Origin of the sequence: Pectobacterium sp. IFB5596, from assembly GCF_021432585.1 — a bacterium.
In the GTDB taxonomy this organism is placed as follows: Bacteria; Pseudomonadota; Gammaproteobacteria; order Enterobacterales; family Enterobacteriaceae; genus Pectobacterium; species Pectobacterium punjabense.
In genome coordinates this window covers 762,221-819,321 of the sequence record NZ_LXFY01000001.1, presented here as the reverse complement: position 1 = coordinate 819,321, position 57,101 = coordinate 762,221, and the positions used below count along the sequence as shown (strand labels likewise).

Here is a 57,101-nt window from a genome sequence, read left to right as displayed (position 1 = left end):
GTGACGCATGCCTTAACCGACAAGATTCTCTTTGACGGAAAACGTGCTGTTGGCGTGGCCTACTTTAAAGGCGAAAGTGCCCAGACGGCGAAGGTTCGTCGTGAGGTGTTGTTATGTGCCGGCGCAATCGCCTCGCCGCAAATCCTGCAACGTTCCGGCGTCGGGCCGAAAGATTTGCTCCAAGGGCTCGATATTCCTGTGGTACATGATTTGCCCGGTGTCGGTGAGAATTTACAAGATCACCTGGAAATGTATTTGCAATACGCTTGCAAAGAACCGGTATCGCTATATCCGGCGTTGCAGTGGTTTAATCAGCCGAAAATCGGTGCGGAATGGCTGTTCAATGGTACGGGTATTGGTGCCAGTAACCAGTTCGAAGCGGGGGGGTTTATTCGCAGCCGTGATGAGTTCACCTGGCCGAATATTCAATACCATTTCTTGCCCGTCGCGATTAATTACAACGGTAGTAATGCGGTGAAAGAGCACGGGTTCCAGGCGCACGTCGGTTCCATGCGTTCACTGAGTCGAGGGCGTGTGCAGGTGCGGTCGAAAGATGCACATGAGCACCCCAGCATTGTGTTCAACTATATGTCGACAGAACAAGATTGGCAGGAGTTTCGCGATGCGATCCGTATTACGCGTGAAATCATGGCACAGCCAGCGCTGGATAAATATCGTGGACGAGAGATCAGCCCTGGCCTAGAGGTTCAGACGGATGAGGAACTGGACGAATTTATCCGCACTCACGCTGAAACGGCATTCCATCCCTCCTGTTCCTGCAAGATGGGAGAGGACGATATGGCGGTGGTCGACGGGCAAGGCCGTGTCCACGGCATAGAAGGATTACGCGTGGTGGATGCCTCCATTATGCCACAAATTATTACCGGTAATCTGAATGCGACAACCATCATGATTGCCGAGAAAATTGCCGACCGAATCCGCCGGCGTCAGCCGCTGCCGCGTAGCAAAGCACGCTACTATGTTGCTGGCAATGTACCAGTGAGAAAAACCCCGCTGAAACCTGCCTCGTGACGTTCCCAGCATAGTCAGATGGACCGCATAGAAAGCGCGGTCCATACTTTTCATTGTTATACACAATCTGACAAACAAACGCCTTCCGCACCATTACTATGAGTGACAACACCATCAGTGAGGTCACTTTTCCTTGAGGAATGAAAATGAATAATTGGCTGCAACAAATTCAGGGCTTATTAGGTTCCGCTAGCAAGCAGGGGAGTCATCATCAAGGGGGAAAAAACGGTAATTTGGGGGACATGTTGAAGCCCGCAGCGCTGGGTGGTTTGGCTGGCGTCTTACTGTCAAATAAATCCACGAGGAAAATCATAGGTTCATTGGGTAAAAATGCCCTGATCATTGGAGGCAGTGCGGCGGCGGGTGTCGTGTTGTGGAACCAATACAAGAAACGCGTTCGCGACACGCATCAGGATGATCCGCAGTTCGGCACTCAGTCTTCTACTGACAATATTCGTGCACGGCGTTTAATTCAGGCTCTGGTTTTTGCTGCCAAGAGCGATGGGCATATTGATGCAACTGAAAAGCAGCGTATTGATGACAATATTCAGCAACTGCAATTGGGCAGCGAGGCGCAACGTTGGGTGCAGGAAGCTATAGAACAACCGCTTGATCCGATTTTGCTAGCGAAAGATGTGAAGAATGAAGAAGAGGCGCTTGAGGTCTACTTCCTCAGTTGTGCAGTCATTGATGTTGATCACTTCATGGAGAAAAGCTATCTGGATGCGTTAGCGACAGAGCTGAAGATACCGCAAGACGTTCGACAGTCGATCACCAATGAACTTAAAAGTCCAACATGATAAGTCGAGTGATTTAGGGTTGCGGTTGGATGTAATCGGGTAAATAGAAGAGATAACGCGGGCGAAAAACGCTTCGCCCGCAATATAGTCTGATACTTAGAAAGAACTGGTATCTTTGAACAAACCAACTTTCAGTTCGTCAGCAGTATAGATCTGTTGACCATCGACCAGCACTTCACCATCAGCAATACCCATCACCAAACGGCGATTGATTACGCGTTTGAAGTGAATGCGGTAAGTGACTTTTTTCGCTGTTGGCAGAACTTGCCCGGTGAATTTGACTTCACCCACGCCGAGTGCGCGGCCTTTGCCCTCGCCACCCAACCAGCCCAGATAGAAGCCGACTAGCTGCCACATGGCATCCAGACCAAGGCAGCCTGGCATCACCGGATCGCCAATGAAATGGCAACCGAAGAACCACAGATCAGGCGTGATATCCAATTCGGCTTCCACATAGCCTTTGCCGTACTTACCGCCGTCTTCGGTCATTTTAACGACGCGGTCCATCATTAGCATGTTAGGGGCGGGTAACTGAGGGCCTTGTGGACCGAACAGCTCACCACGACTGGAGGCAAGGAGGTCTTCTTTTGTATAGGATTCGCGTTTATCTACCATGGTCTCTGTAAGCCTTGTTTTAATGAAGCACGCAGATTAGCGTACACCTGTACGCTGAGCAAGTCTGTTGCGTCTGGTTGAACCAGTTGGTTTAACGGAAAAACCAAGGAAAACGTCTACGCTCCTGCGGTAAAAGTTGTCCAATTCGCTCACGAATCGCCGCTAACAGACTTGGCTGCTGCTCATCGTCATAAGCAAAATTGGTCAGTAATGATACCGCTTCCGGTGCAGTTTCTACTGGGAACAAGTGGAATTTACCTTCACGTACCGCCTCAACGACATCCTCCTGTAAACAGAGGTGGCGTAGGTTAGCCGCAGGTAAAATCACACCCTGAGTTCCCGTTAGCCCACGACGCTGGCAAACCTCAAAGAATCCTTCGATTTTCTCATTCACGCCGCCAATTGGCTGTACGTGACCAAATTGATCGACGGAACCGGTAACGGCAAACTGCTGATTGATTGGCCGCAAGGACAGAGCGCTGATCAGAGCGCAGAGTTCTGCCAGCGAGGCGCTGTCACCATCAACTTCGCTGTACGATTGCTCGAAGACCATGGATGCTGAGAAAGGAAGCTGTTGATCAAGTTCCAGTTCGGTAATCAGGAACGCCTGCATGATCATCATGCCCTTGGCGTGTAAATTGCCAGCAAGTTCAGCTTTGCGTTCGACATCAGTGAACTCGCCGTCGCCTGCATGAACGACACAAGTGATTCGTGTCGGTTCGCCAAAAGCAACGGGATAGCCCGGGAATTCCAATACGGAAAGCCCGTTAACCTGACCGACAACGTCGCCTTCCGTTTCGATCAGGATCTGACCGAGTTCTATTTCATCCTGCATGCGCTCACGAAGATAGCCTTCACGCCATTGGCGTGCGGCAATCGCGTCGACCAGCGCCTGTTCTGTGATCTGACCGTCTCTGGCGTATAGCGACGCATATTTTAACTGGCTGACTAGCCAGCGCGGGCATAATGGCAAATTACCCTGATCGCCGCTGTAACGTACCGCACTGTTTACGAATGCTGGCCAGGCATCGGCATCCAGTAGCGGCAGTTGATTTTCGTTGCATAACGCATTGATGTAAGTACACCAGCGAGCCATGTCATCTGTTTCAATCAACTGTAGTTGCGCTTCGAACTCACCGTAAATCGCGTGTTCGCCTAACTCTGGCTCCATATCATGAATGTCCGCCAGGCTTTCCCGATCCCCAATAATAATTAGACGAATATCAAGTGGCATTGGTGGTACATCAACGGGAAGTGGTTTGCGCTCGTCTGGGGACAGCCAACGATAGATTCCCTCAGCCATAATCTGCTTCAGACGCAGCCACATTAACGGCTGAGCCAGCAGTGCTCTGGCTGACAGGATCAACGTACCGCCATTAACCTGATGAACCAGCCCTGGATGCAGTGTTATTTCATCGTGGAAATTACGCAGACAGCCGAAGAGTTGCTCAGGTTCAATCCATTCTTGATAGCCACAGAGCTGCTGGGCGGCAAAGTTATCCGCTAGCTGTGTGGCGGGTTCGACCCGGATATGACGACCCTCAATGATATATTTACTGCCATGTATCGCCCCGGAGTCTGTCCTGATGGCGCTCAGCGCACGGGCGATCAATGCCATATATTCATCGTTCTCTTGCGCTTTTAATAGCATAAAGCGGGAAGGGGAACGAGGGTGGCAAAAGAGCGTCAGACTGTCTGCCAGACGCGACTGAATAGCGGAGAATTCAGCAGGAGCAAGCTGAGCTGCCTGAGTGAATAGCGTTTGATAAGGCGTATTATTGGGCAGTAAGTGCTGCCATGAGAGTCGGTTACTGGTCAAAGTATCAATGTAATCGTCTAAAGGAAAAGCGTGATTATACAAGAATAATGCGCACTGCGCATAAGGAGAGTCATCTCTCCGTCATCTTTCATTCGTCGAAGATCAGAACCTGATTGGCTAATCGTCTTAAAAGCTGCTAGAAAACCGCCAGAAAGCGGCCAAAATCAGGGAAAACTGTTATGCTGGAAGTAACGTTACGCGGTCACTGAAGAATTTAATATGAAATATCAACAACTAGAAAATCTTGAGTGCGGATGGAAATGGAAATACCTGGTGAAAAAACATCGCGAGGGAGAAGCGGTTACGCGTTTTCTGGAGCAAAGTGCGGCGGATGCTGCGGTGCAGGCATTGCTTAAAATGGAAAACCAGCCAGTGAAAGTGTTGGAGTGGATTGCGCAATGTATGAATCCCGTCTTAGAAAATAGGATGAAGCAAACGATCCGCGCACGGCGTAAACGTCATTTTAATGCGGAACACCAACATACGCGCAAGAAATCAATCGATTTGGAATACTTGGTTTGGCAGCGTCTGGCGGCTCTTGCTCAGAGGCGTGGGGTGACCTTGTCGGAAACGATTGTGCAGTTAATTGAAGATGCCGAGCATAAAGAGAAATATGCCAGCCAGATGTCGCTGCTCAAGCAGGATCTTAAAGACATTCTGAATAATAAAGACGAAAAATGATCGGTATTTGTCATTTATCTTGCTGAAAAACGGACATAAAAAAGCGCAGGGCGCGTTTTCCAACGTTGCGCAGCAACGGCCCGTAGGGTGACAGACAAAGATGTCCTTCATAAAAAAACCTCGCCGAAGCGAGGTTTTTTTCGTTAATAACTTAAGCCTGAGGCTGAGTTACAACGTCTTTGATGCCTTTAACTTCGATCTCTACGCGACGATCTGGTGCCAGGCAGTCGATCAGCGCAGCACGAGGTTTCACGTTGTCACAGGTAGAACCGGTAACTGGTTGAGATTTACCTAAGCCACGAGCAGAGACTTTATTCGCAGGGATACCTTTAGAAACCAGATAATCCACTACGCTCTGAGCACGTTTTTCAGACAGAGCTTGGTTATACTGCTCTGAACCTAAACGGTCAGTGAAGCCCAGAACAACAACGGAACCGTCTTTCGGGTCCAGAGAGCTCAGCTGGGTGTACAGTTGATCCAGTGATTGCTGGCCTTCTGCTTTCAGCGTTGCTTTGTTGAAGTTGAACAGGACGTCAGATTTCAGGGTGAAACGCTTGGTTTCAACAACTGGAGCTGGTGCTGGAGTTGGAGCCGGAGCAACAACGGGTGCAACACGCTCATCTTGACCGAAACGGTAAGACAGGCCAACGCTCATCAGCAGGTTATCTGGACGGGCACCAACGGTACCAGCATCACCAATGTTGCTTACCCATTGGTAGTCAACGCGGGCAGCCCAGTTTGTGTCGATAGCGTATTCAACACCGATCGCAGCCAGCGGAGAAACGCCAGTATCGTTGTTGTTGAGGTGGGTGCCGCTTCTGTCAGCGTGGCTATCTGTGCGCCATACCATGCCGCCCAGACGGGTATAAGCGTCCAGACCTGGCAGCACTGGGTAGCTCAGTTTAGTAGCCAGTTGAATGCCTTGTGCCTTGAAGCTAGCACTGTCTGCTGCATTAGAAGTAGAACCAGCATACTTCATGCGGCCCAACCAATCGTAGCCCAGTTCAAAACCCAGGTACGGGTTGGCTTGGTAACCAACAAAAGCACCAGCGCCTAATTTGCTTTTGATCGGGTTATTGATGACACCGTTGTAGCCATTGCCATAGAAACCCGTATCGTGGAATTGAGACACACCCAGTTTACCACCGGTGTACCAGGTATTTTCTTTAGGAGCTGCTTGCGCGATAGTCGCGAAGCTAGCCAGTGCCACTGCAACTGCGATAGCTGTTTTTTTCATTTTACGCCTCATTATCATCCAAATCGGCAATTAACCTGGAGGGCTAATAAACCTTTGGTTAAAATCCTTTGGTTGGAGACTTTGCCCTTATTTATGACTCACTGTCAGTCAACTGACGTTATAAAAGAGCAACTCCAGCGAGTTAAAGTCTACAACGTGATGAGAAAGTTACAAGTATGATGTGACTTGCGTCATAGGAAAAACGCACGAATCATACACACTTACTAACAAATAGTAGATGGTTTTGACAGATCTTACGTCTTTGGGGTGTATTAAATATAGCCAAAAAGCCCGCAGAATACCGCTTTGCGGCGATCCACGGGGCATATAACGTAATTGAGCTGAGAAAAATCTTAATTTACTTAATGATACAATGTCGAATGAATTTTAAGGCTGGGAAACAGTCTATAGGCGTCCCCGCTGGCATTTTCTGGTCGCATAATAAAGCCGTATGTATTTCCTGCCTGTGCGGCGTCCCGTAACCGAACCTTCTCTTCTTCCGTCAATTCGTGCGGCAACCAGCACAAAACGGCGCTGTAATTTCCTGTCAGTAACGCTCTCTCCATGGCATCAACAGTAAACAAGGGATTGATATGGTTGAGCTGCACTATTTTATCCAGCGGTAATCCAGATTGCTGTACCCAAGGGCGACTCAATTTTTGCTGGGGAGAAAGCCATAGCAGCCAGCGAGACTGTGTGCCTAGCTGCTGTAAGAGTGGAAGTAACAGGTGTGTGACTATGGGTTGATCGGCGTTGTACACGACTTCGCTGATAATACCGCCCGCGACAGCCGAAGATTCTGCTGTGTGTTGATTGGCAGAAAACGATGATGACGGGACGTTGTGAGAGCTGATTGATTGCGTACGCATAATGAGTTCTACCCATAGTGTTACTGTATAAATGTACAGTAACTGCTGTGTGCGTGAAAATCAACCTGATTTTTTGAAAGCGCTTCGCATATTCTTTATGCAAGAGACAGTAAACACATTTACTGTTTGAAGCCACCTCGGGGGTGTGGTTAATTATTTATTCCTGCTACGAATATTTAACTGTTCAGGAAGAGATCATTTCAATACTAAGGATTATGGCAATGAAGCAATTATGCAAAAAAAGGATTTTGCAATCTCAACATTCGTTTTCCTCTTTAGGGGATATCACTTCACGTTCCCAATTTGGTGGCTACAGTATCGCAGCAAATAAAACGATTTTTGGATTGGTGTCGGAAGGGGAGCTTTATCTTCGCGCCAGTAAAAAAGATGAAAAATATTTTCAGCAGCGTGATATGCCACATCTGATTTATACCAAACGCGGTATGCCGTTACCGCTGAACTACTTCCTTGTTGATGACATATTATGGCAAGAGCCACAGCAGTTATTATATTTTGCCCGACTGGCGTTAGCAGGTGCGCAGCATGATCAGGCTCTTAAATGTACGAGCGGGCGTTTAAAAGATCTCCCTAATCTTAACCACGACATCGAAAGGCTGCTGTGGAAAGCGGGAATAAAGAATATTGATGAATTACAGCATTATGGTGCGAAAAACAGCTATCTTGAGCTGCGAAAGGTGCGCGCTAATTTAAGCGTGAACGTGTTATTGGCGCTTGCTGGCGCAATTTGTGGCACGCATCAAGCCGCGCTCCCCCGCGGTATTCGTAATGAGCTTTTAGAGTGGTATAAAAATAATACCCTTTCCAAAGGGCCAAAACACTAAGAGCGTGCTCCCTGTTTTACTGTGAAATCATGTCGTTTTTTAGCTGTACGAGTTCAGGTAAGAGGCCGATCAGCAGGCCGATTTGCTGAATAATTAATGGTTCTTTACTGTCTGACTCAAGTGAAAGGGATTGAATGCCGGTGGCAATAGCTTTCAATCCCTGATTGATTCGTAGACTGTCCTCTTCCCGACAGTGTAGCGCGTCGTCAACATGACACACGGCATCATCCAGAAATTGCAGCGTTTCCGATGAAGCTATTTTCCCTCGGTGTGCGCCGAGCGTTGAAATATAACTTAATAACGTATGATTCAGGCACATGAAGCGGAATGCATTGTCCAGCTTGTTCTTGGTGGTGTGAGGCTCAGAGGACATATTTGACACAACCGATGCCAATTCTGCGTCGCAATTATGCGCATCGCGACGGGCAATACGATAAGGCAAACTATTATCTTTCCCCTGATGATATTGAATCATGATCGCGTCAAGATAGCGGCAATTGGCATTTAATGTTTTATTAATAACGGTAGGCAGGCCGCGGAAACGCCAATCTGGCCAAATAAAACTCACTGCCGCCCACGCGATGGCGCAACCCAACAAGGTATCAATAATACGTGGTACCGCGACGTCAAAGCCTTCGCCCAACAGGTTGAAACAAAGTAGGACAAGCAGCGTAATAAACATGGTCGCATGTGCGTATTGCACGTTACGAAAGGAAAAGAAGAGTACACCGCTAATGACGATCAGCGTGAGTTGTCCTTCCTGTGAAGGGACGAAGTACAGGATAGGAAGGCCGATTAAAATACCGGTCAATGTCCCGATAACCCTCAACGTCAGTCGTCTCCGGGTTGCGTTATAGTTGGGCTGGCAAACAAATAGGCTGGTCAGCAAAATCCAATAACCGTGTTGCAAACCCGTTATCTGAATCAACGCGTAGCCGCTACAGAGTAAAACTGACATGCGGATGGCATGGCGAAACAGCGCCGACTGTGGTGTTAGATGGCGGCTAATGCGTAAACGGATATCGCTCCAACCCGTGATGTTGTCATCGGCCAGCGTGTTTTCTGGATTGTTTTCTTGCTCAATGCTCTGCTCGGATTCGATGGTCGATAATTGCGCATCAATAGCACGCAGATTATTCAATAAATAAGTGAGCGCCTTAATTTGCGCGGAATCCGCCATGTTGTTGGCAGCGACGCGCGCAATAGCGGATTCAAGATGCACAAAAGCTCGCTCAATGCGGCTGTCATGCTGATATTTTTGGTGCAGCAGAATGGATTGCGATAACTGCTGGCAGGCTTTGGCTTGCATGCTCAGCAGACGTTGAAAGCGAAATAGGACGTCGCTATAGCGCAGTTTTTCACGCAACTGTGGATAGTAAACATGCGACGAACTGGCACGTTCGTGAATATCCTGGGCGACAAAATAGTAGTGCAGTGTTTGGCGTGTTCCTCGCTGTCCGCGATCGCCACGCAGGCGCGTTAACAATGATGATTTGGTTTGGTTGAGCATCGCAACCAGTTGGCTGTTTGCCATGGCAACATCAATAAGGGGCTTGTCAGTTTCTTCTTCAATATCGGGATCGAATAGGTTGGCTTTTGCATCTAAGTAGCGAGCCAACTGTTGATAACACTGTGCGAGATTATCCTGCAACGGGCGGATCGGGAAGAGTAGATGTCCGAATAGCGTCAGCAGATTATACCAGGAGGCTCCGATCAAGAGCATGATGGGCTGCTGATACCAATTGTCGTAAAGGGATATTCCCAGCATGGTGTAAATTGCGATCAGCAGTGCACCGAATGCGATTGTCGCATAGCGCTGCCCTAATGCGCCGAGCAGGATAAAACCGCAGGTTGATACCGCCAGACCAATGCCGAATAGCCACGGATAAGGAAAAAGCAATTCGATCGAAACGGAAGCAACAAAAAAACAGGACAGCGTAATAAACAAATTACGTAAACGTCCGGTGAGGCGATCGTCGAGGTCGGTAAGGGCCGCGGCGACAACCCCCAGAGTGACCGGAATTGTTGATGTTGGCTGACCTAGCCACCAGGGAACGGCCGCTGCACCACTGAGTGCAATAAGGATGCGGATGCTATACAGCCAACTGCTGTTATAGACATAGCGACGAATTCCTGGGGCGAAGGTGAGCAACGTAATATCCTTAGATGCCGTTAGCGATAGTGACGACGGGCATTATTTTCCCGCGCAGCCTGTGCTAGTTCGACGGAAACCACGCGACGTCCGACAGGCCATAGCGCGATGGCAGCAATTTTAAAATTAGCGATGCCGACTGGAATGCCAATGATCGTAATACATTGAGCGATACCGGTAATGATATGCGATAGGCAAAGCCACCAGCCAAAGAAAATGAACCAGAAGATATTGAGTAGAGAACCGCCAGCGCTGAGAATGGCGCTCTTTTCATTGGGGCGTAACTCATCAACATGGATGGCTTCATTGCCATAAGGAAAAAGCGACAATTTGGTGATTTCCCAGCATGAGCGTGTTAGCGGCAAAGTGAAGATCAGCAGCACGCTGACGACGGTTGCCAGAAGCCAGGCTAATGTGGTGAAAAAGCCGCCCAGTACGAAATTAAGGATGTTCAACGCAGTACGCATAGTTTCTCCTGTGCTTGCAAGGTAACCAAACTTGCTGATGGTAAAAGAATTATCACATTAAGCATCAGGATATCCTAACCTGTTTTTAAGGCTAGAGCGTGAAGTCCGATAACGGGTAAACTAGGAAACTGAGAAACGCTAACAAATGTACCAATGTCCCTCTCATATAGTCATGGCGCGAACATCATGGAACTGAAATCTACCTCATTAGGTAAACATCTGGCTCAGCATCCTTACAACCGGGTGCGGTTACTGAATGCCGGTGTCGAAGTGAGTGGCGATAAACATGAATACCTGATTCCTTTTAATCAGTTGCTGAATATTCACTGTAAAAGAGGGCTGGTGTGGGGTGAGCTGGAATTTGAATTGCCAGCCGGAAAAGTGGTGCGTTTGCATGGTACTGAGTGGCAGGAAACGCAGGCTTTTTACCGCCATCTTCTCAAATCCTGGCTTGGCTGGAGCGAGGAGATGAGCCTGATCTGTGCTGAGGTTTTGCTGCGTCAAATGGACAGTATCCATACACTGACGCAGCAAGATAAATGGTTTAGTCGTCAGGCTCTATCAACGTTGCAGAGTGCTATCCGCAATTCGCTGGAGTCTTTGCCTCTTCCTATTGCTCGCCTTGATTCCTTTGATAACTGCCGTGATAACTACCAACATTGCCTGCGTTGGCTTGAGCAGGGTGACGAGATGCGCACTGCGACGAACCGGGCATGGATGGATCGCACGTTGGCGGCAGAGCAAACTTTCTTTGAAACGGTAGAGAGTTCGCCATTAAATGTGTCTCAGAGCAAAGCCGTGATCAATGGCGAAGAGGGCGTGCTGGTGTTGGCAGGGGCAGGCAGTGGTAAAACGTCCGTGCTGGTGGCTCGTGCAGCCTGGCTAATGCATCGTCAAGAAGCGGCGCCCGATCAGATTTTGCTGCTGGCATTTGGCCGTAAAGCGGCAGACGAGATGAACGAGCGCATTCAGGAACGGCTCCATACGGATGAGATTCAGGCTAAGACATTCCATGCGCTGGCATTGCACATCATTCAGCAGGCTAGCCGTAAGGCACCGATGATAAGCCAGCTTGAAAGTGATGCAAAACAGCGCCGCGAGCTGTTGATTTCACACTGGCAGCAGCAATGCGCCGAGAAAAAAACGCAGGCTAATGGTTGGCGTCGTTGGTTAACGGAAGAGCTGGAGTGGGATGTGCCAGACGGCGATTTCTGGAACGATTCGAAGCTGGCGGGGCGGCTGGCTGGACGACTTGAGCGCTGGCTGGGATTGATGCGTATGCACGGTGGTAGCCAGAGCGAAATGGTGGAACAAGCGCCAGAATCGATTAGGACTGAATTTCAGCAACGTATTCGCCTGATGGCACCGTTATTGAAAGCCTGGAAAAAAGCGCTTAAGGACGAAAACGCAGTCGACTTCTCCGGCCTTATCCATCAGGCTGTGAACTTGCTGGATAAAGGACGTTTTGTCAGTCCCTGGAAACATATTCTGGTCGATGAATTTCAGGATATTTCACCACAGCGCGCGAGTTTGCTTGCTGCGCTGCGGCGACAAAATAGCCGTACCTGCCTGTTTGCCGTAGGGGATGACTGGCAGGCAATCTATCGTTTCAGCGGTGCGGAATTGGCGTTGACGACGGGCTTCGAACAGCATTTTGGCGTAGGTGAACAGTGCGCGCTAGATACGACCTATCGCTTTAATGAACGCATTGGTGAAATTGCCAACACGTTCATCCAACAGAATCCGTATCAGTTAAAGAAACCGCTTAATAGCTTGAGTAAGGGGGATAAAAAAGCGGTGACTATCCTACCTCAGGAACAGCTTGAACCACTCTTGGATAAGTTGAGCGGTTTTGCTAAAGCCGATGAGCGTATTCTCGTGCTTGCTCGTTATCACCATTTGCGCCCTGCTATTTTAGAGAAGGCTGCGACCAAATGGCCGAATTTACATATTGATTTCATGACGGTGCATGCCAGTAAAGGTCAGCAGGCTGAGTATGTCATTATTGTAGGGATGCATGAGGGTAAAGATGGGTTCCCGGCTCCGGCAAGAGAATCTGTGATTGAGGCAGCGCTGTTACCGGAGCCAGAGAATTTTCCCGATGCGGAAGAGCGTCGCTTACTGTATGTCGCGTTGACGAGAGCAAAGCATCGCGTCTGGCTGTTACAGGACGTGACGACTCCCTCTGTGTTTGTTGAGCCTCTTCGGCGCTTAGGCGTGCCAGTACAGCGTAAGCCAGGATAACGAAAAATAGAGAAGTGAAACCGTAGAGGCCAGCGTCGGGTGTGCAACTCGCCGCTGGCCTATTTTTATGTGTTCATGCTATTTGAGGCGGTCTTGCAGGTAGCGCTGATAATCAGGGATGGTTATCTGAACAGGTTCTTTAAATAGCGCAGAATTAACCAGGAAATCCGCCGTTGCACGGTTGGTGGCAACCGGAATGTTCCAGACGGTCGCGAGCCTCAGCAGCGCTTTTACATCGGGATCGTGTGGTACGGCGTTAAGTGGGTCCCAAAAGAAGATCATTAAATCAATTTTCCCTTCGGAGATGAGTGCACCAACTTGCTGGTCGCCCCCCATCGGCCCACTCAGCATGCTTTTTACGGGCAGACCCGTATTTAACTGAATCAGGTTCCCGGTAGTACCGGTGGCGTAAAGCGTGTGCTCTTTGAGCTGTTCTTTATTCGTACCAACCCAATCCAGCAAGGATTGTTTACAGTGGTCGTGTGCTACCAGCGCAATATGTTTTTGCGCAGGGATGGTACGGGTGGTGAACTCCATGGTTACGTCCTTCAATCTGGTGTAGTAAAGCTGACGCTAGGGTACAGACAGATTACGGAAACGCTGTTTCAGTGCAAAGCAATAAAAGCAGGAAAAGGCGAACGGGTATCAAAAATCTGATGTGACTGCGCGTTAAATCACCAGGTTACGGATTCATTCAGCGCGCTAGCAAAACCAGCAACTGAAGCCCCTTTTGCTGCTGCGTTGTATTCCGACATTTTTCGCTCTATATCGAGTAGCTCATTGTCTGCGATTACAAGCGCATCGGTACGCACGGGGATAGCCTGATTTTTTTCATCAAGCAATTGATATTGGGGAAGGGCTGTGAAGTTTTTGCGATCCTGAAGGGTTTGCAGCGGCGGTAGCTTAAATGACACCGAAGCCACTTTTTCGGTGTTAAAGGTCGCAATAAATATTGAAGGAAAATAGGTCGCTGGTGCGCCAGTCTGAGTATCAACAGTATCGACAACTTTGAACAAGATCTGATGTTGTCCACTGCCAAGCGCGAGGCTATCGGCACCCTTTAGCAACGAGCCTGACATCCTCTGCCCGTCAACCATCAGGAGATCGATTTTCTGATCTAATTTCAACGTTGTTGCCGCAATTGCCGAGGTGCTTAAACCTGCAATAAAAAGGCAGACAGTGATGAAGCCGAATTTCATAATTTTCTCAGATGGTACGTCATTCGGGTATTGTTGAGGAATTGTCTGAATGTGTCAAAGGTTTCAATTTGAAACAGACTGTTATGGCATTTTTCGTGCCATGCTGCGTTAGGTCACGGGTGCTGTAAGTCATTTCACGCCATTCGTTGAATGTAAGATACACTGTAATAAATCACGCAAGAGAGGCTGAATAGCATGAATGACAGTGATATTGAATCGGTACTGAAAACGGTAAAAACCATTGCGTTAGTGGGTGCCAGCGATAAACCGTCCCGTCCAAGTTATGGTGTCATGGCCTATTTACTTGAGCAGGGCTATAACGTCATCCCCGTCAGCCCTAAGCTGGCTGGTCAGACGCTCTTAGGACAAAAAGCGTATTCCAGTTTGGCAGATATCCCTAACCCTGTTGATATGGTTGATGTTTTTCGTCAGCCAGAGGCGGCCTATGAGGTGGCTAAAGAGGCTATCGCCATCGGCGCTACCGTCCTATGGTTGCAGATTGGCGTCATTAATGAGCAAGCGGCAATTTTGGCTCACGATGCAGGGCTGAAAGTTGTGATGGATCGTTGCCCGAAAATTGAAATCCCACGGCTGGGTTTGGATAAATAAGCTGTAGGCACTGGGCGATGTTGACTATCACAACATCGCCGATGTCTGATTGTAGTGCCAATATTTATTTTTGATGAAACTTAGTGGCGCAACTGGGGTGCTCGGCGTTGAATGACCTCAGCTAATTCATTTAACGAAGGGTGATCGTGCTCGGAAAGCTCTTCCTTCATCAACTGTGCCTCCGCCAAATAAGTATGTATCGGTTGGCCTTCGTCATCTTCCATCACAACGTGATACCACGGTTCAGATCGCGGGGTGTCATTGCCGCTAATTTCTTCCCAGGTGGGCGTTTCTAGTGAATATTCGGGATCGATATCGATAATGACCCCAGGAAACCCTAGAAGCTTATGACGAATCTGTTGTCCGATGCCAAATTTGCTGACGATCATATAACCCCCTGGAAATTGATTATACTTTCTACTCGCTGCGGATTTTGCGGGGAGAGGATAACCGCATTCGATAATGTTTTTAGCGTTCAGAGGTTTTTTCAAGCGATGATGCCATGTGTTCGTTAGTGCATCACTGGCTGAACTCATTATTAACAGTATGGTGTAAATTTTTAGAAGATACAGTCCGGCTAATAAATGTTGTTTGGTGGCTTAGGAGGAAAGTGAGGAAGATGACAACGATAGCGATGGCGGCTTATGTTTATGGTGTGGTTCAGGGAGTCGGTTTTCGTTACAGTACGCAACGTCAGGCAATACAGCTTGGTCTTACTGGGTATGCTCGCAATTGTAATGATGGCAGCGTGGAAGTGGTGGCAAGCGGTGAACCTCATGCGGTAGATACGTTAATTGAGTGGCTGAAACAAGGGGGCCCACGAAGCGCCAGAGTTGATAGGGTGCTTATTGAGCCGCATGGCAAGATAGACTACGAAGGCTTTGCGATCCGCTATTGAAACGGGGAAGCTAGATGCATTTCACTGGTTTGGGTAAGCCCGCTATCTTGGTAGCTTGTTTTGCCGGCCCTTTTGGAAACAGTTTATACAGATAGCGGCTATTTCCTTTCTCTTCACCGTACTTTTGTGCCATTGCTTTAACTAACATGCGTATAGCGGGTGAGGTGTTAAACTCCTGATAAAAATTCCGCACAAACCGGACGACTTCCCAATGTGGTTCTGTCAACGCGATGCCTTCCTGTTCAGCTAACACGAGAGCTAATGCTTCACTCCACGTCGTGCTGTCCATCAGGTAACCCTGTGCGTCTGTTGCGATCGTTCGCCCTTCAAACTCCAACATCTTCTCTCCGACTGCGGTATCTCAGCCGTAGTTTAACAAACTTTTCGCGATGTACCTGAATAAAAAACACCCTGTCAGCGTACTGCTCACAGGGTGGAATGATTATCTCATTAGTGCACCCGCTGAGTTTTTCTCAGTGCCGGGACTTACTACCTTTAGTCGTTGCGCATGATGCCCAAGATGCTCAACAGGCTAACGAAGATATTGTATATCGCGACATACAGGCTAACTGTTGCACGGATGTAGTTGGTTTCGCCGCCGTGGATGATGTTACTGGTCTCCCACAGGATGGCACCTGCTGAGAACAGAATAAACAGGGCGCTGATTGCCAAATGCAATGCCGGAATCTGTAAGAACAGGTTAGCAATGACGGCAACAATCAGAACAACAAAACCTGCCATCATCATGCCAGACAGGAAGGACATATCCTTACGCGTGGTTAAGACATAGGCTGAGCAGCAGAAGAACACCAGCGCTGTACCGCCAAGCGCCAGCATGACAATGTCACCTGCACCGGAAGAAATCAGTGAGCTTAATATCGGGCCCAGCGTATAACCCATAAATCCAGTTAGTGCGAATGCCGCCAAAATACCGGCAGGGCTGTTCGCTAGTTTATGTGTCAGGAACATCAGACCATAAAACCCAACGAGCATCAGAATTAAACCTGGTGCGGGCAGGTTAAGTACAGTACTTGCCGTTGCGGTAACGGCGGAAAAACCCAGTGTTAGCGACAGCAGGAAATAGGTATTGCGCAGCACTTTGTGAGTGCTGAGTAACGAACTTTCACGGGTAGAAGAAACAACAATACGATCCATATCAGCGACTCTCTCTCTTCAGGGTGCTATTATTCAATGTCAAAGAATAAATAGTTTCAAGACGTTATTAAAGATGGTTTACCCTTCTTTACGCTGCAAATTCGCCATACTCCGTACCTGCATTCGTGTTTTGCCCTGTCATTCTTATGATGGTGGGGATAAATTGCTCTATTTTGTGTGCCGCGTGACTATTTTACGCACAATTACGCCGTGTTAGATTGTTTTTCAGGCAATTGAGCGCCGTGATGCTTTACAAGATCCCACACACTGTTTATAGTTCGCGTCATTGCGGAGGAGTGGCCGAGTGGTTGAAGGCACCGGTCTTGAAAACCGGCGACGCGAAAGTGTTCTAGAGTTCGAATCTCTACTCCTCCGCCACAAAATTCAACGGGTTAGCTTAGGCTAGCCCGTTTTCGTTTCTGCTGTCGAATCCGATATAGTCTTTTTTTATTGTGGCGTTGTCATCTCTGCCAGAGTCGGCGTGTGCTAAGTGGTTTAAACCTGTGCGTGAATTATTCATCGCTTGTTTATTCTGAAATGAATACTAACGCTTAGCAAAAAAATAAATATGTGTCATTTCGGGGTTTTAATATGTTCATCCATAATGAATAAAAAATAGAGCAATGAATGTATTTCATTCTTCCAATCCTGCCTATTCATTATCGATATGATGCCGTTGATTAAATAAAATAGTCTCTCGATAATACGAGAATATTACCGAGGTGATGGTCGAATGTATTGACGGGACATTAAATCAGAAAGTCGTCCTGAGTTTTATAAACCACTAACTCCAGCAATGCGCGATATTTTTCCTGAAAAGCGATATTGGCCTCTTTTTCAATTTTGTTCACTAATTTAGCAATGATAGCCTTGTTACTAACGGAATGGCCGGATTGAATGATTTCTTCCACAATGTTGCCGAGTATCTCCATATCACTAGCCTGAGAATCAAGGCCAGGATCACCCGATGTGGGGTGCTCGTTTTGGGACACCTCTGGATGCATGACCTCTCCTCACTTTCACGCTTTGGGCTGAGTTTACGCACACTGTCAGACAGCGTTAATACACCATCCACCAAGTGTGAAGACACGGTTAGTTAACTTTAGCGCATCACGCGCATAAAACCAGTCAAGATGATAAATAAACACAGCATTACCCAGCCGCTTGTACGAGCGTGAAAGGATGACGGCGATCAATGGTCAGGTGAATAAATATGAATTTGCTATTTCTCACCAATAATATGTCTGGAATAATTATACGAGATGACATGACTTCAATAAGTTAAACATGACGGAATGCTCGGAGGTTGAGGAAAAAATTAGCTGAACATAAAGACTGTTAATGTATTTGAGCTCGTCTTATAGACCTTTATCTGTACAAGGTGGTGACATTTTCCTGTGGCACATATCGTTTTATCAAAAATGTCTTTTTATCAAAAACAGTGCGGTAGTTTACCTGGAGCGTTGGCATGCAGAAGATTAGAGCAAAAGCAGTTTGTCTTTTCCGAAACCATAACAAAATTCTATTAGCTGAAGGGTATGACCCTATAAAAGATGAGCATTATGTGTTGCCACTCGGCGGTGGCATTGAATTTGGAGAGTCGTCACAGGCGGCTGCGGAGAGAGAAGTTCAGGAGGAAATTAGCGCAGCGACCAAGGACTTTTCGCTATTGGGTGTTTCAGAAAATATCTTTTCCTATAATGGCAAGGCAGGGCATGAAATTGTCTTTGTCTATGAAGCTCGTTTTCAGGATGAAATGCTTTATCAGCAAGATATCATTCATGGCATAGAGACAAATGGCGTTCCGATCGTTACCCGCTGGTTTGATATTGATTTGCTGCGTTCCGGGAAAATCAACTTTTATCCTCATGGTATAGTGGACATGATCTAGCTGGTATCGAACGGCCAGGATGATGGCTCGGTACTGCCTGTGTGATGATGAAATGCTGATATTAAGCGCCGAAAAAGGAAACAAAATGCACGTATTAATGGTCATTGATATGCAGAATGCCGTGTTTGCAACGCCGAGAGCGCGACAGGCGCAGACGGTTGCATTGATAAACCAACTTTCAGGCGCAGCAGACCAGACGATTTTTATTCAGCATGAAGGGGGCAGTATGTTGCCAGGCAGTGACGGATGGCAATTATTACCTGAGCTCCATCAACCCGAAGGCAGTTTGTTTGTTACTAAAACGGCATGCGACGCGTTTTATCGTACGCCGTTAGCTGATGTGCTGGCTGAATTGAATGTTAACCACCTCACGATTTGTGGGTGTGCGACGGATTATTGTGTTGATGCAACCATTAAAAATGCAGCCAGCCGGGGCTATGCGTTGACGATTGCAGCCGATGCACACACGACGGCCAATCGTGGTGAACTGAAAGCAGAACAGTTAATCACGCACTACAACGAGGTGTGGCGGAATTTTATTATTCCTGGCAACACGATTACGCTAGAAACAACGGAACACATCGTTGCTTCATGGAAGATGAGCCGCTAACGCCATGTTGAATATCATTTCTATCCGAAATCGCCCCGAATACAAAGAACGGGCGATCCATTATTTCCAACGGCACTGGGCATCAAAGGAAACGTTGATGCTTTATGAAGACTGTATTAGTCACTGCATTAATGCTGAAAACCCACTGCCTGATTGGTATTTGTTGGAAAAGGATGGACTCATTATTGGTGGTGCGGGGTTAGTTACCAATGATTTCATTAGCCGTATGGATCTTTATCCCTGGCTGTGTGCGCTTTACATTGAAGAGAGCCACCGTGGGAAGGGGTATGCGGGGCAATTGATCGAACACCTTGCTCAGGAAACTCGGCGTGCTGGTTTTTCTACGCTGCATCTGTGCACTGAGTTGTTCGGCTTTTATGAGCGATATGGCTTCCACTTTACTGGAATGGGCTATCACCCTTGGGGAGAGTCGTCACGCATCTATACCCGATCGCTTTAAAGCCAATCGGCGGTGAGCTAACGGTGCATTTTATGCGCCCATTAGGTTAAAAATTGCGGGCAACATGCGTAAAAGTGAACGGGATCATATTCTGCTGACGACGAGCAGACTACGCTTCTTACATACTGACAGATAATCAGTTATCCACGTAAGGAGAGGTGATTATGTACACAAGCATCCTGGTGCCAGTAGATATAGAAGAAGATGAACTCACCAAACACGCGCTTACGCATGCAGTCAGGTTGGCCAAAATGTCGGGTGCTGCAATACACCTCTTTCACTCCCTTCCTGATGCGTCAGCATTTTTATCTGCTTATTCCTTTGGAATAAAAGAGTTTGAGAATGAGGCCGTGGTGAAAGCGAATGACAAGCTTAAATCACTGATGAAAACGATCGAGCTTCCTGCGTCACGTGTGTCATGCAGTGTTAGTTTTGGTTCGGCCAGAGACGAAGTGCTATCGCTGGCAGAGGAGATTAATGCGGATTTAATTGTAATTGGTTCGCGGCGGCCTGATGTGAAAACCTATTTACTCGGCTCAAATGCTGCCGCCATCGTTCGCCATGCAAAGATGTCAGTATTAGTGGTTCGTTAATTCTTTGTCTAACGCTGCTGCTCATTTGGGGTTGGTGACCGACAGCAGCGTTGTTATACGTCAGTATGACGATCGCAATATTCAACACGTTCGATTAATCGTTCGATCTCACAATCGGAAAATACTTCTATACCATGGTGACGTAGTAACTCGGCGGTAACGCCACTACCAGCCATTTGCGAACCATCAAATTGTCCGCTGTAGATAATATTGCTGCCACAGGAAGGGCTCCCTTCCGTAAGGAGAGCAAAGCGACAGTTATGTTGTTGTGCCATTTGTAGCGTTAACCATGCTCCTAGAATATAACGTGCGGTCACATCGTTGCCGGTTGCTTCAACAACTCGGGCGCCAGCCTTGATGACGGAACGGTCACCAAAGACCGGAATAATCTCCGCTGAAGGCCTGGGGGTTGAGAAACCCGCAGCTAGTTCCGGGCAAAATGTAATCAACCGAGCCTGTTGTCGCCACTGGGCAAGATAGTCTCCGACAGATTTCTTTTCAGTACCGTTATAGCGCACGGGGAAACCTGATAGACAAGCACTGATCAGAATGTTACTCATCGCGGGGCATTCTCTCTAGAAGGTGAGTATAGGCGTTGCGGCATTGAGTCATTAAACCTGTCATCAGGAAGATAAACGCTTTTAAAAAATGGAGAACAGCAAGACAACGGGAAAGCTCAACGGCCAGGTGAGAGCTACCATTAACGAAGCAAAAAAGCGAATGAATAGGGATTTGTCTTTACTTAACAAGAAAGTAACGATCAAGGAAACGACAAAACCGATCATGTAGGTAAGTTTAATGAGTTCCCATAGGGAGTGATGTGGCACGTTTGTTTCCTTTTATTCTCGCAGCGCCTGCATTTTATGTCGTTAATATTTTATGATCAATTTTTTAACCCATAATGAGTAGTCAGGTAAAACTCTGTTCGGTGGTACTTATTTTGTACTACAGTTAACAACCTCTGCTTAAAGTGAGACCTTCGGTATGAAAATAACGCTGGCTGTTGCGATGGTTTTCGCTGTGACCTTGCTTTCTTTTTCTACACCCAGTATGGCGAAAAATTCTCGGATTTCTGACGAGCAGATCAAAGAAAAGATCATCCAGGCATCGATTTCTGCTTATTCAGGAAATTGCCCTTGTCCTTATAATTCAGCACGTAATGGTAGTCAGTGTGGTAAGCGTAGTGCATGGAGTCGGGCAGGGGGCTATTCGCCAATTTGTTACAAAGGCGATGTGAGCAGAAAAATGATTGACGACTGGAAAATGAAAAACGGAAATAAATAGTCCATGTTAGGGAAATTAAAATAGCGAAATAATAATCTTCTTGCTAAGAAAATAATGGCGTTATTTATGTGACAGAAATATTAAATTTTTATTTCAGTATGGACATTGCTGACTAGGTGTCATAGGTTACTCTTTTACCCCATGAGAAAGGTAATAAAATGAGTGAGATATCTAGCCTGTCCCTGAAAATTTCCCCAGAGCTGAAAGAAAAAATCAAAGCTGCGGCATTGGAAAACGAAGTATCAATCAGTGCGGAAGTCAGTGCTCGGTTACTGCGGAGCTTTGATGAAGGCCATCTAATCTCTGCCTTGTCTCCTGAATCAGTAGACAGCCAAGGGACGGAAGAGGTGGGTACAGAAGCGCCATTGACGCAAAAAGAACTCAAAAAACTTCGGGAATTGCTGAAAGGTAAATCTAAAGTAACGTCTAAGAAAAAGTAATGCTGGAATATGACTCGGCTCTCTGAGCAGCGTAAACATAAATAAAAACATTAAATCACCCAGCCATCTTGATGAAAAGATGGCTGGGTGAGTCTTTTTTTACCCAAGGTGTGATGTTCTTATAGAAAGTGAACCTGATTGTAAGGAGGGTTACCGTATATCATTTGTTTACTTCCATCTCTATTTCCTGCCCGCGCTATAATATCAATTCAAGTGGTTTTTGTTTTAATTTATGACAAATTGTTATTATTTGTTTTTGGGTTTATTGTTACATTCAAAATGCAATATTTCTGTTTATTTAAAATGCTTATATCTTATAAATAGATAGATTGTTGTAAAATGATCGATTAAATAGATATGAATACCATAAGTTAGAAAATATAAAGATTATCTACAAAAGGCCGATACCGCCTTCGGCGTAAGGAAGATTTGCTCTGACTTGTATTGGTATTTGTCGTTGCTATTCAACCATAATTTTAGTGACGGTAATTCTCCCAAATTTTATGGGACGTGAGTAGATAAAAGTCAGGCGGCCACGCCACGATGCCTGTGGTTTGATGAGCATATCTACTTGCATATTGTTTAAAAGCCTATAAACGATCTGTTCAGAGATGTGTATTTTTTGTTATGAAAAAGAATATTGGGACTATCTGCATTTATTAATAAATATTAATTTTTTAAATTACGTATTTTTATACAGATAGAGAATATTAGTTAAGGAGATGTTAATGGGTTTGTCCAACTGGCGTATAGGATATCGATTAGGAGCAGGGTTTTCTTTTCTTGTGTTAATGCTTCTGATCATTGGCAGCGTTGCAATTTCAAAGCTAAGTGATTTTCATGAGAAAATGGATGATATCGTTTCTCAAAACTACCCATTAACTGTCAAGAGCAATAAACTCATTGATGAGCTAAATGGTTACCTCAACAATCAGCAACTGTTGTTATTACTTAAATCAGAAAGTGAAATCAATAAACAGTTGTCGTTGAACAAAGCACGTTCAGGAACGATATCTGAACTCATGGAATATCTGAATCAATCCGTTAATGACGATAAATCTATTGCAGTACTGCGCGATATCGGCGACATCCGACGTGATTTTCTTAGTTCAGCGAACAAACTTTCTTCATTGGTCTCGGCAGGAAATACGGATGCAGCTGCTGAAGAATATTTCAACGTCACGCGTGTTACTCAAGAGAAATACACTAGCAAAGTAAAGGCGTTCATCGATATACAGGATGATAAGATGTCATCTTCAGCGCAAGAAGTCGGTGAAAGCTATAAAAATGCGCTGATGGTTCTCGCTACGATCATTATAATTAGTGCGCTAGCGGGGCTGATTATTGCTTCATTGATTACCCGCAGCGTCACTCAACCGCTACAGGAAGCCCTCGTTGTTGCTGAAAATGTCGCAAAAGGCGATTTGACCTCTGAAGTTTATACTGACCGTAAAGATGAAACGGGTCAGTTGTTATCCGCCCTGAATAACATGAACGGTAGCTTGAGACAGATTGTTAGTCAGGTGCGTGATGGTGCAGAAACGATCTCCAGTGCCGCATCGCAAATTGCTGCGGGGAATCAGGATTTATCCGCCAGAACGGAAGAGCAGGCAAGCTCGCTGGAAGAAACGGCGTCATCAATGGAACAGTTGACGTCGACAATAAGAAATACTGCGGATAATACGACGCAGGCGACAGATCTTGCGGCCAGCGCTTCTGCAACCGTGAAGAAAAGTGGCGCGATGATGGAAACGGTAACGCAGGAAATGCGTGGTATTCGCGATTCCTCGCAGCGTATGGCGGAAATTATCGGTGTGATTGATGGGATTGCCTTCCAAACCAATATCCTGGCGCTGAATGCGGCTGTCGAGGCCGCGCGTGCGGGTGAACAAGGGCGAGGGTTTGCCGTTGTTGCCAGTGAGGTTCGTGCGTTGGCTCAGAGAAGCGCTACGGCGGCAAAAGAAATCAAAGAACTTATCGATGATTCGTTTAAGAAAGTGCAGGATGGCATGGGGCTGGTGGAAGAAACCGGCGTCACGATGAATTCACTGGTGACAAACGTGCAGGGTGTAACAGGAATCATCAGCGAAATTGCGCAGGCTAGCCGTGAGCAAAGTGACGGCATCAATCAAATCAACCTAGCCGTTGGGCAGATTGATACCACAACCCAGCAAAATGCGGCGTTGGTTGAAGAATCTGCGGCGGCGGCTCTCTCTTTGCAGGATCAGGCAAATAGTCTCGCGCGTACGGTCAGCGTATTCAATCTTGGTGCATCTTATAAAAGTGCGGCGTTAACGAGAAAGGCAGAAATGCCTGCGCTGTCTGCACCTAAAAATAATCGTGCAGAAAAAACGTCTGGCAAAGGTGAATTGGCGGACTGGACCACGTTCTAATTTATTATTGCTAGTCGTGTATTGCTGATTAACCGCCATTGTGTTGCACAAAGAGTGTCGCACAAGGGCGGTTTTTATTGCTGAATCGAATGATGATAGCCGTAAAGGAATCAGTTTTTGACAATAGCCTGTTTGGGGGGGGTCATATACCACCGAACAACATCAATCAGTAGGAAGACCAGTAGGCTAACCCCCATAACGGGTAAACTCAGTGCCAGCATCAGCGTAATGAGCGCAATGAGTACCCGGTGAAAAACCGGAACCTGCAACAGTGTGGACGTCAGCGTATTGACTGGATTCGCGCCATGGCGATATTTTGGACGGCGTATCCACCACATCCGATAGCCCCACACGATCATCGCACAAAGCCCAAGGCCAAATGCCGCAAGAATCAACTGATTTGGTAAACCGAATAATACGCCCATGTGCGCATCCACTCCCCAACGGGTGAGCTTGGCGGCGAGTGGGAAGGTGTTGAAATCGGTTTTGTCTACAACCTCCAACGTATCAGGATTAATCGATACGGCATCAACCTGCGTTGGCCAGGAACGATCGATCTCACTGACGGTCCAGGCACTATGTGGCTTAGTGGCGGGGCGAATTTCGATTTTATTGGCATCAATCCCCGCGTGACGAGCGGTAGCCAGCACCTCATCAAATAACGCCGGTGAATAGGTTTCGGCATCCCCCATTGGCATTGACGCATGGTGCTCCGCATGTTCATCGGTTGTCATCGTCATATCGTGGCCGTGCATCATGTCATGGTGAGACATCGGTGCGGGCAACTGGGTTTTTACCGATGGAGTTTGCCATCCTAAAGCGGTACGTGCGACAGATATATTGCCTCCTGCCCACTGCGACCAGGTTAACCCTGTTGCGGAGAAAAAGAGCAAACCAAGCACGAGGCTGAGCCCCATCGTGGCATGCCAATGGCGTAGACGCTGCGTTTTCGCTGCTGTCGTCTGGCTATTTTTTAACTTCCGCCGTTTGGTTGCTGATGATATCTGCCGGGTTGACCACCAGATGACAATACCACCCAAGGCAGCAACCCACAGCCAGGATGCTGCCAGCTCACTGTAATTACGCCCGACATCGCCTAATAGCAGCCCGCGATGCAGATAATCGAGCCAGGTACGAAATGGCAAAATGCCGCTGGTGCCATAGACAATTTCACTGCCGCGATTTTCCAGTGAGACGGGGTCAATGAAAACAGCACGGCTTTCTGATGGACCCAGTTCCGGTAAAGCGAACATGACCCGGGTCGTCTCTCCGGCGGCGGGAGCAGGGCGTATCGCAAGCAGTTTTGCGCCCTGATGATGAGTAAGTTCTGCCTGCGCCGCATGAATTTGGTCTGCTAGCGAATGTGGCGTGCCCTGGCTTTCAGTGAAAAGCTGGTGCGAATACAGCCGGTTTTCAATCTGCGGCGTAAGGACATATAGCGTTCCTGTCAGGGCTGCAACGAAAATAAAAGGACCGACAAAAATACCAATATAAAAGTGAAGCCGGATGAACAGAGCAATGATTGCGGCACGTGGCGATATGTTATCCATTGCGTGCTTATCCAACGTCGTTTCTCCAGCTAGGCGCGTGCCGGAAGCGGCAGTCGTGACGGATGCCTGATTAGGGTGTGACATAGAACCCTCTGAAATCATTTAGCAAAAAAAGACCCAAACACCATACCGGAAGGGGTATGGCGAATGCGTTATGAATGCCCGCAGGCATGATAATGCAGCATTCAGAACGGCGGGGCGCGCACCACAGGAGAGGTGTAACGCTCGGGAAGAGCAATCCGGGAAATAAAATGTATAGCTAGCGCTTCAGATAAAGACGCGGTCAATATGGGATTAGGAGAGCCTGTAGTGAACAGCGCGGGGGTATACGCAAAAAGAACACAATAACCACAAGCGGCATGATCCATCATCATGGATGGCGATGAGTGCGAATGGTGTGATTGCGTCGCGTGATGCCCAGACATCGCGTGTCCAGCATGATTATGATGCTGCTCAGCGATATCGCTGCTGCTACTGACGGGCGCGGTTATATCATGTACGTCTCTATTGTGAGAGGCCGCATTACTATGCGTGGTAGTACTATGTGTGGTTATACCATCATAAAGTCCATGCTCACGAGGCACGAGTGTCTGTGAAATCACTGGCGCAATGAAGATGGTCAAAATAGCGAAGATGCCGACCCAGGCTGGGAAACTTCGCCGTCGTAGTGCGGACAAAAGCATAGCAGTCTTAATTCAATAATACCGGGTTCAGCCAGGGGGATACTTTACTTGTCCTTGCTTTGTTACACAAATGTTTATGCCGATCATGCTTTAGGCTGTATGTGTGTTAGCGTAGCCGTATGTTCCGATTTTTATCGGTGGAGTTAGAGAAGACGGTGTAGACGTAAACGGAATAATCCTACGCCCGTATAGATCGATATTCGCTATAGTCCGTGGCTGTTTTCCATTTTTACAACCCGATTTATCATGCTTTAGCGTTCTCTTTGTTTAAACGCTAACCTATTATGATGAACAATATCTTTATCAAGTTGTAGGAAAGCTAACTTATCCATTAATATGGATTTTAGTTGATTGAAGCACACCAACAGGGGGAGCTGTGCTGGATAATAAATTTGGGTTTAAACAGCGGGTTGCCAGCCTTCGCTGGCTGTCCGCCGCCATTATGCTGTCTGTAAGCGCAGTGCCTGCTTGGGCATTCTCTATTGATGATGTGGCACAGCAGGCTGAAAAGCTGGCACAAAAGGGGTTTGAAGCGCCGAAAAGTAATCTTCCAGCGCAATTCCGTGATATGAAATTTGCGGACTACCAGCAAATTCGTTTCAATAACGATAAATCATACTGGAATAATGTACAGACGCCCTTCAAGTTACAGTTCTATCATCAGGGGATGTATTTCGATACTCCGGTGAAAATTAATGAAGTCACGGCGACCACGGTTGATGAGATTAAATACTCGCCTGAGTATTTTGATTTTGGTTCCGTCAATCACGATCCTGAAGCGGTTAAAAATCTCGGCTTTGCCGGTTTTAAAGTTCTCTATCCGATCAATAAAGCGGATAAGAATGATGAAATCGTCAGCATGTTGGGTGCCAGCTACTTCCGTGTCGTAGGGAAAGGTCAGATCTATGGTTTGTCTGCCCGCGGTCTGGCTATCGATACTGCGTTGCCTTCTGGTGAGGAGTTCCCTCGTTTCCGTGAATTCTGGATTGAACGTCCAAAGCCGAATGATAAACATCTGGTTATTTATGCACTGCTGGATTCTCCGCGTGCCGCAGGGGCTTACCGCTTTACCGTTTATCCGGGGCGTGACAGCGTCGTAGACGTTCAGGCTAGAGTTTTCCTGCGCGATAAAGTGGGCAAACTGGGTATTGCCCCGCTGACCAGTATGTATCTGTTTGGGCCGAACCAGCCGTCACCGACGCTGAACTATCGTCCGGCGCTGAATGACTCTAACGGTTTGTCAATTCATGCCGGTAATGGTGAATGGATTTGGCGTCCGCTGAATAATCCGAAGCATCTGTCTGTGAGCACCTATGCGGTAGAAAATCCGAAAGGATTTGGTCTGCTGCAACGCGGTCGTGATTTCACTGCCTATGAAGATCTTGATGACCGCTACGATCTACGTCCAAGCGGTTGGGTTGAACCGAAAGGCGAGTGGGGTAAAGGAAAAGTTGAGCTGGTTGAAATCCCTACTGCGGATGAAACCAATGACAACATCGTTGCTTTCTGGACGCCTGATGTACTGCCAGAAACGGGCAAACCACTGGATATTAAATATCGTCTGCACTTTACGCGCGATGAAGATCAACTGCATTCTCCAGACGTTGCCTACGTTCAGCAGACGCGCCGTTCTGCCGGTGATGTCAAACAATCTAACCTGATCCGCCAGCCTGACGGCACGATCGCTTATATTGTGGACTTCATTGGGCCGAATTTAAAAGAGCTGGATGAGAATGCTCCGGTAGCCTCTCAGGTCAGCATTGGCGATAACGGCGAGATCGTAGAAAATAATGTTCGCTATAACCCAGTAACTCATGGCTGGCGTCTGACGCTGCGTTTGCGTGTGAAAGATGCGAAACAGCCGACTGAAATGAGAGCTGCATTGGTTAATGGCGAGACGACACTGACTGAAACCTGGAGCAATCAGCTGCCTGCTAATGAATAAGTCAACTTCTTCTCTCGATTATATTGAGAAACTCCCTCTGCCTGCTGAGCAGGCAGAGGTTCTTCGCGAAAAATTACCGCAAGCGGCCTGGAACGATCAGGCCGTTTTGCATCAGGTCTTGTCTGAAGGTAACCCGTCTGAAGGTAATCAGGTTAATGTTCAGGCCGAGGAAGATGTGGCGCTGCATTCCGTGCAGGCACGTTTAGACATGGCTTGGTCTGATGGTTTGGATAAGGGTAAGCAACTCGGTACAGACAGAGAAGGGCGGACGGCATTAAAAGCGATGCCTGTTATTACCCGCGCTTCGATGTTCCCCGATGTTTGGCGCACTAATCCACTGGTTCGCTGGTGGGAAAGCTTGCTAGGCAGAACTGTGCCACCTCGTCCTCATTACAGCCCGGAAGAGAAAATTTCCGAAAATCGCTGGCGTCTGGTGGGAACCATTCGCCGCTATATCCTGCTGGCGCTGACGTTGTTCCAGACTGCAATTGCAACCTGGTACATGAAAACGATCCTGCCTTATCAGGGCTGGGCGTTGATCGATCCGTTTGAGATGGCGGGTCAGCCTTGGACGCGCTCGCTGATGCAACTGCTGCCTTACGTACTGCAAAGCGGCATACTCGTTTTATTTGCGGTGTTGTTCTGCTGGGTATCGGCTGGTTTCTGGACGGCGCTGATGGGGTTCCTGCAACTGCTTATTGGGCGGGATAAATACAGTATCTCTTCCACGACAGTGGGTAATGAGGCACTGAATCCTGAGCATCGTACGGCATTGATCATGCCGATTTGTAACGAAGACGTAGAACGTGTGTTTGCGGGGTTACGTGCGACGTATGAGTCGGTTGAAGCGACAGGTAATCTTGCGCATTTTGATATTTACGTTCTGAGCGACAGTAACGATCCCGATATCTGTGTGGCAGAGCAAAAAGCCTGGATGGAACTGTGTCGTGATGTTGGTGGAGCAGGGCGCATTTTCTATCGTCGTCGTCGTCGTCGTGTTAAGCGTAAAAGCGGCAATATTGATGACTTCTGCCGTCGCTGGGGTAATCAGTATAGCTACATGGTGATTCTGGATGCCGATAGCGTCATGAGCGGCGAGTGTCTGACGTCTCTGGTCAGACTGATGGAAGCGAATCCGAACGCAGGTATTATCCAGTCTTCGCCGAAAGCCTCCGGCATGGATACGCTGTATGCGCGCTGCCAGCAGTTTGCAACGCGTGTTTATGGCCCCTTGTTCACCGCGGGTCTGCATTTTTGGCAACTGGGTGAGTCGCATTACTGGGGGCATAACGCGATTATCCGCGTGAAACCGTTCATCGAGCACTGTGCGTTAGCACCACTGCCGGGTGAAGGTTCGTTCGCTGGTGCGATTCTTTCTCACGACTTCGTTGAAGCGGCGCTGATGCGTCGTGCCGGATGGGGGGTGTGGATTGCATATGACCTGCCAGGAAGTTATGAAGAGCTGCCGCCTAACCTGTTGGATGAACTGAAGCGTGACCGCCGTTGGTGCCATGGGAACCTGATGAACTTCCGATTGTTCCTGGTTAAAGGCATGCATCCGGTTCACCGTGCCGTTTTCCTGACTGGCGTGATGTCTTATCTGTCTGCTCCGCTGTGGTTTATGTTTCTGGTACTCTCTACGGCCTTGCAGGTTGTGCATACGCTGATGGAACCTCAGTACTTCTTGCAGCCCCGACAGCTGTTTCCCGTCTGGCCACAGTGGCGGCCAGAATTGGCTATCGCACTCTTCTCAACGACACTGGTGTTGCTGTTCTTGCCAAAGCTGTTGAGCGTGATTCTGGTGTGGGCGAAAGGGGCAAAAGAGTACGGCGGCGCTTTCCGCGTATTCCTTTCCCTGCTGTTGGAAATGCTGTTCTCGGTTCTACTGGCACCGGTTCGTATGTTGTTCCATACGGTGTTTGTGGTTAGCGCGTTCCTCGGCTGGTCAGTGCAGTGGAATTCTCCGCAGCGTGATGATGATGCGACGCCGTGGAGCGAAGCGTTTGTACGCCACGGCTCCCAATTGGTTCTGGGGCTGGTCTGGGCGATAGGCATGGCATGGCTGGATCTACGTTTCTTGTGGTGGTTGTCTCCGATTGTCTTCTCACTGATTCTGTCGCCGTTTGTGTCGGTTTATTCAAGTCGTGCAGCATTGGGATTGAGTTGTAAGCGTGCGAATCTGCTGATGATACCGGAAGAGTTCAACCCGCCGCGTGAATTGGTTGCTACGGATGAATATTGCCGATTGAACCACCAGCGTAGGCTCGATGACGGATTTATGCAGGCTGTTTTCGATCCATCCGTTAATGCCCTTGCCAGCGCAATGGCGACGGCGCGTCACCGCTTTAGTCGGGCGATCGAGGACGTGCGTGAGCAGAATGTTCGTGATGCTTTGAATCGAAAACCGGAAGAGGTGAGCAATAATCAGCGTCTGGCGTTGCTTAGCGATCCCGTTACGATCTCACGCTTGCACTACCATGTATGGCAAAAACCGGAAGCCTATGCGGCGTGGGTTAAGTCTTACCAAAAATTACCCGCACCTCATATCAAAAGCTAACAGTTTGTCGTGTGAAAGATTGGTAGCATAAAAGATAAAGCAACGGCAGTCGCCGTTGCTTTTTTTTTGCCCCTAACAAGACGCTGCTATCCCTGAAATGAGTAACAAGAACGTATGCGTTAATAAAGGGACGGTTCGCCTTCTGGGCGGGTTTTGAAACGGCGATGCAACCACATGTACTGATCCGGTGCGAGCAGAATATTCTTTTCAACAACCTTGTTCATCCATGCTGCTGTCGCGGCTTCACTGTCTACAGGCGCACCTTGCTCAGCGGGTTGGATTCGCAATTCATAACCTTTTCCTTCAGGCAATCGGCGCGGTACAAAAGGAATGATTGCCGGGCGTGCCGTTTTGATCAGCATATAGCTACCGCGGGTTGTGGCCGCTGTGTCTACTGCAAACAGAGGCGCGAATACGCTGCTGCGTGGGCCATAGTCATGATCCGGAGCGTACCAGATGATATCACCCTGTTTGAGGGCTCGTATCATGCCTTTCAGATCTTTCCGGTCGAGCATGGATTTGTTAGAGCGTAGCCTGCCCCATGTCTGTAACCAGTCAATCAGTTTATTATCATTCGGGCGGTACACGCCGATACCTGGGTTGTGCATACCAAAGACACGAGCCCCGAGTTCCAACGTTAAAAAATGCAGTCCAATGAGTAATACACCCTGTTCTCGTTCATTCTCTGGGCGTATATGCTCAAGGCCCGTGACCGTAAACCAGCGTTCAAGACGCCAATTCGGCCAAAACCAGGCCATGCCCGTTTCAACCACACCCATGCCGACAGATTCGAAATTTTTCCTGACTAACGCATCACGTTCAATCTGTGACATCTCTGGGAAACACAATTCAAGGTTGCGGGCGGCGATCTTGACTCGTTGCGGCAGCAGGCGCGTCGCGAGATGGCCAAGCGTGACACCGATACGGTAAAGAACGGGATAGGGCAGCAAGACGATAAGGTAAAGGATACCGATTCCTAACCAGGTGAGCCAGTAGCGTGGATGTAGCAATGAGCGATTAAAAGAAGGGATTTGTGTCATAGTCTCAGTATCAACATTGTGGTACGGGTGCGAGCCAGCACGTGAATCGTTAAAAACGAGTTAATGGTTATCAGTAAGATGGATTATTACGGTTATCCGCCAATAAAACAAATTATTGCCATATTATTAACTGCTTTTTATTCTAAATGCAGCGTTAACGGCATTCTATCCATAACGTGTTTTTTCGGGCTTTGGTGGCATACGCGTAGTGAAATAGAAAAGGGACGATCCCAACAGCATCGTCCGCCTGATACAGCGTATTTACCATTATTGCTTGAAAATACCTCTGGCATAACGCGGTTCGCTGCGCCAGTACTGAGGGGGCGCCGATACCTGTGCCCCTAGCCTGGCGGCAGCATGCCATGGCCAACGAGGATCGAAAAGTATAGCGCGAGCCAGACCAATCGCGTCTGCCTCACCCGTTGCAACGATGGCTTCCGCCTGTTCCGGCTCGGTTATCAACCCCACGGCGATAGTGGTGATGCCAACTTCTTGTTTGATCCTCTGCGCATAGGGCACCTGATAATTAGGTGCCGGATGAATCTGTTGTAACGGTGAGAGTCCGCCGCTGGATACATGGATGAAATCGCAACCTAACTCGTGTAGCGTTTTACTAAGCTGTACGGACTGTTCCAGATCCCAGCCACCTTCAACCCCATCTGTTGCAGAAATGCGCACGCCGACGGCTTTATGCACAGGGAAAACGTCTCGTACCGCGCGGTAAATTTCAATGACCAGACGCATCCGATTTTGAAGTGAGCCACCATAGTTATCTACGCGCTGATTTGTCAGCGGAGAAAGGAACTGATGCAGTAAATAACCGTGAGCGGCGTGAATCTCTATCAGGTCAAAGCCCAAGCGGTCTGCACGTTTCGCTGAGTCAACGAAGGACTCAACTAACGTGCGGATGTGCTGTTCTGACATCGCCAATGGTTCATCATCGCTGGTGTTATAAGGGATAGCCGATGGCGCGAGAGTCTGCCATCCTCCCTGTGCTGGACGCAGGAATGCACGACCTCCCCACGGAACGCCTGTTGACGCTTTACGCCCGGCATGTCCCAACTGTATACCAAGAGGCATAGAAGAATAAGTTTTGACCGACTGAATCACACTGGCAAGTGCTTGCTCGGTTGTGTCATCCCACAATCCAAGGTCGTGCGGAGAAATTCTACCTTCTGGTGAGATTGCCGTGGCTTCAATAATGAGCAGGCCTGCTCCAGAATGTGACAGGTTACCTAAGTGCATCGTATGCCAGGCTGTCGCCTTGCCATCCTCAGCCGAATATTGACACATTGGCGCGATGATGATTCGGTTGGATAGTTTGAGTTGACCAAGAGATACAGGGGAGAAAAGCTGGCTCATAATGACAGATCCTTCGATGATGATGCTTCATGAAAGCGCAAGTGAATCTCAAGAATAATCTATTTACGGTAGATCACTCTTTATCGTTTCGCTATGCATTTCATGCCCTGACAGCTTCTATGCTATCAGGTATGATGCCGGGCGATTCACTATGCCAGGCTACGGCCCGGCTATAAATGTTACTCACTAACCTCAATGAAGACAGGAACGTACACCATGCCAGTGTTACATAACCGGGTTTCCAATGAGGAACTGAAGGCACGTATGCTTGCGGAAACCGAGCCACGTACCACAGTTTCCTTCTATAAATATTTTACGATAGATGATCCAAAAGCGTTTCGCGATCGTCTGTATATCCAGCTTGAGCAGCATAACGTCTTTGGTCGCATATATATTGCAACCGAAGGCATTAATGCACAAATCAGCGTCCCGAATAATCAGTTCGATGTTTTTAAGGCGACATTGTTCAGCGCACATCCGGCACTCGATCAGATTCGCTTAAATATCGCTCTGGAAGACGATGGAAAGTCCTTCTGGGTATTGCGCATGAAAGTACGCGAACGGATTGTTGCTGATGGGATCGATGATCCCACATTTAACCCGGCGAATGTCGGGCAATACCTGAAAGCCGATCAGGTTAACGCGATGGCCGACGATCCTAATACCGTATTCGTTGATATGCGCAATCATTACGAATATGAAGTCGGGCATTTCGAGAATGCATTGGAAGTGCCGTCGGATACATTTCGTGAGCAGTTACCGATGGCAGTGGATATGCTTGATGATGCACGTGATAAAAATATTGTCATGTACTGTACGGGTGGGATTCGTTGTGAAAAAGCCAGCGCCTATATGTTGCACCATGGCTTTAAGAATGTGTATCACGTAGAAGGCGGTATTATTGAATATGCGCGTCAGGCTAAGGCGAAAGGGTTACCGTTGAAGTTTATCGGAAAAAATTTCGTGTTTGATGAGCGTATGGGAGAGCGTATATCTGATGATGTTATTGCGCATTGTCATCAGTGTGGTGCTTCATGTGATAGCCATACAAATTGCCGTAATGAAGGGTGCCATCTTTTGTTTATTCAATGCCCGAGTTGCGCTGCTAAATATGACGGCTGTTGTAGCACACCGTGTCAGGATGAAATGAAACTTCCGTTGGAAGAACAAAGAGCAATACGCAGCGGGCGTGAAAATGGAATGAAGATTTTTAATAAATCTAAAGGATTATTGCAGTCAACGCTGCATATTCCAGCGCCTGTAGCGAAAGACAAACCGCAATAGTTAACGGTTCGGACATTAATATAAAAGCCCTTTCAAAAAGAAAGGGCTTTTTGCTGTCAGATGCGTGGTGGTGCCTTATTTTTGGCGAACACCTTCAACGGCAATAATCAGTTCTACATCCTGTGAAGCAGGACCCAAATCTGTCGTAATGTTAAAGTCTTTTAGCTTGATCGTACCTTCGGCCTGAAAGCCTGCACGATAGTTACCCCATGGGTCATCCCCCTGACCGATGAGTTTGGCATCCAGCTTAACGGGCTTGGTGACGCCATTTAAGGTCAGATTACCGGTAATATCATAATCGTCACCGTCTTTCTTCACTTCTGTTGAGGTAAACGTTGCTTGCGGATGCTTGGAGGCGTTTAAAAACTCCGCGCTACGTAGGTGCTTGTCACGTTCCGCGTGGTTAGTATCAACGCTGTTAGTGTTGATGGTGACATTTACTTTGTCCGCAGATGGGTTTTTCTCATCAAAGGTAAAAGCGCCGTCGAAGTCGTTAAAGCTACCGTAAAGCCAACTATAACCAAGGTGCTTAATGCGGAATTCAATAAACGCGTGCTGGCCTTCCTTGTCAAACTTATATTCTGCTGCCAGGGCCGAGCCAGCAGAAGCAAGCATGGATACCGCGGTCAGGCTCAGTAGTGTTTTCTTCAGCATTGATTTTTCTCCATAAGTACAAAAAGTTAAGGGACGTTGCGACCCAACATCCGTTTCAACGTGTTATCACCATCGATAAAGTGGTGTTTTAATGCGGCGAAAGCGTGTAGCGCTGATAAAGCAACCACCGCCCATGCAAGATACAGATGCACGTCGCCTGCGATATCGGCTTGATCCGTCAAACCGCTAATAGTGGCCGGAATAGAAAACCAACCAAAAACTGAGATAGGGTGTCCTTCCGCTGTGGAAATGAGATATCCGCTGATGAGGATGCCAAATAACACAACATAAAGAGCGATATGAGCCAGCGTCGAACTGACGCGAGTCAATGTAGAGTAACTTTCTAACGGCGCGGGTGGGGGGGAGATAAAACGCCACACCACGCGAAAAATTATGATGGCAAAGAGCAGCATACCAACGGCTTTATGAATTTCTGGCGCTCGGTGATACCAAATATCGTAATATCCTAATGTGACCATCCATAGTCCTAAAGCGAACATTCCGTAGATAGCCAACGCTGCAATCCAGTGCAGAAGAATGCTGATATGGCCGTAACGCAAAGAGGTATTACGCCAAAGCATGATGAGAACTCCTTATCTTAACGATAACATTGTGGTGGCTAATAATTAATCATTGAAAAACATAAAAGCAATATAAATTTTTCAATTTTAACATTATCATAATCATGAACAATTTTTTTGAATTTAAATTTATATTTTATTCAATTTAGTTCTGAATGTTTTACGGAAATAGATATTGTGCCGAGCTATTTTTCTGACAAAAGAGGGGCATCTCTGCGAAGAAAATAAGGCAAGACGACATATAGTGGATGCAGTTTACGGAATAATAATGACGTGAGTGATTAATTATAGGAGAGAGGTTAGCGTTATAATAAATAAAGAAATGAGAATATGCCGAAAATAACAACACCGCCATTAAGACGGTGTTGTTATTTTAACTCGTGTTACGAAAGGAAATCTTATTAAGAAAAATTAATAGGTATTGAATGTAATATTAATGACGCTATCAATTACTAATGCTTTCGATAATCACTGACGTCACAGTCTGTCGATTCGATTTTCGCGATACCGGCTTCGAGTATGTGTATCAATTGCCTGGCAACATCGGTTGTTAGCCAAAGCGTCCGGTCTACATGGGCTTCATCTGGTGCTTGATCCGAGGTGGATAAGTAATGCAAACGGATCATCATGGCGTCATAACTGTCAACGGTGCTGATGTCCCAACCTACAAGAGGATGTGTCTGAATAACTTCATTTTTTCTATCCATAAATACCCCTTATTGACTAGTTACTAACATGAGTGACTAACGAGGCTTCAGGTGGCTCATTATTCTTAAACGAGCTTTATCAGTATACTGCTGCTTATTTAATTTATGGGAAATATTTTCAATTTTTCGTAAAAAGATGACATCTTAGGAATGATGGAGGGATAAGTAATGAACCTAATGAGGTATCGGGACGAATAGATTTTCATCCCGAAGGTTCAGCTACTGGGGCGGTAGAGCACTATTCCGTGCTGGACCCTGCATTTTTCTCCAATGCGGCGGCCAGTCGGGCAAGGTATTTCTTCACAGTAGGGTCCCGATTCTCATTCTGAGATTCCAACGTCAGATTGTGAATCATCAATTTGTTTGCTTTTTCATCGAAGCAGAATGCCAGAGACGAGAAAGCAAGCTCCAGAGCATCGATCTTGCGCTGCTGCTCGCCAATCAGCTCCAGCAATTCCCCGAATGTCATTGCCTCTTCTGGTTTTTCTACCGTCATAACAGATACCCTCGGTCGTAGCATATGGCGAAGTGCCGCTTTAAACTGCCATTACAGCCTATGTCTTCGTTATCTTTCAAGCTTTAGATTACTCTGCTGCAAACCAATCATCGGCACTTTCCCACGTTTCCTGCAAGATTTCAGAGATACGATCTTTGTCATCTTTGCCTGCGCCCATCACTGTCAGGCTATTAGCGGATGCATAGCGCACCTGAATGGGTGTCTCGGGATAAATTTTGTGAATCCGCTTTTCCAGTTCACACCTGAGTGCTTCGATGGCACCGGCAGGTAAAGGTGTTGTCTTTGCTAGAGTAATTTCTACGCGCATGCTGGCCTCCAAATTATAACTGTTTATTTATACAGTTATTAAGAGTGAAGAACAATATGTGCAATAAAATTTAGCCCATCGGCATAATGCTGATGGGCTGGTCGATTAACGGACTGACCAATTGAGGCTCTGTCCGGCCAGGAAGGGGATTAGCGACTCATCGCCAAGGGTGATTTCTTCTGGGAACGTGACCGTTTCATGATGAAGCTCAATCCAGCTGTCATTAACCGGCAGACCATAAAAACGTGGGCCGTTCAGGGAACAGAATGCTTCGAGTTTATCAAGCGCGTTCATTTCTTCAAATACAGTGGCGTAGGTACTCAATGCCGCCTGAGCATTGAACACACCGGCACAGCCGCAGCTGGATTCTTTTCTGTGCTTGGCATGGGGGGCGGAATCCGTGCCGAGAAAAAGCCGGTCACAGCCGCTGGCGACGGCTTCACGCAGCGCCTGCTGGTGTGTGTTACGTTTTAGGATTGGTAAGCAATACAGGTGAGGGCGAACGCCACCAACTAGCATATGATTGCGATTAAACATTAAGTGCTGAGGGGTAATGGTTGCCGCGAGATAATCATTGCCTGCAACAACGTACTGCGCTGCTTCTTTCGTCGTGATGTGTTCAAGGACGACTTTCAGCTCAGGGAATTGTTGGCGCAACGGTTCCAGTACCGTTTCGATGAAGCGCGCTTCCCGATCGAAAATATCAATGTCGGGGTCGGTCACTTCACCGTGAATGAGCAATGGCATGCCAATTTTCTGCATTTTCTCCAGAATACCGGAGATATTGGCGACGCTGGTCACGCCATGGCTGGAGTTGGTTGTCGCGTTGGCTGGATAGAGTTTGGCAGCGGTAAATACACCTTGCTCAAAGCCGCTCACGATCTCATTAGCATCGAGTGCATCAGTCAGGTAGCACGTCATCAGCGGATGAAAGTTATCACCCTGCGGGACCGCAGCTAAAATACGCTGACGATACGCAATCGCGCTGGCTACGCTGGTAATCGGCGGTGTCAGGTTGGGCATAACAATCGCACGGCCGAAGAAACGGCTGGTATAGGGGAGAACGGTTTCCAGCATCCGATCGTCACGCAGGTGAATGTGCCAATCGTCAGGACGACGGATTTTAAGAATAGTGGGCTGTGCGGTCATGGAATTGCGCTCCGGCGGTCAGTAGAAAAACAGCATCTTTCGGTTGGTTTTGGGACTGATACGGCGGGGGATAAGGATAAGCGTAAAGCCATTTGAATGCATCCGTTTGTTGATGAATGCTTGAAATTAAGCGTCGATTGGCATCTGATAGCATAATCTTTTCATTGATAAATAAGGGATGTATATGGAAATTCGTATTGTTGCCACTATTCAGGCAAAGGCTGAGTTCATTGCTGATGTTACTGCAACGCTAAAACGCGTGGTATCGCCCAGCCGACAGGAAGCGGGCAACGTGCAGTATGATCTGCATGAAGTCGTGGATAAACCCGGTTCATTTGTGTTCTTCGAGCGCTGGAAAGATCGGGATGCTCTGGCATCACATGAACAAAGTGTGCACTTTAAAAGTTTGTTGACTGAATTGAGTGGCAAAACGGACAGTGTAGATATCAAGCTATTGAATTTTTTAGGTTAAGAAAAGCTGCCCATAAAAAAATACCCGCCAATTGGCGGGTATTTGTCTATAAAAGTCAGTATTACTTGTTGACTGGCGCAGGCTTGGTTGCTGGCGCAGTTGATTGGTTAACTGCGGTATGACCGCCTGCCGAGCCTTTTCCAGAGAATGGATAGGCTGGGCGTACCCAATCACTGTGTCGAGCAGGCTCGGCGTTATATGCCGGAGCTGGAGCTTTAGTCATTGGTGCCGTTGCATGGAGCTTATAGCGAGGCTGTTCAACGATAGCCACAGCTTTTGCTACGTTCGCGGCAGATTCTTCTACAACTACCGGTGTGCTGGTAGCGATCGCAGGCTCATCCTGAACACTTTGTGGTTGGCTGACTTCCTGTACTGAAACCACCGGGGTAGAAACTGACTCTGCCACATCAGTTGTCTCAGTCGCGTCAGCGATAGCATCTGCCAGTTTTTCTTCAGCAACGACAGTTTCAACGGTCTGTGTGTCTTCAGTTGCCTGAAGCGTCACAGTATCATCAACCTCAACAGTTTTTGCTTCTTCAACCGCACTCACAGCAACCGCTGCGATGACATCATCGATAGCCGTATTCTCAGTAACTACTGGTTCGACAACGATGTTTTCATCCACAGAATTCACGTTGATATCCGCGACATTGCTATCCTGGATAACGTCGGCAGATTGTGCGGTTGCGGTTATAACGGCGTTTTCCTGAACGACTGCTTCAGTAACGTTTGCAATGTTTTCAATCACATTGGATTCCGTTGTATCGGCTTGTGCAGTCACGGCAACGTCGACAACAGCAGGTAACAATGGTGCTTCGATAGCTGCTACGCTCTCTTCCAACTGTTGATTTTCAGCCTGCTGCGGTTGTGCGACAGGATAGCTAACCCATACTTTTCCTGATGCCATTTCCGGTGATGCGGCAGCAAATTCCAACTGCATTGGCGACTGAGATGGGTAACGCTCATCACGATAACGACGGCGGCGCTGGCCGCTAACGCGCAGATGGCGAGGTGAACGACGCGAACGACGCGGCATACCGCCATTTTCGCCATTGGCACGATTTGCATCATTTTGCTCGTTATCGCTCTCGTTAGTGTCTATAGCAGCATTGTTTGGCTTAACGTAAGGCTGAGCCAGTTCGGATGCTTCTGCCACCGGTGCTGCGTTATCAGAGAGTGTATCCTGCTGCGTTTCAGACTGAACACGTACTTTCTGCGTTAACTGACGGCGTTGACGACGTGGCATAACCTGAGTCGGTTTATCCTGATCGGCTGCATTGTCATCGGAATCAGAGGTGGCTGGTTGAACTTTTTCCTCTGTCTGAGCAGGGCGGCGCTCATCCTGACGACGACGCTGACGTTCAGCACGCGGTTCACGGCGCGGATGTTCTTCCGAACCTGCTTTTTCCACATTTTCCGCAACGCGATTTTCCGCAACCGTTTCATCGTTTTGTCGCTTGTTACGGCGCTGATCATCACGCTGTTCACGATTGTCACGATTGTCACGATTGTCACGATTGTCACGATTGTCACGAGAGCCACGGTCACGACGGTTATTACTCTGACGGCGTGAATTACGACGTTCAGAGCGTTGACCTTCAGTAGACTTCTCTTCTTCGGCTTTCTTCTCGTCAACGCTATCCGCTACTTTTGCTGCTGGTTCTGAAGCAAAGACGCTTTTCAAAGCACCGAAGAAACGGCTGATAAGGCCAGGCTGAGCATCTTCTGCGGCTTTTGCTACAACCGGAGCTGCTTTAGCAACCGCTGGTGCAGTTTCTGCCGGCATTTCAGCCATACTGAACGTTGCTAAAGCGGGTTGCTCAGGCTGTTTACGTTCGATCGTTTGTTCATCTTGCAGTTGTTGCGTTTCCGTTTCCAAACGCTGAGGTAACAGATAACTGAGCGTCGGTTTTTCTTCGCCTTTACGGACACGAACCACAGAGTAGTGCGGTGTCTGCATACCGTCGTGTGGCACGATGATAGCGCGCACACCACCCTGACGTTTTTCAATGGCATTGACGGCATCACGCTTTTCGTTCAGCAAATAAGACGCAATCTGGACTGGAACGATAGCGTGAACTTCTTTGGTGTTTTCTTTCAGTGCTTCTTCTTCAATCAGGCGAAGAATCGACAGTGAAAGTGATTCATTGTCACGAATTGTGCCTGTGCCGCTACAGCGCGGGCAAACGTGATGGCTGGATTCACCCAGTGAAGGGCTCAGACGCTGACGTGACATTTCCAGCAGACCGAAGCGGGAAATCCGACCGATCTGAATACGCGCACGATCTTGGCGTACTGAATCACGTAGGCGGTTTTCGACTTCGCGTTGGTGGCGAACGGGTGTCATATCGATGAAGTCGATAACGATCAGGCCGCCAAGGTCACGTAGGCGAAGTTGACGGGCAATTTCGTCTGCGGCTTCAAGGTTGGTATTAAATGCCGTTTCTTCAATATCACCACCACGTGTTGCGCGGGCGGAGTTGATATCAATAGCCGTCAGCGCTTCGGTCGTATCGATAACGATAGAGCCACCGGATGGCAGGCGAACTTCACGTTGGAAAGCTGATTCAATCTGCGATTCGATTTGGTAGTGGCTGAAAAGCGGGATTTCGCCACTGTACAATTTGATTTTGCTGCTGAAATCGGGGCGGCCCAACGCAGAAATATGTTCTTTCGCCAGATCGAGAATTTTGGGGTTGTCGATCAGAATCTCGCCAATGTCTGGGCGCAGATAATCACGAAAAGCACGGACGATCACGTTACTTTCCTGATGAATCAGGAACGGTGCCTGGCGACCTTCAGCGGCTTTTTTGATCGCGTCCCAGTGTTTCAGACGGAAAGCCAGATCCCATTGCAGTGCTTCAGCGGATTTACCCACACCAGCCGTACGAACAATGAGTCCCATGCCATCAGGTAGTTGTAACGATCCCAGCGCTTCTTTGAGCTCAGTACGATCGTCACCTTCGATTCGGCGTGAGATACCGCCCGCACGAGGGTTATTCGGCATTAAGACCAGATAACTACCCGCCAGGCTGATAAAGGTGGTCAGCGCTGCCCCTTTGTTGCCACGCTCTTCTTTGTCTACCTGAACAATAACTTCCTGACCTTCACGTAACACGTCTTTAATGTTCGGACGACCATGAGAAGCATAGTTGTTGGGGAAGTATTCGCGGGCGATTTCTTTAAGAGGGAGGAAACCGTGCCTTTCAGCGCCGTAATCAACAAAAGCCGCTTCAAGACTGGGTTCGATACGAGTGATTTTACCTTTGTAGATATTTGCTTTCTTCTGTTCATGACCTGGGCTTTCAATATCCAAATCATACAGGCGTTGACCATCAACCAAGGCAACACGCAACTCTTCCTGCTGAGTTGCGTTAATTAACATTCTTTTCATCTTCAACTTACTCGTTATTTTTACTTGCATTATTGATAGAGCTGCGGACAAAAGAACCGCATGACCGGAGTGAACCGATGGCCTCGTGGCTTATCGCAGGGACGTCAACCTCCCGGTTGTCGCCTGCATAGAGACGCATGTTTCGGTAGCCTGTGTTTCCTTATGGAAAACAGCGCATTTACTGAGGGAACAGCTTCTGAATAATGTCGCCAGATCTGATTCCATTTGCCGGCCAAGCTGCAATCCGCAGCCCGCTAACTGCTTGATTTCGCATTACGTCTTACGCCATTGCTGCGTGTGTGCGTCATCAGGCAAATTTAATAATTTCGCAATTTCCCCTTGTTCTATCGGAAATCCGCGTGGGAAACGCAAAAGCATTATTCCACTGCTGATACCGTTATAGCAAGGTGACTTTGCCTGTCTGTATAAAGATAGTTCTGTTGTGATCACCAAAACGGACAGGGCTTGATGCTACAGCCCAACGCATCCGTAAGTGCAACAATATCTTCATAAGTCAGACACACAGTTAAGCACAGAAAAAGAAGTGGCGCTATCGGGTTGCTCTATTTAGAATCGCGCATCATGAAAACAGATAATCCTTCAGTACAATTTGTGACGATCTCCGCAGATGAAGCGGGGCAACGTATCGATAATTTTTTGCATACCCACTTAAAGGGTGTGCCTAAAAGCATGGTTTACCGCATCTTGCGAAAAGGTGAGGTAAGGATAAATAAGAAACGGGTCAAACCGGAGTACAAATTGCTCGATGGTGATGTCATTCGAATTCCGCCTGTGCGACAGGCAGAACGCGATGAAACGCCTGTTTCTGCCAGTCTTGGCAAAGTAGCGGCATTGGCTGAGTGCATTATTTATGAAGATGATTACCTGTTGGTGCTGAATAAGCCTTCAGGTACGGCGGTGCATGGCGGCAGTGGCTTAAGTTTCGGTGTGATTGAAGGGCTGCGTGCTTTACGCCCGGAAGCGCGTTTTCTGGAGTTAGTACACCGCCTCGATCGCGATACTTCAGGCGTTTTGCTGGTAGCCAAAAAACGTTCGGCCTTGCGTTCTCTGCATGAACAACTGCGGCTGAAAGGGATGCAAAAGGACTATTTGGCGCTAGTTCGCGGTCAGTGGCAGTCGCATTGCAAGGTTGTTCAGGCACCACTGCTGAAAAATATCCTGCAAAGTGGTGAACGCATCGTTCGGGTAAACAGCGAAGGCAAACCGTCAGAAACGCGCTTTAAAATTGAAGAACGTTTCGAACACGCGACGCTGGTGCGGGCGAGCCCTGTTACTGGGCGTACACATCAAATTCGCGTACACGCCCAGTATGCTGGGCATCCTATCGCGTTTGATGACCGTTACGGCGATCGCGAATTCGATGAACAACTGGCGGACACGGGTTTAAAACGTCTATTCCTGCATGCGCAGGCACTGCGTTTTGAGCACCCCAATACCGGTGAAACACTGAGAGTTGAAGCACCGTTGGATAGCGGGCTACGGCGCTGCCTACAAGTGTTGCGTAAGACAAAAATCTAACCATTCACGCCGCTTTTATCTATCGGGATAGCTTTCTATTGGGCTATCCCGATTCGTTTTATACTACCAATGGATTCACACCTTCCTTTTGTAACATTTGTATCAGCGCGATCAAAGGTAACCCAATGAGTGTATTAGGATCTCGTCCCGACAATCGCTCAAAAAGGGCAATACCTAATCCTTCGCTTTTAAAGCTGCCCGCACAGTTCCACGGCTGTTCTTTCTCCAGATAACCATCAATTTCCGCGTTCGTTAGTGTTCGGAAATGGACATCAAAGGGTTCTGCGAGGCTTCGTGTTGCCTGAGTCGCGCTATTGAAAAGCGCCAGACCGGTATAGAAAGAAACACATTTTCCGCTGGCCTGCTGTAATTGCCGTATTGCGTTAACTTTATTGTGTGGTTTCCCCGTAATGGCGTTGCCTAATACGCAAACTTGATCGGAACCGATAATCAGGTGATTAGGGTAGCGCGTGGCCAGCGCTCGCGCTTTACTTTCAGCAAGACGGATCACAAGATTGGTGGCATCTTCGCCGGGGCGAGGGGTTTCATCAATGTCTGGCGATGCGCAAATAAAAGGTAGCGCCAGCTTTTCCAATAAGGCTCGACGGTAAGGTGATGTTGAGGCGAGAACGATCTGCTGCATAATTTTTTGATAAACCGTAGCGTAATGATGAAAGGCATTTTAAACTGTGCGCCGCTCTGGAAGCGAATATTGGTGAAAGGTGGTGCATCACTGCCTTTTTCTTTGACTCTATGTCGTTACGACGTTAATATGCGCGCCCTATGCAAAAGGTAAAATTACCCTTAACCCTTGATGCGGTCCGCACTGCTCAGAAGCGTTTAGATTACGTTGGTATCTATTCGGCTGAACAAGTAGAGCGTGTTGCCGAATCAGTGGTGAGTGTGGATAGTGATGTTCAGGCCTCTTTATCTTTCAATATTGATAATCAGCGTCTGGCAGTGATTGACGGTAACGCTGACGTTACCGTCACACTGATGTGTCAACGTTGCGGAAAGCCGTTTGAACATCAAGTCCATGCGACATTCTGTTTCAGCCCGGTCGTCAATGATGAGCAGGCCGAAGCGTTACCGGAAGCGTATGAGCCGATCGGCGTTGATGAATTTGGCGAAGTCGATCTGCTGGCAATGATTGAAGATGAAATAATTCTGATGTTGCCTATCGCCCCGGTGCATGATTCTGAACACTGTGAAGTGTCCGAAGCGGACATGGTTTTTGGTCAACTGCCTGCAGAGGCGGAAAAACCGAATCCGTTTGCCGTATTAGCCAGTTTAAAGCGTAAGTAATTAAGGAGTAAGGTCCATGGCCGTACAACAAAACAAACCTAGCCGTTCCAAACGTGGTATGCGTCGTTCACATGATGCGCTGACTACCTCTTCTGTATCCGTAGATAAAGTTTCTGGCGAAACTCACCTGCGTCACCACATCACTGCGGACGGTTACTACCGCGGTCGCAAGGTTATTGCTAAGTAATTCCTGCGAATTATTTGCAAGGCAATACCTTGACACGCCTAACTCTGGCGTTAGATGCGATGGGCGGGGATTTTGGTCCCTGCGTAACAGTGCCTGCTGCATTGCAGGCACTGGCTTCTAATCCAGCTCTCAATTTGTTATTAGTCGGCGATCCTGCTGCGATTACTCCATTACTTGCCAAAGTTGATTCTGATTTACTTTCTCGCCTGGAAATTGTTCCAGCGGAGTCGGTTATTGCTAGTGATGCGAGGCCATCGCAGGCTATTCGCGCAAGCCGCGGTACTTCAATGCGCATAGCGCTTGAATTGATTAAAGACGGCAGGGCACAGGCCTGTGTGAGTGCTGGCAACACAGGTGCACTGATGGGGCTCGCCAAGCTCCTGATTAAGCCACTTGAAGGCATTGAGCGGCCCGCCTTGGTGACGGTATTACCTCACCAGCAACATGGAAAGACCGTCGTGTTGGATTTAGGGGCGAATGTTGATTGTGATAGCACGATGCTCGTTCAGTTTGCCGTAATGGGCTCAGTGATGGCAGAAGAAGTGCTGGAACTGGCGAATCCTCGGGTTGCGTTGTTGAATATCGGTGAAGAAGAAAGCAAAGGGTTAAGCACTATCCGTGAGGCAGCGGCACAGCTAAAAGAGGCACCATCAATAAACTACATCGGTTATCTGGAAGGCAACGATCTGTTGACGGGGAAAACGGATGTGATGGTCTGTGACGGCTTTGTGGGTAATGTCACATTGAAAACGGTAGAGGGTGTGGTAAGGATGTTCCTGTCGTTGCTGAAATCACCCGCTTCAGGCCCGGGGCAAAAACAAAAACGATCCTGGTGGTTGAAATGGTTAGGTCGTTTGTTACAAAAACGCTTATCAAAGCGTTTCGGTCATTTGAACCCCGATCAATATAATGGCGCATGCCTGCTAGGATTGCGGGGAACTGTAATCAAAAGCCATGGTGCAGCAAACCAGAGAGCGTTTGCGGTTGCTATTGAACAGGCAATGCAGACGGTACGGCGGCAGCTTCCTGAGCGGATTGCCGCTCGTCTAGAAGCGGTATTACCTAAGAGTGACTAAGCGTACATGTATACAAAAATAATTGGAACGGGCAGCTATCTGCCTGAAGAAATCAGGACAAACGCTGATTTAGAAAAGATGGTGGAAACGACGGACGAATGGATCGTCACACGTACTGGAATTCGTGAGCGCCGTATTGCTGCGCCGGATGAAAACGTGGCGACCATGGGATACCGTGCCGCGCAGAAAGCGCTGGAAATGGCGAATGTCGATCCTTCTGAGGTTGGCCTTTTAATCGTTGCTACAACATCATCAAGCCATGCTTTCCCTAGCTCAGCCTGTCAGGTTCAGCAATTATTAGGGATAAAGGATACGATTGCTTTCGATCTGGCCGCTGCGTGTGCAGGTTTTACCTATGCGCTGAGCGTTGCCGATCAATATGTTAAAAGTGGCGCGGTGAAATACGCACTGGTGATCGGTTCCGATACCTTATCTCGTACATTGGACCCCGAAGATCGCGGTACGTTGATTCTGTTCGGAGATGGTGCAGGAGCCGTACTGTTAACGCCGTCAGAGCAACCGGGTATTCTTTCCACCCATCTTCATGCCGATGGCCGTTATGGCGAGCTGCTGACGTTGCCGCATCAGGATCGTAACCATACAGATACGCCTGCTTACCTGACGATGGCGGGTAATGAAGTCTTTAAAGTGGCAGTGACTGAACTGGCACATATCGTTGAGGAAACGCTGCAAGCGGCTCAACTGGACAAAAGTGAATTAGACTGGCTGGTGCCTCATCAGGCTAACCTGCGAATTATCAGCGCCACGGCGAAGAAGCTGGGTATGGGGATGGACAAGGTGGTTGTGACGTTGGATCGTCATGGTAATACCTCCGCTGCTTCCGTGCCTTCAGCGCTTGATGAAGCCGTGCGCGATGGGCGTATTAAACCAGGGCACCTGGTGTTGCTTGAAGCCTTTGGCGGCGGGTTTACCTGGGGTTCCGCGCTAGTTCGTTTTTAATTAAACAGGATTGTGATATGACGCAATTTGCAATGGTGTTTCCCGGTCAGGGATCGCAGACGGTAGGGATGTTGGCTGAACTTGCGGCAGAATACCCGATCGTTACTGAAACGTTTGCTCAGGCTTCTGAAGCGTTAGGTTATGACCTGTGGCAGCTTACCCAGCAAGGGCCTGCTGAAGAGTTGAATAAAACCTGGCAAACTCAGCCTGCATTACTGACCGCTTCTGTTGCTATCTGGCGTGCCTGGCAGCAGCAGGGAGGAAAAACGCCTGCGTTGATGTCTGGCCATAGCCTCGGTGAGTATTCTGCACTGGTTTGTGCGGGTGTCTTGGATTTCCAGCAGGCTGTTCGTCTGGTTGAATTGCGAGGCAAACTGATGCAAGAAGCCGTGCCGGAAGGCACTGGGGCGATGTATGCCATTATCGGGCTTGATAACGATGCGATTGCCAAATCCTGTGAAGAATCCGCGCAGGGTCAGGTAGTGTCTCCGGTAAACTTCAATTCACCGGGTCAGGTGGTGATTGCGGGCAATAAAGACGCCGTCGAGCGTGCGGGTGCTGCGTGTAAAGCGGCGGGGGCGAAGCGTGCGCTGCCCTTGCCTGTCAGCGTACCGTCACACTGTGCGTTGATGGAACCAGCAGCGAAGAAACTGGCTATTGCGCTAGAATCCGTGACCTTTAATTCTCCGGTCATCCCAGTTGTAAACAATGTAGATGCAAGCATCGAAACCACACCAGAAGCGATTCGTGATGCACTGGTGCGCCAACTTCATTGCCCAGTGCGCTGGACTGACTGTGTTGAATTTATGGCCTCTCAAGGGGTTGAGTCACTGTTAGAAGTCGGGCCGGGTAAAGTGTTGACTGGCTTAACCAAACGAATCGTCGATACCCTGACAGCAGTTGCGGTGAACGATCCTGCTTCTCTATCAGCGGCGATTGAGAAATAAGAACGGAGAAGACAATGAGTTTTGAGGGGAAAATTGCACTGGTTACCGGTGCAAGCCGTGGTATTGGGCGTGCCATCGCCGAGACGTTGGTTGCTCGCGGGGCAAAAGTCATTGGTACTGCAACCAGCGAAAAAGGTGCTGAAGCCATTAGTAGTTGGCTGGGTGAAAACGGTAAAGGTTATATGCTGAATGTTGCTGATGCAGCATCAGTAGAAAGCGTATTGGCAGAAATTCGCGCAGAATTCGGGGAAATTGATATTCTTATCAATAACGCCGGTATCACTCGTGATAACCTATTGATGCGTATGAAAGATGATGAATGGCACGATATTCTGGATACCAATCTCACGTCGGTATTCCGTATGTCTAAAGCAGTTATGCGTGCCATGATGAAGAAACGTTTTGGCCGTATCATTACCATCGGCTCCGTTGTGGGAACGATGGGCAATGCAGGGCAAGCTAACTACGCGGCAGCGAAGGCGGGGCTGATTGGGTTCAGCAAATCCCTCGCGCGTGAAGTCGCTTCTCGTGGTATTACGGTCAACGTGGTCGCACCTGGTTTTATCGAAACAGATATGACTCAGGCATTGACAGAAGAACAGCGAGCAGGCATTTTGGCGTCGGTTCCAGCTAACCGACTCGGTGATGCTAAAGAAATCGCCAGTGCTGTTGTATTTTTAGCCTCTGATGAAGCTGCTTACATTACTGGCGAAACATTGCATGTCAATGGCGGCATGTATATGATCTAAAAAGCTCGAAAACTATTTGCTTTATTTGCGGTGATAACCGCAAAATAGCACAAAATCGTGGTTCGACCAGCCGAGATTTTGTTGCATCTTTTCAAACATTTTATACACTACGAAAACCATCGCGAAAGCGAGTTTTGATAGGAAATTTAAGAGTATGAGCACTATCGAAGAACGCGTTAAGAAAATCATCGTTGAACAGCTTGGTGTTAAGCAGGAAGAAGTCGTAAACAATGCTTCTTTCGTTGATGACCTCGGCGCTGATTCTCTTGACACTGTTGAGCTGGTAATGGCTCTGGAAGAAGAATTTGATACTGAGATTCCAGACGAAGAAGCTGAAAAAATCACGACTGTTCAGGCAGCCATTGATTTCATTCAGGCTAACCAGCAGTAAGCGAACATATCTAGGCGGTCATTCGACCGCCTAAGTTTTTTTGTCCCGCAGTGTCTTTTTTTTCCCTCCCTGGAGGATAAGCGTGTCTAAGCGTCGAGTAGTTGTGACCGGACTGGGCATGTTATCTCCTGTCGGCAATACAGTTGAGTCTACCTGGAGTGCTCTTCTTGCCGGTCAGAGTGGTATCAGCCTGATCGACCATTTCGATACTAGTGCCTACGCAACGCGTTTTGCTGGCTTAGTAAAGGATTTTAATTCTGAGGAATTCATTTCGCGTAAAGAAGCACGCAAAATGGATGCCTTTATTCAATACGGTGTTGCTGCTGGCGTTCAGGCCATGCAGGACTCTGGTTTGGAAGTAACGGAAGAAAACGCCCCGCGTATCGGTGCGGCGATTGGTTCCGGCATCGGCGGTCTGGGTCTTATTGAAGAGAACCACACTGCGCTGGTGAACGGCGGCCCGCGTAAAATCAGTCCGTTCTTCGTACCGTCTACCATCGTTAATATGGTGGCAGGTCATCTGACTATCATGTTCGGACTGCGTGGCCCGAGTATCTCTATCGCTACGGCCTGTACGTCTGGCGTGCATAATATTGGTCAGGCAGCACGTATTATTGCCTATAATGATGCGGATGTGATGTTGGCCGGCGGCGCGGAAAAAGCCAGTACGCCATTAGGTGTTGGTGGATTCGGTGCTGCTCGTGCGTTGTCTACGCGCAATGACGATCCTCAGGCGGCAAGCCGTCCATGGGATAAAGATCGTGATGGCTTTGTGCTGGGCGACGGCGCTGGCCTCATGGTGCTTGAAGAGTATGAACACGCGAAAAAGCGCGGTGCGAAAATCTATGCAGAAGTTGTTGGATTTGGCATGAGCAGCGATGCGTATCATATGACGTCTCCGCCGGAGAACGGTTCAGGTGCCGCGCTGGCGATGGAAAACGCACTGCGTGATGCTGGTGTGTCAACGAGTCAAATCGGTTATATCAACGCGCATGGCACTTCTACGCCTGCGGGTGATAAAGCTGAGACTCAGGCCGTGAAATCCGTATTTGGTGCGGACGCCAGTCGTGTACTGGTTAGCTCGACAAAATCCATGACGGGTCACTTGCTTGGTGCAGCTGGCGCAGTAGAGTCGATATTCAGTATTCTTGCTCTACGCGATCAGGCTGTTCCACCAACGCTCAATCTGGATAACCCTGATGAAGGTTGCGATCTGGATTTTGTGCCGCATGAGGCGCGTCAGGTCAGCGATCTGGAATACGTACTCTGCAACTCTTTCGGTTTCGGCGGAACCAACGGTTCTCTGATCTTCCGTAAAGTTTGATTGCAATAGCGTCTATAAAAACCCGGTTTCCGGGTTTTTTTTTGCCTGAATAAAATCAGACACACCTGCTTGTGGGCGATGCCGCTTTACTGGCAAGCTGACGGCGATGAATGACGCGGAGCTTATTATGCTGTGGATTAATGGTCAGTTACAGGAACAACTTTCGGTACTCGATCGGGGTGCACAGTATGGTGATGGTTGTTTTACGACAGCCAGAGTCAGTGCTGGCGAGATTGTTTGGTTCGATCGACATATCGTACGGATGCAACAGGCCACGGCACGCTTGTTATTCCCGCCTGTTGACTGGGAAAGCCTGATCGCGGAAATGAAACAGGCCGCACTGGGCCGTGCAAACGGTGTAGTGAAAGTCATGCTCACGCGTGGCGTTGGCGGACGTGGTTACAGCACACAAGGCTGTGCGCAACCAAGCCGAATAGTCATACAGGCAGACTATCCTGTACATTATGTCGACTGGCGTGAGCAGGGGATTCGCTTGAACTTAAGCCCTGTGGCGTTGGCTAAAAACCCGCTGTTGGCGGGGATAAAGCATCTGAATCGGCTCGAACAAGTGTTGATTCGTGCGCATCTTGACCAGACCTCGGCCGATGAGACCCTCGTACTTGACACCTCTGGTGCGCTAGTGGAATGCTGTGCCGCTAATTTATTCTGGCGTAAAGGGCATAGAGTCTATACGCCGGATTTATCACAGTCTGGCGTAGATGGCGTTGCCCGGCAGCATATTATCGCTTTGCTGGCTGGTTCTGACTTCGAGTTACAGATCGTTAGTGAACCGATTGGCGTACTGGCTGATGCGGATGAAGTGTTGGTTTGTAATGCATTAATGCCGCTAGTCCCCGTGAATCAGGCGCACGTCTGGCGTTACCACTCCCGAGAGCTTTATCAATTCCTGAGTTCTAACTGCTAGTAGATGGTTGATTTATGAAGAAAAAGAAAATTGGTTTGCTGATTATCGCTGCTGTTGTGCTGATGTTGTTGGTAGCGTGGCAGAAAATGCAGCGTTTTGCTGGTTCACCATTGGCTATCGAAAAAGAAACTATTTTCACGCTTCCGGCTGGAACGGGACGAGAAGGGCTGGAAGCGTTGCTTCTCGAGCAAAAAATTATTACTGATGGTGCATTTTTTCCGTGGCTGCTGCGTATTGAACCTGAATTGGCAAAATTCAAAGCGGGTACCTATCGCTTTACTTCGGGCATGACCGTGCGCGAGATGCTGGCGCTGCTGTCCAGCGGAAAGGAAGCACAGTTCACCATCCGTTTTGTCGAAGGTTCACGTCTGAAAGAGTGGCTTGTCACGTTGCAGCAGGCGCCTTATATCAAGCATGCGCTGGGCGATAAAACTGAACAGGACATCGCGACGCAGTTAGACATCAAAGAGAAAACGAATCCAGAAGGCTGGTTTTATCCTGATACCTATTCATACACGGCCGGTACGAGCGACAGCGCCTTGTTACAGCGTGCGCATCAGCGCATGAAAAAAACGGTGGATGAGGTATGGAAAGGACGTGAAGAGGGCTTACCGTACAAGACACCAGACGAGTTGCTGACGATGGCGTCAATCATTGAAAAAGAAACCGCAATCAATGAAGAACGTACGCAGGTTGCTTCCGTGTTTATCAATCGCTTACGGCTTGGTATGCGGTTGCAAACCGATCCCACGGTGATTTATGGCATGGGGGATGACTATAAAGGTGTGATAACCCGTAAAGCATTAGATACGCCGACACCTTACAATACGTATGTCATCGCCGGCTTGCCGCCGACGCCGATCGCGATGCCGGGGAAAGCGTCATTGGATGCGGCTGCGCATCCGGCCAAAACATCGTATCTGTATTTCGTGGCGGATGGAAAAGGCGGACACAGTTTTACCACTAACCTTGCAGACCATAACCGTGCTGTAAGGATATACCGCTCAGCGTTAAAGGAACGGGATGAACAGTAAATTTATCGTCATTGAAGGATTGGAAGGCGCAGGGAAGACTACTGCGCGCAATATCGTTGTTGACACGTTGCGGTCACACGGTGTGAAAGAGGTGGTGTTCACGCGAGAGCCTGGTGGTACGCCGCTGGCGGAGAAGCTGCGAGAACTCATTAAGCAAGGTATAGCCGATGAGAAGGTCACCGACAAAGCGGAAGTTTTAATGCTGTACGCGGCCAGAGTGCAACTGGTGGATAATGTCATCAAACCTGCGCTGGCCGATGGGAAATGGGTTATCGGCGATCGTCACGATCTCTCGTCACAGGCTTATCAGGGCGGCGGCCGTGGGATCGATCAACAACTGCTGCGCTCGCTGCGTGACACCGTGCTGGGCGATTTTCGTCCTGACCTGACGCTCTATCTTGATTTACCGCCAGCCATCGGCTTGCAGCGCGCGCGACAGCGCGGAGAATTGGATAGAATCGAGCAGGAGTCGCTGGCTTTCTTTGATCGCACCCGTTCCCGCTATCAGGAATTGGCGGCGGAGGATGACAGCATCCTGACGATCGATGCTTCACAATCTATTGATGCCGTCAGTGCGGATATTCAGGCTACGTTACAGCAGTGGTTGCAGCAACAAGGATTACAGCCTGTCGTGCAGGGACAGCACTGATGGATTGGTATCCGTGGCTGAATGCCTCTTATCGGCAGCTTATCGGTCAATATCAGGCAGGCAGAGGCCACCATGCGGTGTTGCTGCATGCCCTGCCAGGCATGGGCGATGAATCGCTTATTTATGCGCTGAGTCGCTGGCTGATGTGTCAGCGACCTGACGGCATGAAAAGTTGCGGCCAGTGCCACTCTTGTAACCTGATGACAGCGGGAACGCACCCGGACTGGCATGTGCTGAGCCCGGAGAAGGGCAAGCAGAGTCTGGGCGTCGATCCTGTGCGTGACGTCGTAGAAAAAGTGTACCAACACTCCCGACAGGGCGGAGCAAAAGTGATCTGGCTGGCTTCCGCTGAGCAACTGACAGAGGCTGCTGCCAATGCACTGCTGAAAACGTTGGAAGAACCACCACAGAATACCTTCTTTTTATTTGGCTGCCGTGAACCAGCGCGGCTGTTGGCTACTTTGCGCAGCCGCTGTTTGTATCATTATCTGGATGTCCCAAATGAAACGCAGAGTGTGCTGTGGCTGAATGCGCGTCATCGCCATGATAGTAAAGCATTGCGTACGGCATTGAGATTGCAATCGGGTGCGCCACTCGCTGCCGAGGCGTTATTGCAGCCAGAGCGTTGGAAACAGCGTAGCGCGCTGTGTCAGGCGTTTTCTGCCGCGCTGACTTCACGGGATCAGCTCTCATTGATACCGCAACTGAATCATGACGATGCGGATACGCGCATCCACTGGTTGGCTGCGCTACTGCTGGATGCCATGAAATGGCAACAGGGTGCCAGCGAGCATTTGGTGAATCAGGATCAGATCGAGCTGGTCGAGCGTCTGGCGCGCGAACCATCTGCGCATTTGCAGTATGAGCTACAACACTGGCTGGCTTGCCGACAAAAATTGCTGACTGTCACGGGGGTGAATCGTGAGCTGTTGCTGACGGAACGCCTGCTTGATGGTGAACGCACGCTTGCCTCGTCGGTTAAGCGTGGCAGCCATCCCTTTTCTGTTTAATTAATATCGAGTAAATATCATGTTGTTAGTGGATTCCCACTGTCATCTTGACGGTCTGGATTATCAGTCATTGCATAAAGATGTCTCTGACGTGCTAGATAAAGCGAAGCGCCGTGATGTCGGTTTCCTTCTGGCGGTGGCGACCACGCTGCCTGGCTATCGTGCGATGGTAGAGTTAATTGGCGAGCGCGATAACGTAGCCTTTTCCTGCGGCGTTCATCCGCTGAACCAGGAAGCCCCCTATGATTATGCCGAACTGCGTGAGTTAGCCAGCGCCAGCCGCGTGGTTGCAATGGGGGAAACGGGGCTGGATTATTTCTACCAGCAGGAGACGAAAGCCCAGCAGCAGGAATCGTTTCGCGAACACATTCGTATTGGCAATGACCTGAACAAGCCTGTCATCGTGCATACACGCGCTGCCCGTGAAGATACGCTAGCAATTCTGCGTGAAGAACACGCTGAGAAGTGCAGCGGCGTTCTGCACTGTTTTACGGAAGATTTGGTCACGGCAAAAGCCTTGCTCGATATGGGGTTCTACATCTCGTTTTCTGGGATCGTGACGTTTCGTAACGCCGAGGAATTGCGTGACGTCGCGCGTTATGTACCGCTGGATCGGATGCTGATTGAGACAGATTCCCCTTGGTTAGCGCCTGTCCCGTTCAGAGGTCAGGAAAACCAGCCTGCGTATGTGCGTGATGTAGCAGAATACCTTGCCGTAGTGAAAGGTATATCGCTGGAAACCCTTGCCGCTGCCACGACAGAAAACTTCTCCCGCCTGTTTCACATCGATCTGACTCGGTTGACCGCTGCGCAATAGTGGCTGAGAATAGCCGAGTTTTTTTTATCCGTGTAATTAATAGCGCTTCATAATCCCCTTGATCAGGTTTTTCCTCTTCAGGGGGACGTGTTTTTTAGCGATATATCACAAAAAAGTGCAATATCTGTTCGTTCTCAGCCTGTTGGCTTGTGGAAACGTGATAGCAATCAAACATTGTGAAGGCTATTTATTTTACTCTGCGTAAAAATTAAAGGGGGCTAAGACACCCCAACTCGCAAAGGCATCCTCCCCGTCTTTGCTTATATGAAGTATCAGAAGTAAAAGCACTATTACTCAGGAGCACACTCAATTATGTTCAAGAATGCATTCGCAAACCTGCAAAAAGTAGGTAAGTCGCTAATGCTGCCCGTATCCGTACTTCCTATCGCAGGTATTCTGCTGGGTGTCGGTTCGGCCAATTTTAGCTGGTTGCCTGCAATTGTCTCCAGCGTCATGGCACAGGCCGGTGATTCGGTATTTGCTAACATGCCGCTGATTTTTGCTATTGGTGTTGCCCTGGGCTTCACCAATAACGACGGTGTTTCCGCACTGGCGGCGGTGGTGGCTTATGGCATCATGGTGAAAACCATGGCTGCGATTGCGCCGCTGGTTCTTAATCTACCGGCTGCCGAGATTACTGCGAAGCATCTGGCGGATACCGGTGTTCTAGGCGGGATCATTGCCGGTGCGATTGCCGCGTATATGTTTAATCGCTTCTACCGTATTCAACTGCCTGAGTATTTGGGCTTTTTTGCCGGTAAACGTTTTGTACCGATTATTTCGGGTCTGACGGCAATCATTATCGGTACGGTGCTGTCTTTCATATGGCCACCGGTTGGTAGCGCTATTCAGGTATTCTCTCACTGGGCAGCGAATGAAAACCCGATGCTGGCATTTGGTATCTACGGGGTTGTTGAACGTTCTCTGGTGCCGTTTGGTCTGCACCATATCTGGAACGTACCTTTCCAGATGCAAGTTGGCGAGTTCACCAATGCTGCTGGTCAGGTTTTCCACGGTGATATCCCGCGCTACATTGCTGGTGACCCGACTGCGGGTAAATTGTCTGGCGGCTTCCTGTTTAAAATGTACGGTCTGCCAGCCGCGGCTATTGCTATCTGGCATTCGGCTAAGCCAGAAAACCGCGCGAAAGTGGGCGGTATCATGATCTCTGCGGCGTTGACCTCGTTCCTGACGGGTATCACTGAGCCAATTGAGTTCTCCTTCATGTTTGTTGCGCCGATCCTGTATGTGATTCATGCGATTCTGGCGGGTCTGGCGTTCCCAATCTGTATCCTGTTGGGTATGCGTGATGGTACCAGCTTCTCTCACGGTCTGATTGACTTCGTGGTACTGAGCGGCAACGGTAGCAACCTGTGGCTGTTCCCGATTGTGGGTCTGTGCTATGCGTTGATTTACTACACCATCTTCCGCGTGCTGATTGCCAAACTGAACCTGAAAACGCCTGGCCGTGAAGACAGCTCATCTGAGCAAACTTCGCAGGACAGCACTGAAATGGCTGCCGCTCTGGTTAGCGCATTTGGTGGTAAAGAAAACATCACTAACCTGGATGCGTGCATCACCCGTCTGCGCGTTAGCGTAGGCGATGTGGCTAAAGTTGATCAGGCTGGCCTGAAAAAACTGGGCGCAGCAGGTGTGGTTGTAGCAGGTTCCGGCGTTCAGGCAATTTTCGGTACGA

59 protein-coding genes and 1 tRNA gene (2 of these 60 running past the window's edge) are annotated in these 57,101 nt (G+C 48.5%); 34 read left to right on the top strand and 26 right to left on the bottom strand.

Features of this window, described 5'->3' with window-relative positions; genetic code table 11:
- Positions 1-1,032, top strand: the 3' portion of a protein-coding gene (betA, locus tag A6301_RS03915; protein WP_234257138.1) for a choline dehydrogenase. The gene continues 648 nt to the left of window position 1, outside the view; only the last 1,032 of its 1,680 coding nucleotides appear in the window; the start codon falls outside the window, past its left edge; it ends in the stop codon at positions 1,030-1,032.
- A 146-nt stretch (positions 1,033-1,178) separates the two neighbouring features.
- Positions 1,179-1,832: a tellurite resistance TerB family protein gene (locus tag A6301_RS03910; protein ID WP_107167746.1), complete on the top strand. Its 654-nt coding sequence runs from the start codon at positions 1,179-1,181 to the stop codon at positions 1,830-1,832.
- A gap of 96 nt (positions 1,833-1,928) precedes the next feature.
- On the opposite strand, the gene fabA is transcribed toward A6301_RS03910, so the two are convergent.
- Positions 1,929-2,447, bottom strand: a complete 519-nt coding sequence (gene fabA, locus A6301_RS03905) for a bifunctional 3-hydroxydecanoyl-ACP dehydratase/trans-2-decenoyl-ACP isomerase (RefSeq protein WP_005970620.1) — start codon at positions 2,445-2,447, stop codon at positions 1,929-1,931.
- A 91-nt stretch (positions 2,448-2,538) separates the two neighbouring features.
- The gene (locus A6301_RS03900; RefSeq protein ID WP_234257137.1) at positions 2,539-4,308 is read right to left on the bottom strand and encodes a Lon protease family protein; all 1,770 of its coding nucleotides are present in this window, start codon (positions 4,306-4,308) and stop codon (positions 2,539-2,541) included.
- Positions 4,309-4,485: 177 nt separating this feature from the next.
- Between A6301_RS03900 and matP the strand changes: the two genes are divergently transcribed.
- On the top strand, positions 4,486-4,947 hold the full coding sequence (gene matP / locus A6301_RS03895) for a macrodomain Ter protein MatP (protein WP_234257136.1): 462 nt from the start codon (positions 4,486-4,488) through the stop codon (positions 4,945-4,947).
- A gap of 151 nt (positions 4,948-5,098) precedes the next feature.
- On the opposite strand, the gene ompA is transcribed toward matP, so the two are convergent.
- Together ompA and sulA are read right to left on the bottom strand one after the other, a co-directional pair.
- The gene (gene ompA / locus A6301_RS03890) at positions 5,099-6,184 is read right to left on the bottom strand and encodes a porin OmpA (protein WP_215484201.1); all 1,086 of its coding nucleotides are present in this window, start codon (positions 6,182-6,184) and stop codon (positions 5,099-5,101) included.
- Positions 6,185-6,546: 362 nt separating this feature from the next.
- On the bottom strand, positions 6,547-7,053 hold the full coding sequence (gene sulA / locus A6301_RS03885; protein ID WP_205542830.1) for an SOS-induced cell division inhibitor SulA: 507 nt from the start codon (positions 7,051-7,053) through the stop codon (positions 6,547-6,549).
- A 221-nt stretch (positions 7,054-7,274) separates the two neighbouring features.
- Here sulA and A6301_RS03880 point away from each other — a divergent pair, with 221 nt between their 5' ends.
- Positions 7,275-7,895 carry a TfoX/Sxy family DNA transformation protein gene (locus tag A6301_RS03880; protein WP_107167740.1) on the top strand — a complete coding sequence of 207 codons (621 nt, stop codon included), beginning with the start codon at positions 7,275-7,277 and terminating at the stop codon, positions 7,893-7,895.
- Between the two features lie 16 nt (positions 7,896-7,911).
- Here the strand turns inward: A6301_RS03880 and yccS are convergent, their stop codons facing one another.
- On the bottom strand, positions 7,912-10,047 hold the full coding sequence (gene yccS / locus A6301_RS03875; protein WP_234257135.1) for a YccS family putative transporter: 2,136 nt from the start codon (positions 10,045-10,047) through the stop codon (positions 7,912-7,914).
- Between the two features lie 20 nt (positions 10,048-10,067).
- Complete coding sequence (locus A6301_RS03870) at positions 10,068-10,514, bottom strand: YccF domain-containing protein (protein ID WP_205542827.1); 447 nt, start codon at positions 10,512-10,514, stop codon at positions 10,068-10,070.
- A 186-nt stretch (positions 10,515-10,700) separates the two neighbouring features.
- Here A6301_RS03870 and helD point away from each other — a divergent pair, with 186 nt between their 5' ends.
- Entirely contained in the window at positions 10,701-12,758 is a 2,058-nt protein-coding gene (helD, locus tag A6301_RS03865; protein ID WP_234257134.1) for a DNA helicase IV, read from the top strand.
- Positions 12,759-12,836: 78 nt separating this feature from the next.
- Here helD and A6301_RS03860 read toward each other — a convergent pair whose 3' ends face one another.
- Positions 12,837-13,295 (bottom strand): methylglyoxal synthase, encoded by a 459-nt coding sequence (locus tag A6301_RS03860; RefSeq protein WP_137741650.1) that lies wholly within the window; start codon positions 13,293-13,295, stop codon positions 12,837-12,839.
- Between the two features lie 137 nt (positions 13,296-13,432).
- On the bottom strand, positions 13,433-13,957 hold the full coding sequence (locus tag A6301_RS03855) for a DUF2057 family protein (protein ID WP_205542825.1): 525 nt from the start codon (positions 13,955-13,957) through the stop codon (positions 13,433-13,435).
- Positions 13,958-14,152: 195 nt separating this feature from the next.
- On the opposite strand from A6301_RS03855, the gene A6301_RS03850 reads away from it, so the two are divergent.
- On the top strand, positions 14,153-14,566 hold the full coding sequence (locus A6301_RS03850; protein ID WP_107167735.1) for a CoA-binding protein: 414 nt from the start codon (positions 14,153-14,155) through the stop codon (positions 14,564-14,566).
- An 80-nt stretch (positions 14,567-14,646) separates the two neighbouring features.
- Here the strand turns inward: A6301_RS03850 and hspQ are convergent, their stop codons facing one another.
- Positions 14,647-14,955: a heat shock protein HspQ gene (gene hspQ, locus A6301_RS03845; RefSeq protein WP_107167734.1), complete on the bottom strand. Its 309-nt coding sequence runs from the start codon at positions 14,953-14,955 to the stop codon at positions 14,647-14,649.
- A 230-nt stretch (positions 14,956-15,185) separates the two neighbouring features.
- On the opposite strand from hspQ, the gene yccX reads away from it, so the two are divergent.
- Positions 15,186-15,464 carry an acylphosphatase gene (gene yccX, locus A6301_RS03840; RefSeq protein ID WP_234257133.1) on the top strand — a complete coding sequence of 93 codons (279 nt, stop codon included), beginning with the start codon at positions 15,186-15,188 and terminating at the stop codon, positions 15,462-15,464.
- 10 nt (positions 15,465-15,474) lie between these two features.
- Here yccX and tusE read toward each other — a convergent pair whose 3' ends face one another.
- Positions 15,475-15,804, bottom strand: a complete 330-nt coding sequence (gene tusE / locus A6301_RS03835) for a sulfurtransferase TusE (RefSeq protein WP_107167732.1) — start codon at positions 15,802-15,804, stop codon at positions 15,475-15,477.
- A gap of 155 nt (positions 15,805-15,959) precedes the next feature.
- Positions 15,960-16,619, bottom strand: coding sequence for an FtsH protease modulator YccA (gene yccA, locus A6301_RS03830; protein ID WP_107167731.1), 660 nt, complete (start codon positions 16,617-16,619; stop codon positions 15,960-15,962).
- Positions 16,620-16,909: 290 nt separating this feature from the next.
- Between yccA and A6301_RS03825 the strand changes: the two genes are divergently transcribed.
- Positions 16,910-16,997, top strand: a tRNA-Ser gene (locus A6301_RS03825).
- A gap of 371 nt (positions 16,998-17,368) precedes the next feature.
- On the opposite strand, the gene A6301_RS03820 is transcribed toward A6301_RS03825, so the two are convergent.
- Complete coding sequence (locus tag A6301_RS03820; RefSeq protein ID WP_205542823.1) at positions 17,369-17,623, bottom strand: biofilm/acid-resistance regulator YmgB/AriR; 255 nt, start codon at positions 17,621-17,623, stop codon at positions 17,369-17,371.
- Positions 17,624-18,087: 464 nt separating this feature from the next.
- Here A6301_RS03820 and A6301_RS03815 point away from each other — a divergent pair, with 464 nt between their 5' ends.
- The 4 genes from A6301_RS03815 (at position 18,088) to A6301_RS03800 (ending at position 20,173) form a co-directional block, all read left to right on the top strand.
- Positions 18,088-18,510 carry an NUDIX hydrolase gene (locus A6301_RS03815; protein ID WP_107167729.1) on the top strand — a complete coding sequence of 141 codons (423 nt, stop codon included), beginning with the start codon at positions 18,088-18,090 and terminating at the stop codon, positions 18,508-18,510.
- Between the two features lie 85 nt (positions 18,511-18,595).
- Positions 18,596-19,120 (top strand): isochorismatase family protein, encoded by a 525-nt coding sequence (locus A6301_RS03810; protein WP_234257132.1) that lies wholly within the window; start codon positions 18,596-18,598, stop codon positions 19,118-19,120.
- Between the two features lie 4 nt (positions 19,121-19,124).
- Entirely contained in the window at positions 19,125-19,580 is a 456-nt protein-coding gene (locus tag A6301_RS03805) for a GNAT family N-acetyltransferase (protein ID WP_215484191.1), read from the top strand.
- A 164-nt stretch (positions 19,581-19,744) separates the two neighbouring features.
- Positions 19,745-20,173, top strand: a complete 429-nt coding sequence (locus A6301_RS03800) for a universal stress protein (RefSeq protein ID WP_107167727.1) — start codon at positions 19,745-19,747, stop codon at positions 20,171-20,173.
- Between the two features lie 53 nt (positions 20,174-20,226).
- Here the strand turns inward: A6301_RS03800 and A6301_RS03795 are convergent, their stop codons facing one another.
- Positions 20,227-20,733 carry a DUF523 domain-containing protein gene (locus A6301_RS03795; RefSeq protein ID WP_107167726.1) on the bottom strand — a complete coding sequence of 169 codons (507 nt, stop codon included), beginning with the start codon at positions 20,731-20,733 and terminating at the stop codon, positions 20,227-20,229.
- An 81-nt stretch (positions 20,734-20,814) separates the two neighbouring features.
- Positions 20,815-21,000 (bottom strand): GhoT/OrtT family toxin, encoded by a 186-nt coding sequence (locus A6301_RS03790; protein WP_107167725.1) that lies wholly within the window; start codon positions 20,998-21,000, stop codon positions 20,815-20,817.
- 157 nt (positions 21,001-21,157) lie between these two features.
- Between A6301_RS03790 and A6301_RS03785 the strand changes: the two genes are divergently transcribed.
- From A6301_RS03785 to A6301_RS03775, 3 genes are all read left to right on the top strand, one after another.
- Positions 21,158-21,457 (top strand): hypothetical protein, encoded by a 300-nt coding sequence (locus A6301_RS03785; protein WP_107167724.1) that lies wholly within the window; start codon positions 21,158-21,160, stop codon positions 21,455-21,457.
- Between the two features lie 158 nt (positions 21,458-21,615).
- Positions 21,616-21,897 carry a hypothetical protein gene (locus A6301_RS03780; RefSeq protein WP_107167723.1) on the top strand — a complete coding sequence of 94 codons (282 nt, stop codon included), beginning with the start codon at positions 21,616-21,618 and terminating at the stop codon, positions 21,895-21,897.
- Positions 21,898-22,625: 728 nt separating this feature from the next.
- Positions 22,626-24,290, top strand: coding sequence for a methyl-accepting chemotaxis protein (locus A6301_RS03775; protein ID WP_107167722.1), 1,665 nt, complete (start codon positions 22,626-22,628; stop codon positions 24,288-24,290).
- 110 nt (positions 24,291-24,400) lie between these two features.
- Here A6301_RS03775 and A6301_RS03770 read toward each other — a convergent pair whose 3' ends face one another.
- Positions 24,401-25,924: a PepSY domain-containing protein gene (locus tag A6301_RS03770; protein ID WP_234257131.1), complete on the bottom strand. Its 1,524-nt coding sequence runs from the start codon at positions 25,922-25,924 to the stop codon at positions 24,401-24,403.
- Between the two features lie 101 nt (positions 25,925-26,025).
- Entirely contained in the window at positions 26,026-26,523 is a 498-nt protein-coding gene (locus A6301_RS03765) for a DUF2946 domain-containing protein (RefSeq protein ID WP_234257130.1), read from the bottom strand.
- Between the two features lie 442 nt (positions 26,524-26,965).
- Here A6301_RS03765 and A6301_RS03760 point away from each other — a divergent pair, with 442 nt between their 5' ends.
- Complete coding sequence (locus A6301_RS03760; RefSeq protein ID WP_107167809.1) at positions 26,966-28,468, top strand: glucan biosynthesis protein G; 1,503 nt, start codon at positions 26,966-26,968, stop codon at positions 28,466-28,468.
- Positions 28,461-31,025: a glucans biosynthesis glucosyltransferase MdoH gene (gene mdoH, locus A6301_RS03755; RefSeq protein ID WP_234257129.1), complete on the top strand. Its 2,565-nt coding sequence runs from the start codon at positions 28,461-28,463 to the stop codon at positions 31,023-31,025. The genes A6301_RS03760 and mdoH overlap by 8 nt, the downstream gene beginning before the upstream one ends.
- A 119-nt stretch (positions 31,026-31,144) precedes the next feature.
- Here mdoH and A6301_RS03750 read toward each other — a convergent pair whose 3' ends face one another.
- Together A6301_RS03750 and A6301_RS03745 are read right to left on the bottom strand one after the other, a co-directional pair.
- Complete coding sequence (locus A6301_RS03750) at positions 31,145-32,065, bottom strand: Kdo(2)-lipid IV(A) acyltransferase (RefSeq protein WP_107167718.1); 921 nt, start codon at positions 32,063-32,065, stop codon at positions 31,145-31,147.
- 267 nt (positions 32,066-32,332) lie between these two features.
- Entirely contained in the window at positions 32,333-33,427 is a 1,095-nt protein-coding gene (locus A6301_RS03745) for an NADH:flavin oxidoreductase/NADH oxidase (protein ID WP_234257128.1), read from the bottom strand.
- Positions 33,428-33,643: 216 nt separating this feature from the next.
- Between A6301_RS03745 and A6301_RS03740 the strand changes: the two genes are divergently transcribed.
- Positions 33,644-34,711, top strand: coding sequence for a rhodanese-related sulfurtransferase (locus tag A6301_RS03740; protein WP_234257127.1), 1,068 nt, complete (start codon positions 33,644-33,646; stop codon positions 34,709-34,711).
- 75 nt (positions 34,712-34,786) lie between these two features.
- Here A6301_RS03740 and A6301_RS03735 read toward each other — a convergent pair whose 3' ends face one another.
- The 6 genes from A6301_RS03735 to pyrC all read right to left on the bottom strand — a co-directional run bounded on the left by A6301_RS03735 (position 34,787) and on the right by pyrC (position 38,626).
- Positions 34,787-35,362 (bottom strand): YceI family protein, encoded by a 576-nt coding sequence (locus A6301_RS03735; RefSeq protein WP_107167808.1) that lies wholly within the window; start codon positions 35,360-35,362, stop codon positions 34,787-34,789.
- A gap of 29 nt (positions 35,363-35,391) precedes the next feature.
- Positions 35,392-35,946, bottom strand: a complete 555-nt coding sequence (locus tag A6301_RS03730) for a cytochrome b (RefSeq protein WP_107167715.1) — start codon at positions 35,944-35,946, stop codon at positions 35,392-35,394.
- Between the two features lie 452 nt (positions 35,947-36,398).
- Positions 36,399-36,653, bottom strand: coding sequence for a biofilm formation regulator BssS (gene bssS / locus A6301_RS03725; protein ID WP_005970542.1), 255 nt, complete (start codon positions 36,651-36,653; stop codon positions 36,399-36,401).
- 238 nt (positions 36,654-36,891) lie between these two features.
- Positions 36,892-37,149: a hypothetical protein gene (locus tag A6301_RS03720; protein WP_107167714.1), complete on the bottom strand. Its 258-nt coding sequence runs from the start codon at positions 37,147-37,149 to the stop codon at positions 36,892-36,894.
- An 88-nt stretch (positions 37,150-37,237) separates the two neighbouring features.
- The gene (gene dinI / locus A6301_RS03715; RefSeq protein WP_107167713.1) at positions 37,238-37,477 is read right to left on the bottom strand and encodes a DNA damage-inducible protein I; all 240 of its coding nucleotides are present in this window, start codon (positions 37,475-37,477) and stop codon (positions 37,238-37,240) included.
- 105 nt (positions 37,478-37,582) lie between these two features.
- Positions 37,583-38,626: a dihydroorotase gene (gene pyrC / locus A6301_RS03710; protein ID WP_234257126.1), complete on the bottom strand. Its 1,044-nt coding sequence runs from the start codon at positions 38,624-38,626 to the stop codon at positions 37,583-37,585.
- 184 nt (positions 38,627-38,810) lie between these two features.
- Between pyrC and A6301_RS03705 the strand changes: the two genes are divergently transcribed.
- A complete protein-coding gene (locus A6301_RS03705; RefSeq protein WP_205542807.1) occupies positions 38,811-39,098 on the top strand; it encodes a putative quinol monooxygenase in 288 nt (95 codons plus the stop codon).
- Between the two features lie 61 nt (positions 39,099-39,159).
- Here A6301_RS03705 and rne read toward each other — a convergent pair whose 3' ends face one another.
- The gene (gene rne / locus A6301_RS03700) at positions 39,160-42,492 is read right to left on the bottom strand and encodes a ribonuclease E (RefSeq protein ID WP_234257125.1); all 3,333 of its coding nucleotides are present in this window, start codon (positions 42,490-42,492) and stop codon (positions 39,160-39,162) included.
- Between the two features lie 582 nt (positions 42,493-43,074).
- On the opposite strand from rne, the gene rluC reads away from it, so the two are divergent.
- Positions 43,075-44,031: a 23S rRNA pseudouridine(955/2504/2580) synthase RluC gene (rluC, locus tag A6301_RS03695; RefSeq protein WP_107167708.1), complete on the top strand. Its 957-nt coding sequence runs from the start codon at positions 43,075-43,077 to the stop codon at positions 44,029-44,031.
- Between the two features lie 58 nt (positions 44,032-44,089).
- Here the strand turns inward: rluC and A6301_RS03690 are convergent, their stop codons facing one another.
- Positions 44,090-44,674, bottom strand: coding sequence for a nucleoside triphosphate pyrophosphatase (locus tag A6301_RS03690; protein ID WP_234257124.1), 585 nt, complete (start codon positions 44,672-44,674; stop codon positions 44,090-44,092).
- A gap of 140 nt (positions 44,675-44,814) precedes the next feature.
- Between A6301_RS03690 and yceD the strand changes: the two genes are divergently transcribed.
- The 14 genes from yceD to ptsG all read left to right on the top strand — a co-directional run.
- Positions 44,815-45,336, top strand: a complete 522-nt coding sequence (gene yceD / locus A6301_RS03685) for a 23S rRNA accumulation protein YceD (RefSeq protein ID WP_005970520.1) — start codon at positions 44,815-44,817, stop codon at positions 45,334-45,336.
- A gap of 16 nt (positions 45,337-45,352) precedes the next feature.
- Positions 45,353-45,523 carry a 50S ribosomal protein L32 gene (gene rpmF / locus A6301_RS03680; RefSeq protein WP_011093369.1) on the top strand — a complete coding sequence of 57 codons (171 nt, stop codon included), beginning with the start codon at positions 45,353-45,355 and terminating at the stop codon, positions 45,521-45,523.
- A gap of 29 nt (positions 45,524-45,552) precedes the next feature.
- Entirely contained in the window at positions 45,553-46,599 is a 1,047-nt protein-coding gene (gene plsX, locus A6301_RS03675) for a phosphate acyltransferase PlsX (protein WP_234257123.1), read from the top strand.
- A 6-nt stretch (positions 46,600-46,605) separates the two neighbouring features.
- The gene (locus A6301_RS03670) at positions 46,606-47,559 is read left to right on the top strand and encodes a beta-ketoacyl-ACP synthase III (protein ID WP_205542801.1); all 954 of its coding nucleotides are present in this window, start codon (positions 46,606-46,608) and stop codon (positions 47,557-47,559) included.
- Between the two features lie 17 nt (positions 47,560-47,576).
- Positions 47,577-48,506 (top strand): ACP S-malonyltransferase, encoded by a 930-nt coding sequence (gene fabD / locus A6301_RS03665; protein WP_234257122.1) that lies wholly within the window; start codon positions 47,577-47,579, stop codon positions 48,504-48,506.
- Between the two features lie 14 nt (positions 48,507-48,520).
- Positions 48,521-49,255, top strand: a complete 735-nt coding sequence (gene fabG, locus A6301_RS03660; RefSeq protein ID WP_107167703.1) for a 3-oxoacyl-ACP reductase FabG — start codon at positions 48,521-48,523, stop codon at positions 49,253-49,255.
- A gap of 154 nt (positions 49,256-49,409) precedes the next feature.
- Complete coding sequence (acpP, locus tag A6301_RS03655; protein WP_005970506.1) at positions 49,410-49,646, top strand: acyl carrier protein; 237 nt, start codon at positions 49,410-49,412, stop codon at positions 49,644-49,646.
- A gap of 82 nt (positions 49,647-49,728) precedes the next feature.
- Positions 49,729-50,970, top strand: a complete 1,242-nt coding sequence (gene fabF, locus A6301_RS03650) for a beta-ketoacyl-ACP synthase II (protein WP_107167702.1) — start codon at positions 49,729-49,731, stop codon at positions 50,968-50,970.
- 127 nt (positions 50,971-51,097) lie between these two features.
- Positions 51,098-51,895 carry an aminodeoxychorismate lyase gene (pabC, locus tag A6301_RS03645; RefSeq protein ID WP_107167701.1) on the top strand — a complete coding sequence of 266 codons (798 nt, stop codon included), beginning with the start codon at positions 51,098-51,100 and terminating at the stop codon, positions 51,893-51,895.
- Positions 51,896-51,909: 14 nt separating this feature from the next.
- Entirely contained in the window at positions 51,910-52,929 is a 1,020-nt protein-coding gene (gene mltG / locus A6301_RS03640; protein ID WP_234257121.1) for an endolytic transglycosylase MltG, read from the top strand.
- The gene (tmk, locus tag A6301_RS03635) at positions 52,919-53,578 is read left to right on the top strand and encodes a dTMP kinase (protein WP_205542796.1); all 660 of its coding nucleotides are present in this window, start codon (positions 52,919-52,921) and stop codon (positions 53,576-53,578) included. Before mltG ends, tmk begins: the two co-directional genes overlap by 11 nt.
- Positions 53,578-54,588: a DNA polymerase III subunit delta' gene (gene holB / locus A6301_RS03630; protein WP_234257120.1), complete on the top strand. Its 1,011-nt coding sequence runs from the start codon at positions 53,578-53,580 to the stop codon at positions 54,586-54,588. Before tmk ends, holB begins: the two co-directional genes overlap by 1 nt.
- A gap of 19 nt (positions 54,589-54,607) precedes the next feature.
- Positions 54,608-55,405: a metal-dependent hydrolase gene (locus A6301_RS03625; protein ID WP_205542793.1), complete on the top strand. Its 798-nt coding sequence runs from the start codon at positions 54,608-54,610 to the stop codon at positions 55,403-55,405.
- A 312-nt stretch (positions 55,406-55,717) separates the two neighbouring features.
- Positions 55,718-57,101: the 5' portion of a PTS glucose transporter subunit IIBC gene (ptsG, locus tag A6301_RS03620; protein ID WP_107167696.1), read on the top strand. 50 nt of this gene lie beyond the right edge of the window; the window shows 1,384 of its 1,434 coding nt (coding positions 1-1,384); it begins with the start codon at positions 55,718-55,720; its stop codon lies off the right edge, out of view.

Excerpts from the sequence above, each read along its gene's own strand:
- holB (WP_234257120.1), top strand. The coding sequence starts at position 53,578 with ATGGATTGGTATCCGTGGCTGAATGCCTCTTATCGGCAGCTTATCGGT.
- ompA (WP_215484201.1), bottom strand. The coding sequence starts at position 6,184 with ATGAAAAAAACAGCTATCGCAGTTGCAGTGGCACTGGCTAGCTTCGCG.
- A6301_RS03855 (WP_205542825.1), bottom strand. The coding sequence starts at position 13,957 with ATGAAATTCGGCTTCATCACTGTCTGCCTTTTTATTGCAGGTTTAAGC.
- A6301_RS03750 (WP_107167718.1), bottom strand. The coding sequence starts at position 32,065 with ATGACACAAATCCCTTCTTTTAATCGCTCATTGCTACATCCACGCTAC.
- rpmF (WP_011093369.1), top strand. The coding sequence starts at position 45,353 with ATGGCCGTACAACAAAACAAACCTAGCCGTTCCAAACGTGGTATGCGT.
- A6301_RS03720 (WP_107167714.1), bottom strand. The coding sequence starts at position 37,149 with ATGACGGTAGAAAAACCAGAAGAGGCAATGACATTCGGGGAATTGCTG.
- A6301_RS03795 (WP_107167726.1), bottom strand. The coding sequence starts at position 20,733 with ATGAGTAACATTCTGATCAGTGCTTGTCTATCAGGTTTCCCCGTGCGC.
- A6301_RS03780 (WP_107167723.1), top strand. The coding sequence starts at position 21,616 with ATGAGTGAGATATCTAGCCTGTCCCTGAAAATTTCCCCAGAGCTGAAA.
- mltG (WP_234257121.1), top strand. The coding sequence starts at position 51,910 with ATGAAGAAAAAGAAAATTGGTTTGCTGATTATCGCTGCTGTTGTGCTG.
- helD (WP_234257134.1), top strand. The coding sequence starts at position 10,701 with ATGGAACTGAAATCTACCTCATTAGGTAAACATCTGGCTCAGCATCCT.
- yccX (WP_234257133.1), top strand. The coding sequence starts at position 15,186 with ATGACAACGATAGCGATGGCGGCTTATGTTTATGGTGTGGTTCAGGGA.
- pyrC (WP_234257126.1), bottom strand. The coding sequence starts at position 38,626 with ATGACCGCACAGCCCACTATTCTTAAAATCCGTCGTCCTGACGATTGG.
- A6301_RS03760 (WP_107167809.1), top strand. The coding sequence starts at position 26,966 with ATGCTGTCTGTAAGCGCAGTGCCTGCTTGGGCATTCTCTATTGATGAT.
- fabA (WP_005970620.1), bottom strand. The coding sequence starts at position 2,447 with ATGGTAGATAAACGCGAATCCTATACAAAAGAAGACCTCCTTGCCTCC.
- A6301_RS03880 (WP_107167740.1), top strand. The coding sequence starts at position 7,275 with ATGAAGCAATTATGCAAAAAAAGGATTTTGCAATCTCAACATTCGTTT.
- A6301_RS03770 (WP_234257131.1), bottom strand. The coding sequence starts at position 25,924 with ATGTCACACCCTAATCAGGCATCCGTCACGACTGCCGCTTCCGGCACG.
- tmk (WP_205542796.1), top strand. The coding sequence starts at position 52,919 with ATGAACAGTAAATTTATCGTCATTGAAGGATTGGAAGGCGCAGGGAAG.
- A6301_RS03730 (WP_107167715.1), bottom strand. The coding sequence starts at position 35,946 with ATGCTTTGGCGTAATACCTCTTTGCGTTACGGCCATATCAGCATTCTT.
- A6301_RS03745 (WP_234257128.1), bottom strand. The coding sequence starts at position 33,427 with ATGAGCCAGCTTTTCTCCCCTGTATCTCTTGGTCAACTCAAACTATCC.
- A6301_RS03910 (WP_107167746.1), top strand. The coding sequence starts at position 1,179 with ATGAATAATTGGCTGCAACAAATTCAGGGCTTATTAGGTTCCGCTAGC.
- yceD (WP_005970520.1), top strand. The coding sequence starts at position 44,815 with ATGCAAAAGGTAAAATTACCCTTAACCCTTGATGCGGTCCGCACTGCT.
- A6301_RS03775 (WP_107167722.1), top strand. The coding sequence starts at position 22,626 with ATGGGTTTGTCCAACTGGCGTATAGGATATCGATTAGGAGCAGGGTTT.
- A6301_RS03800 (WP_107167727.1), top strand. The coding sequence starts at position 19,745 with ATGTACACAAGCATCCTGGTGCCAGTAGATATAGAAGAAGATGAACTC.
- A6301_RS03690 (WP_234257124.1), bottom strand. The coding sequence starts at position 44,674 with ATGCAGCAGATCGTTCTCGCCTCAACATCACCTTACCGTCGAGCCTTA.
- A6301_RS03805 (WP_215484191.1), top strand. The coding sequence starts at position 19,125 with ATGTTGAATATCATTTCTATCCGAAATCGCCCCGAATACAAAGAACGG.
- bssS (WP_005970542.1), bottom strand. The coding sequence starts at position 36,653 with ATGGATAGAAAAAATGAAGTTATTCAGACACATCCTCTTGTAGGTTGG.
- rluC (WP_107167708.1), top strand. The coding sequence starts at position 43,075 with ATGAAAACAGATAATCCTTCAGTACAATTTGTGACGATCTCCGCAGAT.
- A6301_RS03860 (WP_137741650.1), bottom strand. The coding sequence starts at position 13,295 with ATGGAGTTCACCACCCGTACCATCCCTGCGCAAAAACATATTGCGCTG.
- hspQ (WP_107167734.1), bottom strand. The coding sequence starts at position 14,955 with ATGATCGTCAGCAAATTTGGCATCGGACAACAGATTCGTCATAAGCTT.
- pabC (WP_107167701.1), top strand. The coding sequence starts at position 51,098 with ATGCTGTGGATTAATGGTCAGTTACAGGAACAACTTTCGGTACTCGAT.
- tusE (WP_107167732.1), bottom strand. The coding sequence starts at position 15,804 with ATGTTGGAGTTTGAAGGGCGAACGATCGCAACAGACGCACAGGGTTAC.
- sulA (WP_205542830.1), bottom strand. The coding sequence starts at position 7,053 with ATGCGTACGCAATCAATCAGCTCTCACAACGTCCCGTCATCATCGTTT.
- rne (WP_234257125.1), bottom strand. The coding sequence starts at position 42,492 with ATGAAAAGAATGTTAATTAACGCAACTCAGCAGGAAGAGTTGCGTGTT.
- A6301_RS03765 (WP_234257130.1), bottom strand. The coding sequence starts at position 26,523 with ATGCTTTTGTCCGCACTACGACGGCGAAGTTTCCCAGCCTGGGTCGGC.
- A6301_RS03850 (WP_107167735.1), top strand. The coding sequence starts at position 14,153 with ATGAATGACAGTGATATTGAATCGGTACTGAAAACGGTAAAAACCATT.
- A6301_RS03870 (WP_205542827.1), bottom strand. The coding sequence starts at position 10,514 with ATGCGTACTGCGTTGAACATCCTTAATTTCGTACTGGGCGGCTTTTTC.
- A6301_RS03705 (WP_205542807.1), top strand. The coding sequence starts at position 38,811 with ATGGAAATTCGTATTGTTGCCACTATTCAGGCAAAGGCTGAGTTCATT.
- A6301_RS03670 (WP_205542801.1), top strand. The coding sequence starts at position 46,606 with ATGTATACAAAAATAATTGGAACGGGCAGCTATCTGCCTGAAGAAATC.
- dinI (WP_107167713.1), bottom strand. The coding sequence starts at position 37,477 with ATGCGCGTAGAAATTACTCTAGCAAAGACAACACCTTTACCTGCCGGT.
- A6301_RS03815 (WP_107167729.1), top strand. The coding sequence starts at position 18,088 with ATGCAGAAGATTAGAGCAAAAGCAGTTTGTCTTTTCCGAAACCATAAC.
- A6301_RS03740 (WP_234257127.1), top strand. The coding sequence starts at position 33,644 with ATGCCAGTGTTACATAACCGGGTTTCCAATGAGGAACTGAAGGCACGT.
- A6301_RS03810 (WP_234257132.1), top strand. The coding sequence starts at position 18,596 with ATGCACGTATTAATGGTCATTGATATGCAGAATGCCGTGTTTGCAACG.
- A6301_RS03820 (WP_205542823.1), bottom strand. The coding sequence starts at position 17,623 with ATGCATCCAGAGGTGTCCCAAAACGAGCACCCCACATCGGGTGATCCT.
- mdoH (WP_234257129.1), top strand. The coding sequence starts at position 28,461 with ATGAATAAGTCAACTTCTTCTCTCGATTATATTGAGAAACTCCCTCTG.
- fabG (WP_107167703.1), top strand. The coding sequence starts at position 48,521 with ATGAGTTTTGAGGGGAAAATTGCACTGGTTACCGGTGCAAGCCGTGGT.
- A6301_RS03785 (WP_107167724.1), top strand. The coding sequence starts at position 21,158 with ATGAAAATAACGCTGGCTGTTGCGATGGTTTTCGCTGTGACCTTGCTT.
- matP (WP_234257136.1), top strand. The coding sequence starts at position 4,486 with ATGAAATATCAACAACTAGAAAATCTTGAGTGCGGATGGAAATGGAAA.
- fabD (WP_234257122.1), top strand. The coding sequence starts at position 47,577 with ATGACGCAATTTGCAATGGTGTTTCCCGGTCAGGGATCGCAGACGGTA.
- A6301_RS03625 (WP_205542793.1), top strand. The coding sequence starts at position 54,608 with ATGTTGTTAGTGGATTCCCACTGTCATCTTGACGGTCTGGATTATCAG.
- acpP (WP_005970506.1), top strand. The coding sequence starts at position 49,410 with ATGAGCACTATCGAAGAACGCGTTAAGAAAATCATCGTTGAACAGCTT.
- yccA (WP_107167731.1), bottom strand. The coding sequence starts at position 16,619 with ATGGATCGTATTGTTGTTTCTTCTACCCGTGAAAGTTCGTTACTCAGC.